The sequence below is a fragment of the Legionella parisiensis genome (assembly GCF_001467945.1).
GTDB classification, from domain to species: domain Bacteria; phylum Pseudomonadota; class Gammaproteobacteria; order Legionellales; family Legionellaceae; genus Legionella; species Legionella parisiensis.
In genome coordinates, this window is sequence record NZ_LNYQ01000006.1 from 185,491 (window position 1) to 243,161 (window position 57,671).

Below are 57,671 nucleotides of genomic sequence, written 5' to 3' on the forward strand. Positions count from 1 at the left end.
TCTATTGGCTATCTTTTCTTCAGCGGAATTTAAAGGTAACAGTAAGGATTCAAAAGTCCTGATTATCTTTTTACCTGCATCATCACTCGCAATGAAACTGAAATAGCGGATTGCACCCCAGATTAAGCGAATGGATGTAAATTCAAACCTGGATGCCTCTAATTTTAATTCATTACGATTGTAGTGGAGGTAAATTGGAAAACAATAAGGAATTGATAAGATGAAGTATCGAGAAGATTTTGGAGTTTATATATGGAGGAAGCGAAAATAAGGTGTTTTAACGTTTAAAGCCTAAGTAGCAAAGGATTATCCCAAGAATCAGCTCAAACCCCGCTGCACTGTATGCAATACTTGCATCTTGCATAAAAACCAGAGTCGCTCTATCAATATAATGTGGATAAAAAATCATGCTTGTCCCTTTCAGGAGTATAATCCAGCCAATAATTGTAATTAAGAGTCGCCAGCTCCATTGCCAAACATTATGGCTTACAACCATAAGTAACCCAATAATAAGAGTCCAAAAGCCGGTGACAAGCATTAATGGGGCATCCTTAAGTAACTCTTGTACATAAACTGTAAATTGCTGCAAGTTGGCAAACATAGCTAAGCTGACAATGATCAAATAAATCCCAAGAACTTTGCTTAAAAATTTCGATATGTCCATTTGAGCTCCGTCATTTTTTATACTGCTCATAACTGAAGTGTAGTCATGGATTAGAAGAAGTTCGATGGATTTTATAAAATGTTGTACTTAATAATGGTGGGTGCAGTGCAGCAGAATCCACGGGAGTATAGACCAAATTAAACCGCGATTCCACTGCGCTGCATCAATGCTGTAAAGTGAACTTAAGAGATATTAGCCTTTAATACGCCAATACTTCCTGCCTGTTTTGCTCTTCCTCAGCTATTCTCATCACATTTCGTGGGTTTGGAGGAGGGAATAAGCTTTGGCTTTGTGCATAAGTACGTGCTGCAAAATATTCTTCAGTCACTGTTTTCGCGTTTCCTATAAGTAATTGAAATTTTTCTGTGAGGATTTTAATAAATTCATCAAAGTGATAATGGCTTAATTCAACAAGCATAAGCCGATTTTCTAGAGCCTTAGATAAAGGCTGTCTCCCGTGAAGTGTAGTTGGGTTCTGAGTGCCAATAATACAAAAACCTGATTTTTGAGGAGGATTTCCTTCAAGGTCATACCCTGAAAGCAAGGCATTAAGCAGTTGTTCATGAACCAGGGTATTAAACTCTTCAATGCAAACGACTTGACCCTTGTGGAATGCCTCTAAGAGCTTTGCATGTACTTGTTTAGTGTTGGTTGGGGATATGGTTATGAACTCAACTCCCTTGGCTTTAAGTAGCGCTTGAACTAATTGACTTTTGCCTAAACCAGGCTCTGCTTCAAGAACGATCCCATTAATTCCAATCTCCTGCTCCCACCTACCTTTTATTTTCTGTTCGCGGATACGCATCAGCATTTCGATGCTCAATGCAATTTTTTTGCGTGAGTCAGTCCATATGAATTTCTTATCGGTAGTCTGTGGCTGGAATTGTTGCAGGACCTCTTCGAATTGTCTTCTCTCTTCTTTCCAAGGACTTCCTTTTTTTATATCGTAGCGAATGTGCTGGCTTAGTTTTTTATCCAGACTTATAGTTTTGATTTCACTTAAAATGGTATAGCGCATCAGAAAATCATCAGTCATCGACTTGGTTTGCGGGTTTTCTTTTAAAATGAAGAAACGTAAACACATCATTTGCGCGTTACGGGGAGTTATATTGAGCCCGGCATCTTGCGCTTTCGCATAGTAGGTTTTAATAAGCTTCAATAAACTTGTTGCATCATCACAGTGTGTAAGCAGAGGGCTTAATATTTTATCCAGCCGTTGTCCTTCGAAAGGAAAATAATTGGGGAATCGTTTAAATAAATCAGGTTCGAAACGTCCTTCGTAATGAGTAGGGTTTCCAGCAAAGATAATTTTATGGTTTTTTAAAGGATAACAGGTCCCTTCATACCAAAACTCTTTATCGCCTCGTGCAATTGCTGCGAATAAAGTATAATGCTCCTGACTTATATTGGCTTCATCAAGAAATAATATAGGTTGGCTCTCTCCTTTATGGGTCAGCCAATTTTTTACTCCAGCTAATTCATGGTATATGGCGATGGGTTTATGATGATCCTTTCCATATTTAGTCAGGATTTTCTGGACAAAATAGCTCTTTCCTGCACCTGTTTTACTTGTAAGAAATACAAATGAATGCTCATCCAGGTAGTGCATTACCGTTTCAGGAGTCGTCGGCTCAGCACCGTCAGGAAGAATTCCCGCCCGCCACTCTAGACGCTGTGTTAAATTATCCAGCCATTGGGTTTGGTGCGTTGGGTCATCAGGTAAATCCAGGAAATGGCTATGGCATGGTGTCAGCCTAAGCTTTTGATATATTTTTTTTAATTGTTCTGCCAAATCAGAATTTAAGCGCGCGAAGTCTTCCTCAGGTCTATACACATGGATTGTTTTACGGACCACCTTAAAAGGAGCTGCATTGTCACTAATTATCGTGATATTTTTGGCTAAAGCCGGTTCCCCATTAACCAGAAGAGTGGGCGGGTCAATAAAGAGTGTTTGTAATTGTTGGGCAAGAGTTGTTGAAAATTGCCCTTTAAGAATGACAGGTTTTCCTTTTTTTATGGCCTTTAATAATTCAGTTTCTTCACCATGAAACAGCTTATTTTTTAACGATACGTGAAAGAATAAACTATTAAAATTGGTTTTCGGATCAATATTGATAGTGATGGCATCTACTGGTTTATAATGCTCTTCAGCATCGTCTAAATCATTGGAAATAATAAGTTGATTACTTTCTCCAAATATTTCGATGGAAATGACCAATTGTTGCAATGGTTCTGGTACAAATACGTTAGGAGCTGTCTTAATTGTTAGTGCGCATTGAGCTTTTTTGGCTTCCATTAAAAGACTGTACCATTGAATTTCAGTTAAATTATCCGTCACTAGCAATTCGAGTTCAGGATCTCCCACAAAAAATCCGGGAAGCGGTTTCAACGTGCCGTTTTCAGTAATTTTGTATTGATTGGAAAATAAAGGTAACGTCGTTTGATTGACAATTCGTTTTTTCTCGGGAGTTACCTTAGGTGTTATAACATCTGGATAAGTACTTAAATCAGGCTGTGCAAATTCCAGACGAAAATCCTTAGGCAAATCATGCCATTCACCATTAAAGAAAAAGCGTTTCTTTGCCATTAATTCAGTGATCAAGAAACGAAATTTAGGATCGTCAAATGGAGCATTATACAAAATTAATCTTGAGACTTTATTTTGAGACGCTTTCAAGAGAGCACCAGGAAGAATATCTAAACAGCCCTCATCAAAAGTGTATCTGCCCAAAAAAATGGACTCCCAATTAAAAACTGAGGGAAAAAGAACATCATCATTGCGTATCGGTTGATTTGGTTGAATCTCCGGTAATCCTGGAGGAGGTATGTCCGGTGCTTGGCTGATGGCGTCAAAACGTGAGTAAAAATCATCACCCATTTTAAATGCAGAGTGTTCATCCATACCGACAACGATATGCACGTTAGGCGGGATAGACAAACCTCCTAGATTACGGTCCTCAGTATCAATAACGCTGTTTAAGCTGACATGGCGTGCTTTGGGATCGGACCAATTAATAAACCAAGTGTATGACTCACTGGGATTAAAGGCCGCATTTTTTAAAAATTGACTTACAGGACTATCTACATATTGTTCTTTATTCTGGGCAATATGTAAGTGGTGCAGGATCAGCGAATCTAAATCATGTGAGAAAAAAGTGTTTTCACATATGGAAGAAGCTTGATGTAATGCTTCCATCGTCTGAGTATCTTTAAAAATAAGCCATTGTCTTGAGTGTGAGTCTTTAGATGTAAGTTTTTTTGCAAGTTCCTCTGCATTTGCGGCTTGAATAGTTAAGCTATTCCAGGTTTCGAATCGATTACCCGGTTTCAAAGGGGGGCTCGTTATTTTAGTTTTCTTTTCTAATTCTTCTTTCGATTCTTCCTCTTTCCTTTTTTTAAGTGGCGGAATGGGAAGGTCAATGATCTGAGCTACACCGCCGCCTAAGTCCACACTAAAATGCATCTTTTCGAGTGTTACTCGGGCAAATTGATGAACGTCGTTGTCGATCAGACTGGCTTCGATTTGTAATGCATCTGCCAAAGCTAAAAAAAGTTGCGCTCGGTGCCTGCAAACCCCCGCACGTTGTTTTATTAAGGCATTCAAAACATCAATTGCATTCCCGTGTATGTCCGATGATGCGGATTCGTCCTCAAAGCGACAATATTCGGCCAGAGCTTGAATGCATTGCTCCATATCAAGTTTTAGTAGTTTTTGATATTCCTCGCAGTCAACTAATTTTCCTGTTGGAGCAAAAGATAATTTGGCTATCCACTTCAGATGTTCTATAGGTGCATTTTTTCTAAGGGTAAAATCGAAGTTATTTCCTGCTTCAAGAATGTAGTTGACAAGACAGGTTTCGACATTTTTCTTAAATTTAATGAAATAATAACCTGAATTCTTACATCTTTTTAATTCAAAATCGGGGTATTCTGCTGCATAGTTAATCAGTTTATCGTGCGTGCTTAAAGCGGGTAATTGCAGCCATTTGTCTACTACTGGATTTTCAAAAGTAATTTGACCATACACCAGTTTTTTAGGTGTATCTGGATGATTAAATTGCTCTTCTATTTGTTGCGTAGTGCATTTTAAGGATTCAGAGATAGGCTCCAAATCGTCATATAAGGGGCTGTAAAGACTAAAGTTCTTACGTGAAGATGACCAAGAAAATGTATTCAGGTGATAACTGGAAACTGGGGGATTTGCTCCATCTTTTGCTTTGAAAATTGTTCGTGCGGGCAACGTTGGAATGATTTCCGAATAGCCGATTTTTCCGTCTAGCGAGAGAGGGTCATTCGTGTTACTAGTAGATTGTTTGGAGTAATTATCTAATAACCTGATCTCAATCTGAGGGTAGCTGTTTTTGAGCCATTGTATTGCAAGTAACTCGCTTCTTTCCTTTGGAATGGGTAAGGATATTGAGTTTAAATTAGGAGCAACTTTAATTAATTGATTTAATTCTGCAAAAGTTAATGTACCTGTATCAAAGCGAATGTGGTTTAAAAGAGGAAGAGAACCTGGTTGCAGACTAGTAAGAAAATCGGAAAAATTGTAAGGAGTTTCTATTTGTATGTTATTTAAATTAGGTGCTGCGGCTATAAGATTGAGCAGTTGTTGGGAGGTAAGTTTTATTCCTACCGCACGCAATATATTGATAGTGGGAAGGGAGTTTGGTACAAAATTCATATCATCTTGATTGATATAGCAATAATATAAGCTAAGCTCAGTTAAATTGGAGGCATACCTGAGAAGATTTTGAAGTTGCTCTGAAGTCATTGTCACATTCAGGAGATCGATTTTCTTTAGTGCTTTAATCTTGGAGGCGAATTGCAAGAAGGAATCAGGAAATCGCATCATATCAAATTTATAAAGCTCTAAAGTTTCAAGATTTGGGGCAGCATCAACGAGCGTATATAGTTCATCGAGAGTCAAGCTATCCTTGATACTAAGTTTTTTTAAGTGGACAAGAGGGGAATTAATTTCAAGCAAGTACTCGCTTTCTCGCCAAACAGAGTTTAGTGTCAGTTCCCTTAAATTAGGTGTGGCATTAATTAAAGCCCCTATGTGGTTAATGGATATCCTTATTTGGTGAAGATAAATCGTTTTTAAATTAGCGGTCTTTTTAGGTTGAAGCTTGAGTTGTGCCTCACCCCAAATTTCTCCTCCAGTAAGATGAAGCGACATCAAATTAGGTGAGTTGTTTAGTAATGTGGCGAAACGGTGCACTGAAAATACTACGTCACCTCCTGTCTGTACATGTCTTAATGAAGTAGTTAATAGGGGGTCTTCCTTGTTTTCACCCTCATTTTCATCTTCAACAAAGGATTCTACCTCACAATTTCTTAGGACAAGAGAAAGAAGTCCTTCTTGTTTATTGAGAAACGGAAATAGAGATACTCTGCTGTTTGCTAAAGAAATTTGAATAATCTGTTTTAGTATGTCAGGACGATGTTGCGTTAAATAGGACAAATAAACTTTATCGTATTCTGGTGCTGTTTGATCAGAAAAGGAGGTAGGTTGCAAAAATTGAGGCGTAGGTTTTTTTTCATCTTCTGCATGAGTCATTGCTATTTTCAAATTTGTAAATTTTTCCTGCCAATCCCTATCCATATTAGGGTGTGGATCAAATGACCATTCAACTGCACTGATCAATTCCCGATTGATCATTTCAGAATAATCTACTTCACCAAACAGCTCGTGCGGATCCAGGGTAATGCAATTGATAAAATTAAAAAACGCATCAGGAGAATTTAAAATTTTTGTACAAAGCTCATCGAATGCTGAGGAGTCTAAACAAACAACCCGATCAGGGATGAGATTTAATTTTTTTAACTCAGTGGCTTCTTGTGAAGGTTCCAGTTCACTATACGGGCCAGGGGGGCAAATATTTGGTTCTGCAACCTCTATTTTTCTTAAGCTTTCTTTAGTCGGAACGTATACAGAAAAATTAGCATCAATTAATTTTTTAATAACCTTTTGTTTTAAATAAAAATTTTCTGATTTTTTATCCAAGTCGCATTTAAGGATAATTGTTTTTTTTTCGAGTTGAGTAGAGCCTATGGCTATGGTATCCCAGCATTCTGGGTTATCAACCAGGACTTTATCAAGATTTAGAACCCCACCATTTGGTTCAACAGAAGATTCAATCGTTGGTAGTTGCGTTTTTTCATACAATAAGCCTAGGCTGTCGAGGATTTCAGTTTGAGTTTTCATTTAATTCCTAAGGTATTTTCTGTATCTTTCGTATTTTTAATTAGTAAGGTGGGCAATTATATATCTTTAAGTGAGTTTTGCGGGCATTTATTTTGCTGCGGAATGAAACAGTACCGCTAGATTTTTAAATATATCAAAAGCGTTGTGCCAAATATTCATCAATTATTTTACGTGAAAGGCTAATGGGTTTGGGTAATTGAGGCAGTTTTTTTATTGAAAACCATTGGGCATCTTCAATTTCAGTCGCATCGATTTGAATTTCGCCGCTGTCGTATTCCGCAATAAATCCTAACATCAAGTTACTTTGGAATGGCCAGGGTTGAGAAGCGAAATAGTGTAAGTTTTTTATGTTCAAACTTACTTCTTCTTTTACTTCGCGCATAACCGTTTGCTCCAGCATTTCTCCTGGTTCTACAAAACCCGCCAAAAGACTATAGATTCCGGGTAAAAAATGAGGAGAGCGTGCCAGCAAGATTTCATCATCTCGCCATATTAACACCAACATAGCAGGCGCAATTTGTGGATAAATTAATGAATTGCAGACTGGACATACTTTGGCACGCTCTTTAGTGCTGTATTGGGTCTGATGACCGCAGTACCCACAAAACCGGGTACTTCTATCCCAATGCAATAGTTGCTTCGCCTTGGAAACAAGTAAAAACAAGTCCTCATCCCGCAAAAGTTCATGGGCCTGACGAATATGCTGAAAAGCCATATTGGGAGGTAAGGTAAATGGTTGGGTGCTGATCTGCGCTGCAAAACACGGTGTATTGCCGAATGTTCCTAAATACAGTTGATGTTCGATAGACAGATTGAGCATGCCGATATTAAACAACTGAGGTATGGTCTGGTTCTGTAAGAGTATGCTTTCAGCATGGAAAATAAACCAGAATGGCGGTTCAGCAAATGAAACGGGAGGATTAATTTGTGAAATAAATGGTTTTGACATAACGGAAAATCCATAAGAGATACACATTAAGTGTATCTAATGGTTTTGTAAATGGTCAAATTTCCATGATTTTATTATGTGTTCACCCTATCAGGTTATGCCCATGGCCTTCAAGGCTAGCAGAAAGCGGATGTTGTCATTCCTACGCAGCAGGAAATCCATAATGGAGTGCATTGCTAATATAAAAATGGATCCCCGCCTGCGCGGGGCTGACAGGTTTACTTGTAAATTGAATAAAATTAAACGTTAAATACCCTTAGCTTGGCAGCCATGCCCATTATTGGACAATAAGACTCACTTGGTCAGATGAAGGAAACATCCTAAAACATACCATTACTGTTCGCTGACTCGGCAGGAATAGGTTGAATAACGTCCCAATGCTCGTAAATTTTATTGTTTTCCAGACGAAAAATATCCACAACGGCTCGTCCTTGAGTACCTGGTTCTAAAACAGAATGGACATGCACAATGACATAATCTCCCTCGGCAAAAATACGTTTGATCTCACTATGCGATTGCGGGTACGTGTTTTTCAGATAGTTAATGTAATTTTTTAAACCTTCAATCCCATCTTGAGCCATAGGATTATGTTGGATATACCATTCCCCCAGGTAATTTTGAGCTATATCAAAGTTCTTTTCATTCAGTGCTTTTTGATAAAATTGTGTGACGACGTGTTTGTTCGTCTCCTGAATTGATCCCCCAATTCCAGAAACTGGATGAATCAATAAGCTACTAGTAACTAGTGATAACAGTATTTTGTTCATTATTGCTCCTTATTAATCAAACAAATTGATTATAAATAGCTATTTAAATTAAAAAAGCGCATAATTTTGACCAAATATATCTAATTTTTAGATAAGTTTGGGGCGGGGAAATAATGACCAAAGTCACTCTTGAACAATGGCGCGTCTTACAAACGGTAATTGATGAAGGCAGCTTTGCTAAAGCAGCGATAAAACTGCATAAAAGCCAATCGAATATCAGTTATACGATATCAAAATTGCAGGACATGTTAGGTTTGCAATTACTGCAACTTGAAGGACGTAGAGCAGTGCTGACTGAGCAAGGAGTGGACCTATTAAAGTTATCACGGCAAATTACCCGGGCGGCAAAAAATGTAGAAAATGCAGCACGTAATTTAAAATCAAGCCATGAAAAATCATTACGACTTGCTATTGATGAGCTTTTTCCATCCCCTCTATTGATGGCTGTACTGCAGGAGTTTGGCCAAAAGAATAAACACACCAAACTGATTATCAATCAAGGGTTATTATCAGGTCCAAGTGATCAATTAATTAATGGTGAGGCCGAGCTCGCTCTTATTTCAAAAATTCCCGAAGGCTATACAGGGAATAAGTTAATGGATGTTCATTTTCTTCCTTATGCTCACAAAGACAGTTCTTTACATCAAAAACCGGTTGCCCTCGAAGATCTTTATGATGAACGTTATCTCATCATCCAGGATTCTGGACGCAATAAAAAACGCAATGAAGGTTGGTTAGGTTCTGAGTTTCATTGGAAAGTAAGTACCTTGGAAATGAAGATTCAATGTGTTGTGCATGGGATTGGTTTTGCCTGGTTGCCACAGCAGATTGTTGAAGCGCGAAATTTGCCTATTCTTCCATTAAAAATGGAAGAAAATAACATAAGAACCTATCCGGTTTATTTAGTACACCACCAACCTCAAGAAGTGGGGCCATCAGCGAAACTTTTAATTAATCTCTTTAAAAAACATACCTGCACGCAGTAGATCATTTGTCAAATCGGTACATAAAATGATAGATATAAAGATATCTATTAACAAAGAGAAAATATGAAAATGTCAAAAGTGTGCCCCATTCTATGTGGTGTGATGATTTTGTGTTCCATTACGGCAAATAGTATGACCGAAAGTGTGTCGCAATCTGAACCAGATGCCGCACGAATTTTCATGTTGGAGAAGGTACTGGCTCCGCAAATGCCGGACGAAGTTGCAACCTTGTTTGCAAAAGCCAATAAAGAGCGTAATGGAGCCATCCAATTTATGATGTTTTCAGATCGACTTAAAAACAAATTTAAAGACAATTGGCCTTCTTGGGTTTCGGGAGTTTCCAGCCCATGGATTACAGCTTATGAAATAAAAAAAATGGCCCAAAGGAAGAAGTCCTGGAAATTTAAAATAACGTATCAATGGGCAACAGCCGCTGGACCTTTCAATCCTTCTTTGGTGCAAACGATTGTAGTAACACCTGTTCCCAAAAATATAAATTCCTCGCAAAAATTTTGGATAACTTCGTTTAATGAACCGTAGTTCGAGCGATATTTTGAATTAAGAAGTATTTAGCTTTATTTTGAGCAAGCGAAAAATGTCCATTTAAAATGCCTATCTTACTTCCTGATCCTATAATTATTTCAGGTATCAGTTTAAGGAATCAACAAATGCGTAACGGAGAGGATGTAATAAAAAAAGACTTTCAATATATTTTACTGAGGAATGGGTTTTCTGCCCATGAATTTAAAATAACAATAAAAAATGGCTCAAGTTATGATCCCAATCAAATAGTAAGTACGCAAGTGTGGATAACCATTGAAAAGAATGATACAAAAAAACGATATGGTTTATATCGGACTAACTGGACAGACGATTTTGAAACAGATTTAAAAAAGGGTTATTTTAACACTTAGTTAATGGCATAGCCTGGGTGAGTTTCCCAGGCGTATCAAATATTAAAAACCAGCATCTTAATACCAGTTTTTTTATTTATTTGATGCAACGATTCCTATTGTTGCTGCAACGGCTAAAGCAGCGATTCCCACGCCAATACTCATCGTAGAGAAAAAGCTATACCGATTTGCTTCCTTTTCCACATTTTTTGACCCACTTTGCGGGGGATAAAAAATTTCAACATCTTGTGAGCTGCTTTGCTTAGGATGTACATTTTTACTGCTTGGTGTTGCTAATTTCTCTCTTAAAAGTTTACGCTGTTCTATTTCTTCTGCAGAAGCATAAAAAATTGGATCAGTAAATATAAATTTAGGTATTTCTTCACCATGTACGTATGTTGTCCCTACTTTTTGGGATGATTTTCCGATTAGAGCTGCTGCTTCAATTTTTGTATAACCTTGACTGACTAATTCTTTGAACTTTTGATTCATTATTTCTTTTCTAGGACTGGCTCCAGTCCCATGTGGAGGATTACCTTTTTCTATTTTACCTTCAGTTTTATCATCTACCCAAGAAACCTTCTTTTTCTCTTTCTTTTGGACGTCCATTGTTGTGGAATCATATTTTTTTTGCATGAAAAACCCCATTGCTATTAGCTAAAATGGCAACAATTTTAACAATCAATAATTAAGGAAATATGAAGTTGGAACAAATGAATGTTCTATTTTTATTCAATATGAGATAAAAATAAATTAATAATGGGCGTTTTCATCTCTTTATATATATAATGCGCAAAGCGAAACCTAGAGAGCTCAATCCTGAAATTATCTGTGGGTTTTCTTAGACTAAATCAGGATATACTGCATATGCCACCCTGATTACTTAATTCAACTATAATTAGGAAGTAAAAATTTTTTTATGAGATTGGTCATATTCCATCCAAGCTTTTATGAAGATGAGTCCAAGCCAAATAGGGGGGGCATGTATGCGTTTCGATAGGGGAGCCTATGCTGCTAATGTCTCGGTGAGCTCACCGCTATGGCGAGTTTATGGGATTCCTCTAATTCTATCTCTAATCTGTATTTTAGCGGAATATAAAACTAACCTTCTTGTTTTTCATACCCTTACTGAGTTTTTTTCGGTTGTTATCGGATTAACTGCAATGATTGTAGCAGCTACAACCACTCATTTCACAAAGAATCAATTTGTGATTTTTATTTCCTTAGCTGCCGGTTGGTGGTCATTTATTGATATCGCTCATATTTTAGCGTATAAAAAAAACTTATTGCCGCATGGTGGAGGTGATTTAAGTACTCAACTTTGGATTTCTGCCCGGTTTTTTCAGGCTGGAGTTTTTCTTTTTTCCATTTATTTTTTCAGGCATACATTGAGAATTTGGGTTGTTAATCTTGGCTTTTTTTTAATAACCCTAATTATTTTTACCGCCATATTTTCAGGTCATTTTCCTACAACGTATATTGATCATTACGGAGTAACCTGGTTCAAACTTTATTGTGAATGGGGCGTAATCTTAATTTTAATCATCGCGTTAATCTTGTTTTGGTATGAGAGAGCTATGATACCGAAAGAGTTATTGTTTTATATAAGCCTAAGCATGATTGCAATGATATTGTCCGATTTGGCATTGTCCGATTATAAACGTTTATTTGGTTTAGAACATGTAGCTGGTCAAATATTTAAAATATTTTCAATTTGGTTTATCTATATCGCTCTAGTAGAACAAACTTTGCGTCGACCTTTTGCGATACTGACACGTGCGGCGACGACATATGATAATATTCCGGATCCCACTTTTATTGTTAATGAAGAAGGTATAATTCACCAAGCTAACAAAGCAGCAGGAACATTTGCCGATTTAAAACCCGAAGAATTAGTCGGTTTATCTTCCCATGCGCTTTTTCATAATCAGTCTACAGAGCAGAAGGAATGTCCAGTGTGTTCTAGTTTACCTGTTTCAAGAGATAAATTTATTAAGGAAATTAAGACTGGAAAGAGAGGGTGGGTAGAATGTAGTTTGTCCCCTATGGATTCTTCCTCATTTCCTGATTCTTGGATACAAACAATAAGAAATATTACCTCAAGGAAGAGGGCTGAAAAAGAGCGAAAACAATTGACCTACGATTTAGGAGAACGCATTAAAGAACTTCAATGTCTTTATCAGCTTTCGAATTTAATAGCACTTAGAGATTTAGGTGTTGAAGAACTGCTTACAAAAACAGTAAATATACTACCAGCTGCATTCCAGTTTCCAGAGTGTATGGCGGCAAAAATAGAGAGTATTTGGGGGGAGTTTTATTCAGACTCAAAAGCAAAAAAATTGCCTTATCAATTGGAAAAAGAATTTAAAATCGAGAATGGAACCTTGGTAAAAATAAGTGTCTATTATTGTGTTCAGCCGCCAGTACAAGAAGGTATTTTTTTAGCTGAGGAATCGGCTCTTTTAGACTCGGTAGCTACCTTGTTGCAGGAGGCTTTACCCCGATTTTAATATGAGACAAATCTTCCGAATATCAGTATAGTAAAAACTATTATATTTTCATTCACAGGTGTTCATTATGTTTCGAAAAACTGCTCCTTGTTTTTTTGCAGTGGTCATTGATGCTCTAGGTTTTGGGCTTGTTTATCCAGTAATGACGGCAATATTTACAGCAGATCATAGTCCTGTATTGAATGCTGATGCCAGTATGGCAGTGAAACATTTTTATTTGGGGTTAAGCTATATGCTTTATCCTTTATGCATGTTTTTTGGCACCTCATTCATGGGTGATTTATCCGATGTTTGGGGGCGCAAAAAAGTACTGGTGTTGTGTATGTTGGGAATAACCATCAGTTTTCTGCTGATGGGGATAGGGGTTGCTTTTTCTTCCTTGAGCTTATTACTTATCGGGCGAGCACTTTCCGGTTTAATGGCGGGTAGTCAACCTATAGCCCAAGCTTCTATTGCCGATTTAAGTACTCCTGAAACCAAAGCATTGAATATGAGTTTGATTTCTCTGAGTTTTAGTTTTGGCTCGGTTCTCGGTCCTTTACTTGGCGGAGTCATGTCGGATCAACAATTGCTGCCTTGGTTTACTTTCACTACCCCATTTTTGATGGCAGCACTCCTCGCATTTATTGCATGGGTGTGGATTGCGCTTGGATATCAAGATACGGCGTTAACTTTATCGCATAAAAAAATATCTATTCTTCGTCCGGCACAGATTTTTATTGAAGCATTTCAGCATCGATCCGTTCGTATTCTGGCTGTGGTATTTCTATTGATGCAAATGGGGTTTAGCCTTTATTTTCAGTTCATCATTGTGTATATGAAAACGGTTTACTATTACACCAACTGGCAATTAGGTGCAGTACAAGGCATGATCGGCCTAGGTTTTGCTATCGGTATCCTTATTGGAATGCCTTTGTGTGTGAATCGATATAAAGTACACCACATTGCTTTATTTACCCTCATTCTAACAGGATTGGGACAATTAGCAGTTTATGTTATTCCTAATCCTGTAGCGCAATGGCCTTTAGCGGTAGCAATTGCAACTTTTGATATTATGGCATTTGCCTGCTTACTCACTTTATTCTCCAATGCTGTCGATGCGCAATCGCAAGGATGGGTAATGGGAATATCCGGTGCAGTGATGGCATTTGCCTGGATGGTCACGGGTTTGGGTTCTAATTTATTATCTATTCTGTCTAGTGCCGGGTTGATCGCTATTGGGGGAATGTTATTGATTGCTTCGGCGTTGCTGTTGCTTAAATACAAAACCACGAAATGAGCATAGAGATAACTGAGGTAAGAGTGAAGAAACTTATTTGCTTATGAACACCGCCTGTTGGAACATCATGACTACGATGCCTTTTGAACATGCTTCTTATCGAGCACAGGCCAGAAGATTGAGGTCTTTGGCTATAGAAGCATTGAAGCACTATCCATTTATTCCTCACCGCATTGAATTGGTTAAATACAGTGCCAACGCAATTTTCAGAATTACAGACATCCAAAATAAAACGTTATGCATTAAGAGTTAATCCCCATGGCCATCATCAACATGCTGCAATACAGGAAGAAATACAGTGGATAAATCACATCCTTACAACTACAGATCTTATTGTGGCTGCACCTGTGAAAACAATTTCGCAACAATACTTCATTGAGATACACCATCAGATGATACCCTCAAACCGATTTTGTCTTTTATTCGAATGGTTGCCCGGTAAAAAAAATGGAAAAGTATCAACGAACTGTATGCCCGCAAGTTAGGGAAATTGATTGGTACTTTACATCAGAGTGGGCGAAATCTCTCGATGAAACATAGAGATTACTGGCGAGCAGATGGCTTAATTGGTGCGCAAACAGCAACATTTTATAATATTGAAAAACTCTCTGATGTATCTGCTCATGAACAACAGCATCTCACTGCAGCGAGATGAATGGTTTATGAGCTTTTAAAAAATTTAGAAAGTAAACATCCGGACAAAACCGGCGCGATCCATGCAGATACCCAGCCTAATAATATTTTGGTGCATCAAGGACAATTTGCGATTATTGACTTTGATGACTGTGGGTTTGGGTTTTATAACGATGATTTGGCTGTGGCTTTGTGTGCATTTGAACATGTAGCCGAAGGCAATCAGCATAAGTCGTTTCATCAATTAAAAGATGCTTTGTTGCATGGTTGCAGTGAATCCATGCCCTTGTCAGTACAAGATATTCGATTACTTCCGTATTTTATGCTGGCAAGAAAACTCGTAACGATTGCCTGGCTGGAAGCGCGCAAAACCAACCCTGGGATTCGTTATTATTTTCCAATTGCCATTGAGCGAGCCATCCAGTTTTATCAACACCTTGTCCGCAAATAAATCATAAGCACTGAGACAAGTAGGTTAAGCTTTGTATCCTACGTGCTAAAAAACAGGGAATATAGTTACTGTAATTTAGGTACGGTTGCTATATTGTCTAAATTTTTTGCGGGTTTACGCGAAAAAAAAGCGCCAAAATATCCCGAGAGAGAGCGACTGGAACCTGTTTCAGGGGGCTCTTCCACTTCAGTTATTTCTGGTTCTTGTTGTGGATACAAACTATCGCGCACCATTCCAAACCCCGAAAAGACACTCTTGAGAACCAAAGGCAATAAGCTCAACATTATCAGCATGCTGGTTAAATTGGTGGACTGGTCAAACAGCGCGTAATTGGCTAAGGATTGTAAGACCGCAATGATCAAAGAAATTCCTATGGTATTTGAAATCAGTCTTGAAGCATTGATATTTCGATTATCCATGGGTAAATCAGAACTTTGATTGATTTCATAAAATGCAATCCATAGCCATAATAAGTCAAAAGCAACGCTATACCAATGCTGCTGATTCATTTCAGACACATCGGCACCTACTGCTTTAGCCAATTCAAAAGTCATTTTCCCACTTTTAAGTGCTAGGGCCATGCTTGGTTTTTCTTGGGAATTTGCCAGAGGAGCAAACTGTTGTATAAACAAGCTATTGGAAAGATTAATATCAAAAAGCTCGTAAAATGTTTTCTCGGAACCAAATAATCTCCGCAGTTGCGCTTCACTGATATTCGATAACGCATCCACCCCGGGGGCAAAAGTACCATCATCCGAATGATGACCAATGACCACATTTGAATTTTTCATCATCATGACATCATTCGTACCATCTCCGTTGGCGACGATAAAATAATGATGGTCTTTGAGATAACGGGCAAGGGTACCTTTTCCTTCGGTGCTCATTTCCGCAAAAATAATAACAGGACGCTTTGTTTTGTCCCTATCCATTAATTTTTGAAAGTAGGTCAGTATAGCTTCATTGATACCAGCAAATATCACTGTGGAATCGGATGGACAATTTTCTGCATTGAAACGCTCAACATCATTGCCTTCGACTTCATTAGCACGAATGGTAATGATGTTTTTTGCACTTTCTGTGCATAATACTTTGGCAATATTTACTGCTGCTTTCGTGGTATCGCCTGTTGCTACAAATACCGGAACTGATATTTCTCTGCATTGAGCGATAAATTTTTCAGCGCCTTTTTTTATCGGATTATCAATAATAAAAGTACCGTAATATTCTAATTTTTTTAGAAGTTTTTTGTTTTTGATAAGAAAATTCTCAATTTCTTTTTTATCATCCTTATCAAATAACTTCCTTAAAGTTGCGAACTGAAACTCATTAATCTTAGTGTGTGCAAGACACCAATCGCGTGATAAGACTTCTGTACGACTTTGCATCGTGGTATAGGCTTGCAATAAAGATGTTCCTTGAAATACATCCGCTTTAGGCACTCCGCAAAAGACAAGAGAGGATTCTTCACCATTCTGAACAAGGGTAAAGCGGCCGCCAAACATACGGTATAACCCCAGATGATACGTTTCGATCTCTTGTTTTGTTTCTTTAATGGCAATTACCTTTTTAAAGTGATTATTCCCCAGGGTGGTAACTTCCAAACACTCAAGATTAGCCAATAACGATTTGAATAATTCTAAAATAGCATGTTCTTCTGGTTCTAATTCTTTTTTACTATTGGTAAAGGCATAACAAAATACCTCAAAAGCTTTAAGCCATTGCACTTCTTCAGGGAGCAGCAAGCTTCCTTTTTTTTCTTTGAGTGCGTGCTGGACCTTGGAGTCCATAGCAGTAGTCCATAGACCAAGTACATCCATCCGCGTCGTAGTAAGGGTTCCGGTTTTATCGGAAATAATTGCAACCCCACTGGGAAATTTGTCCCGATAATATCCTCCCAATGCATTACACAAATCCACGAGACGGAGCGCATCAATTGTTTCAAAAGGCTGATCTCCCAAATTGCTATTCAGTGTTTTCATCAAACGACTGTTCACTGTTTCGCGTAAAAAAGCTTCGGAAAAGGGAATCATTGTTTGAAAAAGGGTGAACATGAGCCTGAGTGTTTCCGCAGGCATTTGGGCAATGTCTCTTTGTAAAAAAGCCGCCATAATAATGGAGCCTAAAATGGAGTATAAAACATTTTTTTGTTTGCGTTTTGCGATAATTTCATTAATGTACGCCGTCTTCTCGTAATTACTATTTAATAAAAGCTCTTTCTCAGGTTTAATCTGAATAAAAATGTTGTCATGACCATATATATTTAACTTGTCACCTACCAATACTCCGGCCTGTTTGCCATCCCTTACTGCATATAAGTCCACTTTTTTGTAATTAGAAGTAAAACTCGCTTTAGTGTGGTGTTCGATCCAAACGTCTTCCCCATTTTGGGCTTTAAGATTGACACTAAATTTTTTTCGTTCCAGTGTTTGGGTGAAATCACTATCTACATTACGTTGTAGCGCAATCAACTCTCCCGAGATTGGCACACAATCAAAATTGATGCTTACATCACAAAGAACCAAATCCCCGGTACGCAGTTGATATCGGGGAAGATGAAAAAATTTGGAACCCTGCGCGGTAAATCTTAAAACCTGATGCAATTGATGATTGTATTCATAATCATGGTCCAGCTTTTCTTGTTGCACACGCATTTTTTTTATCGTTGATGGCGCTAAATCAGCCAATAATGCAGGGAGGTTACGAAATTTCTGTACTATTCTGTCGGCATAGCGAATATTGTGTGCGATCAATCCTAATTGAAAGGCACGCGAACTGACCATCAACTCACTGGCGATAAAATGATTGATTTGAAAATAAAGATTAGATAATGGAGTCAGCCCACTGGAGATCACTGCTGTGTCAGAGCGCTGTGCTCCTCGACTGTATTGGAAGCGAACCAGAAGTTCTTGAGTTTTTTGCGTGAGGTAAGAAATTCCACTCGGAACAACCAATGCACTGGTCCCTAATCCAGCAATTAATGAATACTCATCGGTCAGTTGATCATTGAGTAAAAAATTAGTCCCTTTAAAAACAGAATGGTACATATAAATTATTGCAGTCACTTCACTGGCTACTGCAACAGATAGTGCTGTTCCGGAAGTAAGTTTTTTATCTGTAATTCGGTTTAACGCACAATATCCTAATACAGCTGCGCCAAAAAGAAATTGCATAACAAAATCATATTCTGGGCTTCCTATTAAGTATTCAGTGAGGAGGGAAGTGAGATAATTCCCAACAAATAATGCCGCTCCAGAGGAGACTGTGGGCCAAACGTATTTTTTAAATGTGCTCCAATCCATAGAGTCCAAAGAAAAGGTCCACGCCAGGGTTTTATACAGCTCTTTAACGCGCAGGGAAAAAAAATTGTTTATTTCTGTTGCAGTGCTTCTTAAATAGTAGGTTCGATCTGCTTCGGCATGTTGCACCAATTGAAGCGGTAAAGCTCTGCTGTCTTTAGAATTTGGATTTTTTTCTTTTTTTTGTATGGGTTTCTTTGTCTTCATATCGTAAATCCTTTTGCGACCAATAAACTCCATTGGACATTTAGGGGCCATCTCGATAATTAACTTATCTCCATAAAAGGTGCAAGAGGATAAGGGAAAAATATTACAAACAGAATTATTGTGAACACATATACAGGATTTTACTTTTACATTTTGTTCTATAATTATGCTATTGGCAATTTTTTTTGGAGTTGTGCCCATGAAACGTAAAGCAGAAGTCCGAATGGATATTGAGCAGATAAAAGGTGAAATAAGGCATCGTATGACCGAGATAAGTAGCTTACTTAAGGAGGGAAACAATAAAGATGCCACCCAGGCGTTTATCAATTTTGGCGCATTTCTTCAAGACCAATATCCTGATCTACTCTTGGATGATCTGCGTAAAAAAATGGAAGGGTTAATGGGGCAAGAGTTCTTTGAGAACGAAATGCCTCCACTCGGTTTTATCCAGTATTACATCAATGGGCGACAAGAGGTATATGAAGATATACTCGAAGAAGAGGTCACAAATGAATTGAAGGCAAATCGGATATCTAAAATGGATGCTGCAATCAAGGGGGTCAATATTTTTTCGCATTTATTAGGAGGGATGCGATGGGAGGAGGGATTAAAGGCATCGGAAAAAGAGCATCCGTTTGACGAATCTATATTGGAAGAAGCCAAACAATGGCTCGTAGACGCTCCTTACCAAGTGAGTAAAAACGTTTCTGAAGCAGCGCGACAGAAACGTCTTGCGTTACATTTTGTTTCAGAAATCCGTGACAATCTCGAGATAACAATTAAGAGTTTATCAAAACAGATACTAGAAGAAGTTGATAAAAATCCCGATTTATATAACTCAATTTTCAAAGAGGGCGATCGAGAAAATAATATTGATTCTTTGGTCAAACATCTTAAGGAGAATCCGTCTGATGCACATTCTACTGAAATTAAAATGGCAGCTGCGAGTTACGATGCACTGAAAGCACTTACTCATACTCTAGATGACGCTGGAAAGGGAAATCCTAGACCCCAAGATAAACTGAGACGATTTGAAGATCACTTAAATAATGAATCTGTAAGAAGTGCATTGGATACAAATCCGGATGATGATGTGACTCAATTTTTTAAAACAGTACTCTATATACTAAAATGTGCTGTGACCTTAACCGCATACCATTGGGTTACAGAAGGTGAGTCCTTAAGATCAACTCAGCAACAATCCCTTAAGGACGCGCTGACAACATTAAAGAAGGCTGACGAAGAAGGAGTGATAGATCCGCCGACGAATACTATGTAATTTAATTACTTGTTTCTTGTTTTTCCTTCGATGATACTATTGACTGATTTAATGTTGCAGGAACGTGGAATTTCTTTGTGTTTGATGGACTTCCTTATTCCGGGATCCTTTAATTACGTGCTAATTATCTTTCATGTTGTGTTGATATATTGAGATTGATTATTAAGAAAAACGAGCCATACTAATTAAAGGAACAATAGGGATCTTAGTTAAAATGAATACTTTTGATACTATTGCAATTGAATTTGATTTAACCCATCACAGCATCAAACACGTTGCTCTTGAAGAGTTGCAGGTCAATGCTCAAGAGAAAAACAAAATTTATTGGATCCATAGTAACTTAAATCAAGCAGATTCTTTTAAGCAATTAGTAAAAAAACTGAGATTACCTGTAGACGTCATTCAGTTATGTTCTGAAGAAAATAGTTTATCCAATCTTATTGATAATGATAATGCATTAACATTGCAAATTAAGTGTTTGGCGTCACTTGAGTTAAATGAGAATAATGAAATAAATTTGGATAATCTTTTGATTCACCTTACGCCAAACTATTGTTTTACCGCTGCAGATAAGCCCTTGCCTGTTTTATTTGAGTTTCTCAATAATTGTTCAAAATCAGTCCATTATGCTAAAACGCCTTGCTTCATCTTATTTTTATTCCTTGAGGGTATTATTAACGATTATGCTCGGGTCCTTTTTCATTATGAAGAAATCGCAGAGCAGTTTGAATCATTATTACAAAAAAAGCATGAGAATATTTATAAAGATGTTGCGGAGGTAAAGCACCAAACGTTGCAAATTAAACGTGATATGATTGCAATAAGAGAAATTTTGATGCGGATCACCAGTCGAAATATCTTGGTTATCTCAGAAAAATGTCGTTCTTCCCTATACAATTTATCGAATCATAGCCATCTCATCATCAATGAAGTGGATTCGATTCGCGAATTGTTAAATGGCCTATTGGGACAAATCGATAATGAACTGATGCAAAAAATAAGTGAGACTATGGCTGTGCTCGCAGCATTTGCGGCTATTTTCTTGCCGTTAAATTTAATCACGGGAATTTATGGAATGAATTTTGACTGGATTCCTGAATTACGCTGGAAATACGGATATTTTGGCGCACTAGGTTTAATAGTCACGTGCGCCATATTCCTCTATATTCTTTTTAAAAAGAAGAAATGGTTATAATTTTGGTTACATTAAATGCAGCCAGCATCACCAAAAGGAAAGTATCTCCCAAGGAACAAATTCAAAAATCGCTACAGTGAGAGTTGTTTATTAACCGCACACAGCGGTTGCATATACTTACTGATTCACCGCATTTCGACGCGGTGTTAAAAAAGCCAAGATAATTGCAATGAGAAACAAAGCAGGTACATCTCCATATAAATGGGCAAAATGCTGCGGATAGTAAAATGATTGGAGAGCCATAATGCCGCCATGCACAATGCTAGACCAAACGGTGAACCAAATTAAACTTAAATGCTGCACTGGATTTTTAGCCGCCAAGAGCAAGAACACCCCTAATGTTGCATAAATTCCCATTATCATTTGTAAATAAACATTTTGCCCAGCAGGGTGCCAAGCCCAGCCAGAGGGCCATAAAATAGTTAAAGGATACACAGCAAAAATAAAAACAAGTCCAAAAATAACCAATGCTACTCGAAGCAAGGGGTACTCTTTTTTAGCGTCCATGATATAAGCTCCACTTGAAAATATCCTATTTATTTTAATTCCAGTAACGAACCCGGTGGAATAAGGGGAAACCCGGGTTTCAGCCTTGAAGTTTTGCAGCAGGCTACATTTTTAGATTATTGATAAGAAAACCCTGATGTATTTGAGTCATTTTCAATGATACTCAAGTTGCTTATTATGTGCCCACAACGTGTTCGCAAGGAGGCCTGGGGCCATAAGTTTTTTTTCATCCATGTATGGGGCTTTATGTGTGGTACGTAAAGAGATTTAAATGAACTGGCGATTCCTCAGGAGTAATTATTTAATTGCATTTTTACAAGACCGGCAATTGCATCCATCATTTTGTGACATGATTCAGGACTTTCTGGAAATTGTTTGTAGATGATATTGGCCAAAAATGCAGATAATGCTTGAGATATAACGTTACTGTTACGAAGATGAGGCGGCAGCTTTTCTATGGATTGAACTAGTGATGACAATAAATTTTGTCCTATAAAATTCATCGCTTTGGAATAATCTTCATTAGTTAAGGTGTCGGTTGTTTTGGTGTTTTCATCTATGTTCATTTTTTGATCCTGTAATTTTTGCTTCAGCGAAATTATAGAGTTTGCCTCACATCACTTCAATGACTATCCTGTCATTATTTTAGAAGTAATGCGATAAACTCCAGGCTTTTTCTTGTGAGATTAAGCAGGCCTCTTTCGAAACGCTACTGCATAGAAGACCTGTTTTTTCGGTACAGTGTTCGCGCCCTCCTCATCTCCTTGTATTTTTCTCCGCCGCGAGTTTCGAAAGAAGCCTGGTATAGAAGAGTACAACCCATATTATGGTCTGCTGATATAGGTGGTACTTATTGGCGGGTTTGGATTTACAATTTACCCATAATAAATTGATTTATATAAGGGTAATCTTCATTCAGAGTGGCATCTGAGATTTGTTTTTCAATCGTTGTATTTAACTCCAAGTCCCCCAAATTATTAACGGGGGAATAAACTCCGTGTCCTGCTCTTGGTAGTTTTGATTCAATACCTTCATGCAGTTGCCCTAGAGGATCTAATACGATTAGATCACCTTTTCCAGTTAAGTTAAAAGCAACACTACTGCCAAATAATGGATTTGGTTTCGCTCCTTCTTGAGTCAATGTTTTAAATGTCTGCTTATAGCACAAACTGGGTTCATCGGTGCTGCTTCCAGGACCAACTAAAGTAACTTGCTCCACTAGGTCTGACCAGGCAAGTTTTCTGCATGTAAGTTTTTGCACGTCGGCAAGGATTCGATCAAGCTCCTCTTTTACTGCTGCGTAAGTTATACGCTCGCCGAATATATGGCCTACATAGTAACAATATGTTCCTCGCTCATCCTCAGTAGCAACCAAAACGCCGGTACAGTGTAAAAAACCCTCAGTTCCCAAAATGTCCAAATCTCCTTCTTTAAATCCTGCACCTGCATCTGCTCCTACGCGATAACAACTTAGATTCTTCATGCTCAGCAGATGTTCCGAATTGGGCGTATAAAATAATGAAAAATCATTGCAGTGTTCTAAGAGTGAATTGATTTCCTGCTCTTCATCATCGGCTTTTTTCTTAAGTAGGCTTTTTAGGAGTATTGCTGCCCGCCAATACTCTTTTTTATCAAGACCTGATAGTAATTTTAAAGCTTCATCTAGCTTTTTGTAGTGTGACAGGTTTTTATAATAGGTAGACATTTCGCTTAATCTGATGTTTTCTGTATCCAAAAGAACCAGTTCATCATCACCGTGAGTTACAATTATTTTTGTCATGATATTGCCTTTCTTGCATTTTGACCTAATATTATACACCCTGAGGATTTTCATTGCAAAACAATAAGACATAATGATCTAATTTAATTCTTTTTGGTTGATAAACTAATGGTTAATGAGGCCTAGGCATTTCTTTGAGTTGTCAATTACAACTCCATTGATTATCATTGGAATCAATGAAGAAATTAGATGTTCTTATAAACTCTTTAATGGTCTAAGTTCAGTGGATGCCCCGATACTTTATACTTTTAGGCGCTGCCCTTATGCGATTAGGGCACGAATGGCACTTACATATTCCAAGATTCAAGTAGAGCAATGTGAGGTTGAGCTTAAAAACAAGCCTCAGGAAATGCTGCTCGCCTCTCCAAAAGGCACTGTTCCAGTCTTAATTTTAGAAAATGGTCTTGTGATTGATGAAAGCATTGATATTATGGTTTGGGCTTTAACACAATTTGATCCTGATAACTGGCTCTCTATCGGGGAAAAAGAAAAGTGGCATGAATTAATCCGTTTAAATGATCTAAAATTTAAACCTATTTTGGATAATTATAAGTACCCACAAAAGTCAGAAAAAAAAGATCCGCTTTATTATAGAGAGGAAGCCCAGGAATATCTCTATAAATTAAATTCGCTATTAATGAAAAATCATTTTCTTTTAGCAAACCGTATTAATATAGCTGATATTGCTTTGTTTCCCTTCATAAGGCAATTTTATATGGTTGATCCGCAGTGGTTTGCACAAAGCGACTATAAATCTCTTCGTGGATGGTTACATTTTTTTTTGGATTCAGAGTTGTTTCTTACTGTGATGAAAAAACGTTAAATATTCCAAAAAGACAGAGTCTATGCTTCATGCCGTATGCCTCTATCAGGATGAACGCTTTGTATAATTGCAACCATTACTTGTATGATCGCAAGGTTTATTTTCAAACTGCAGTGTTGTATGGTAAACCGAAAATTTGGTAGCCAGCATTTCTTGAAGCAAAGGTAATAACTCTTCTGAATGATTATATGAACTATCATAAACCACATGCGCAGTAAGGCTGGATTTACCGCTAGTAAGTGCCCAAAGATGGAAATCATGGACACTCAAAATCCCGGAAATCCGGCACATTTCAGATTTTATTTCTTCAACATCCATACCTTCCGGAACCCCTTCAAGAAGGATATTAATTGTTTCCTTTAACAGGATCCAGGTTCGAGGTAAAACCCATAAACCAATTGCAATCGCAATGATAGAGTCTACCCATTCATAACCCGTCCAGCGAATAATTAGTGCACCAATCAATACACCAATGGAGCCTAGCATATCGCTCCATACCTCAAGATAAGCACTTTTAACATTGAGGCTTTTGTCTTTTCCACTTGAAAGTAATTTCATGCTGATTAAGTTAATCACCAAGCCAATTGCTGCAATAACAAACATGGCTAGCGTTTGGATGCTCGCAGGTTCATAGAGACGTTGATAAGCTTCATATAAAATATAAATAGCAACAAAAAAAAGTAAAATGGCATTAAAAGCAGCTGCAAGGATTTCGAAACGATGATAGCCAAATGTTTTCCGTAAATTAGCAGGGCGCTCGGAAAGATAGACTGCTGTAAGCGAGATGGCTAATGCGCTGGAATCGGTTAGCATGTGTGCTGCATCTGAAAGTAGTGCCAGGCTGCCAGTAATAAGTCCTCCAATTACCTCAACAATTAAATAGGTTGTTGTGAGAATAAATGCAATCCAAAGATATTTTTTATTCTGATTCGTTGGAATTGCATGACTATGGTTGTGAGACATCTACTTACTCCTGTTTCAAAATGCTCTTTTTCTTATTAATAGCATAGATGAAATATCGTATTTGACAATCTGAACTGGAAATTGTAACACATCTGAGTCATAGCTATTTGTGCATACGATATTAAATATTTCCAACAAACAGTTTCCTTGACAATAGTTTCCTAGGAAACTAAAATGCAAGTCCCTTGGAGATATCAATGCTGAAAGTAAAAAAAAGAAAAGAAGTAAGTAAATTGACGGATCATATTGGTTATTGGATGCGCTTGATTTCCAACGAGGTGTCGCATGCATTTGCAAGGAAACTTGAGCAAACAGGGGTTACGGTTGCCGAATGGGTTGTACTTAGAAAAATGTATGATTGTAATAACGTCATATCGCCTAGTACAGTTGCCCATGTTACGGGTCTCACCCGCGGCGCGGTTTCAAAATTGATTACACGATTACTCGAAAAAGGTCTGGTAAATCGTAAGGAATCTGCTGAGGATCGACGTTATCAAGACATAGAGCTTACCGCACTAGCTGTAGTGCTCGTACCTAAACTGGCTGCTCTAGCAGATCAAAATGATGAAGAGTTTTTCTCAGAACTTACATGCGCGCAGCGAGAGCAATTCTTGAAACTTTTAAAGAAACTTGTTTACTCCCATAAAATTAAAACTGCACCAATTGAATAGACTTCTTTTGAAACTTAGAGTTTCAAAAGAAGTCTATTAAAAAAATGGAGATTAATCATGAGTAAAGCAATTGATAATTTAATGAACGCAATCCAGTCGGCAATTGCAATTCGCCCTAAAATAGGAGGGTTCCCTGTTTTAGCAGAAGTAATGCGTAAAGCAGGAGTGAAGCAGAATCTTTGGTATTTACCGTCTTGTCAGAGTATTTATATCACTAAAGATGGGAATGTTGTTTCTCAAGAATTGCCTTTGGTAACAGGACAAGTCGATATTCCTGATTTTAATAAGGCAGAACTTATAAAGGCCCTTCGTATTGATCAAGCGGGTGAAAGTACTTTTCCTGAGTTTCTTCGTGCATCTTGGGACGCTGGAGTAGTCCATTATCATGTTGATTTAGAGAGGCGCACCGTAACTTATTATGGTGTACTTGGTGAGTCATATGTTGAAGATTATCCTGCTGTAGAAGTGAATTAATAAAATTTAGTTTACAGTGAGTTTGATTCAGGCATCCATTGGTATCTTTTAAAAGAGTTTTCCTGGACGTTTTTACACATCCTGGATAACTCTATTTATTGCATGTATTGGGTTTATTAAAAACTGCTTATCTTCAGACGTTGAGGTAGCTTATTCTCTTGTTTGCCTATTTGCCAAAGTTATCACAGGGAAAGGCATCACAATAAAACTGATTAAACGTATCATTTTTTTCCTCTTATGAGTGCAACCATTGCGCCAAAGCATGGATTCCTGCTGTTAAATCCTCTTCGGTACCCCCAAACGATAAGCGTACATAACCTTCTTTGCCAAATGCAATTCCTGGTACCAGAGCAACATGAGCCTCTTCTAATGCCTGTTTACAAAACTCTGCGGAGTTCTGTTTTTTAAAACCTAGGCTGCTTAAAGAAATGAATAAGTACAGAGAGGAAGCAGGAGCTTGTATGGTGAGAGCAAAATGCTGATACAAAGCATTAATGAGTGTGTCCCTTCTTTTTTGCATGCATTGTTTAACCCAGGAGCTGACATGATCTGTTTCATTTAATGCAGCAATTGCCGCCCATTGACTTAAAGTAGTGACGCCGCTGGTACTTTGACTTACTAATGCTGATAATGGCTGGATAAATTGTTGGTGGGCAAAAACAAAGCCAATTCGCCAACCGGTCATGGCAAAATTTTTTGAGCAACTTTGAATGATAATGACGCGATCCTGAAATTGGGGAAAGGAACCACAAGAGATATAATTGTGCTCATTGTAGGTCAGGGCACTATATACCTCATCAGCAATTACTAAAAGTCCTTGCTCCTGAGCAATTTGCAACAATTGGATGAGCTCGGATTCAGTATATAATGCACCGGTTGGATTTGTGGCATTATTTAGGATAAGGATTTTACTTTTAGGGGTACATGCGTTTTTGAGTGCCAGAGGTGTTAGCTTCCAGCCTTCTGTTTCTTTAGTTTCAACAATCACTGGGAGACCACTAAACAGTTTGACCATGGCTGGATAGGAAACCCAATAGGGCGAGGGAATAATGACTTCATCGTGCTCTTGTACTAATAGTTGCATCAGTAAGTAGATTCCAAATTTTCCACCATTAACGACAAGGCAGTTTTCTTTTTGGAATGAACAACCATAAACTTCATTCATCCATTCACTTGCCAAAAGCCGTAGCTCTGGAATTCCTGATACTGGAGGATACAGAGTATGTCCTTGCTCTAAAGCGTGTGTTGCCGCAGTGACAATTGATGGATGGGGTGGAAGTTTGGGCTCACCAGCGCTTAGATTATAAATTTTAATCCCCGTATTGATTTTTTGCTGAGCCAATGAATTCATCACAACGGTAGCTGAATCTTCAGGTAAAATTTTCATTATTTTTGTACCTTTCTGGAGTTTGATATAATTATTTTGAATAAACGATTAATAAATTCCTCTGGTAAATGATACTGCTTGGATAGATGCTCATAAAACTCAAACAATTGTTTTTCACGCGAGCGGTCTACTATTTCTTTTCCTTCTTTTGATTTTAATGCGCCAATTTGTTTCGATAATTCGAAACGCTTTGCTAAGATTTCAATGAGGCACGCATCAGTTTGTTCGATTTGTTTTCTCAATTCTTCGAGCGTATACATGATTTTCTCCTTACTTGAGAAGACTTGTGTTATCGCCATATTTTTTTACCAGGATAAAAGCAGTTCGATTCGGATGGCGGTCGTGAATATTTGCCGCTTTTATTTCTAGATTATAAAGTTCGGCACACCGTGCCGGTGCAATGACTGCTGCATGAGATGGCAATATTCCTTCTGCTAAATCCTTTGCTGCTTTTGCGGTATCGATCCACTCTATTTGTTCGGTCTCTTTAAATTGTTTTCGTAGAAATTGCTTGCATTGAGCTAATCCTTGAGCATGGGACACGATGTGAGTAATTTGAGCGTCCTGAACTCCAGGATTTACAAGCAAGCATTGATTAATTTCATGCCATAATTCGTCAACAGGAGTGAATAAATGTCTGCCCATCGCTTGGAATGCTGGTTTTACTAATCCCCCTAAAAGATTAACAACAGGCAGGATGCCCAGATCAATGGATCCGTTTTCAATAGCATTGAGAACGCCTTCCATATCCAGTAAATGAATAAGAGCCGGGTCAATCCCTTTTTGTCTTGTATAAATTAGGGCTGCTTCTTCAGAAAACGAGCCCGCATCACCGGAAATACCGAATAAAGTAATCATACAAGTTCCTCCATGGATAATTCCCTTTTCTCTAAAGCTCGCAACTGGGCTAATTCCAATAGAAAAGTTTCTGTTTGCTCCCAGCTTAAACAAGGGTCGGTGACAGATAGACCGCTTAAATCAAGGGCGTCTGGGGCCAGCGGATCTACTTTTTGACTCCCTTCTTTGATAAAGCTTTCAACCATGAATCCTTTGACCAATGGCTTTAAATCAGGATGCCTTTTAAGGCTATCCAAAACACTTAAAGCAATGGAGGGTTGTAATTGATGATTTTTTTTGCCTTCTACCAGGCAATTATCATGACTGACATCCACAATGACCGAAGGGTTGGTTATCTTATGGAGATCCATATAGCACTTAACTTCTTTAAGATGAGCAATGGAATAATTAGGTGCATGGTTTGAGCCACGTAGTACCAGATGCGCATGGTGATTGCCATGTGTTTGTACTTCATAGCCATCAAATACAGCGACATGATCATGTTGTGAGGCAACAATACTATTTACCCCCACAGCTAACGAACCATGTGTGGGGTTTTTTAATCCTACAGCACAATCTAGAGCGGAAGCAAAAATTCGATGCTCCTGATCCTCTGCACTGCGCGCACCGATTGCTACCCATGAGAGAAGCTCCAGAAATCCTTTGGCATTATGAGTAAATAAAGCCTCATCAGCAATTGGCAATCCCATTTCGATGACTTTAATCATCATATCTCGAGTGTATTTTATTCCAGCGGCGATATCTGGAGGAGAAAATAAATCGGGTTGGTTTACAGGGCCTGTCCATCCCTTCGTTGTCCGGGGTTTTTGAATATATACCCTCATGATCAATTTTAATTCGTGTTTTACTTTCTCATTAAGTTTCACTAAACGTTTGGCATATTCAAGAACAGCTTTTTTAGGCCAGGCAGAACAAGGTCCAACGATCATTAAAAGACGATGATCACGACCTTCTAAAATTGCTTTGATTTCCTCTCTATCGCGAGCAATTTGCCGGGAGCCAGCATGCGATAAGGGGATTTCTTGAATAATTTCTTCTACAGGAGGTAGTTTTTTTAAAACTGAGTAGCTCATAATCCCCTCCTGCAGCCAGTGAGTACTTTGGATAGGTCATGAGAGCGACGCCGCGATTGATGATGCATGATATACACTCCTCTTTGGTTTCTATCCAACTCCCATGTTCTTTTTGTCTGGAAATTTGGGCACCAAAAGCCCCCAGACTAAGCTGGGGGTTGGAGTATTAGTTAATTCTACTTAACCACCCAGCGCCGGGCTAAAAAAGCTAAAATAAAAAAAGCAAGCAAAGGCTTGTGCAAAAGCTGCTTTTTTATTTAACTTCTGGTGTACAGTAGAATGGAACATGAAAAAAATCACAAAAATTTATCTGTACTATTAATATACAATTTAGTAGGCAGTGCTGTCAATACCCTAAGAATGTTGAAATTATTTGAGCAGCAGACTCCATTGCCCTGTTTGTAACTACGGTGGCGATTAGTTTTACTGCGTTTTCTATGGCTTGCCAGCAACTTGCAATAGGGCTATATTTTTTACTTCTCTTCCTAAAACAGTAAAAAATGACCAAAATTGCGCTTTACTTAGCTGGTGGTGGAGCCCGAGGAGCCTATCAGGCAGGGGTTCTTAGAGCGATCAGCACAATTCTTGATACAAAAAAAATTCCTTTCAATATGATTAGCGGCGTCAGTGTAGGCAGTATTAATGCTGCTGTAGTCGCTGAGAATGCTCTGGATTTTTCTGCGGGTACGAACAAATTAAATGAGCTATGGAATGATATTACATGTCAGCATATTTTTAAGTCCAGCAATTATGCTCTGAGCATATCGGCTATGCGAAATATGAGTAGTATGCTGACTAGGCAACGCCTGTTGGGTCATATTCTTGATACCTCGCCTTTGCGTCAATTTATTAACAACATTATTAATTTTGAAATTCTGGAAGGTGTAATTAAGAATAAGCACTTAGAAATGATGGAAATCATCAGTAACTGTTATGAAATGCAAAAAACCATCTCTTTTTATCAGCATCATGCAGAAGATTTTGAGGATTGGGATGATCCGCTTCATAGCAGCCAACGGGTTACCCTGCAAATGAAGTATTTTATGGCATCAACCTCATTGCCCTTATTCTTTCCCCCTGCCAAAATCGATGGACTTCACTACGGAGATGGCCATGTGGGATTAGCGGCTCCTCTACGTGGAGCCATCCGTTGTCAGGTAGATAAAATTTTAATTATTGGTACGCGCACATTACCCAGTATGAGCAACCCAGAAAAATTACGCAGTGGCGACATTGATTTTTCGCGCGTTTTGGGGGGTATGGTGAATGGGTTGTTTTTGGATAATCTCGAGCGTGATTTGGAGATGGTGGGTCATATGAACCGTATGGCGAACATGGTTCATACGAGTGAGCATTCTCATTGGCGCCCCATTCAAACCTTGCATCTACGACCAAGTATCGATGTAGCCAATCTGGCTCAATCTCAATACAATAATATACCTATGCTCTTGCGTATTTTGCTTAATTTTCTTGGTGCTAAGCGGCATGCGGGTGATTTACTCAGCTTTCTATTATTTGAAAAAGCGTTTACTCGCGAATTAATAAAATTAGGTTTTAATGATACGATGGCCGCTCATGAGTCTGTTTTAAATTTTTTTAATGCGTAACCCGTTTGGTGCCTGGAATATTCTTGTTAAATAATAAATTGAATTTCTACGTCACTGTAATTACTACGCTGGTTTGATGGTTTTGGTTTAACTCAAAGTCATTACTGGAGGAGGTTCTAATTCATTTAAGCGCTTTATCGCATTGCTAATTGAGCGTTCTTCAGTAGGGTTAATATCTGCTAATATATCGTATAGTTCATTTGTAAAATCATCCCTTCCCTTTATTTTGGAAATAAAAACCTCGAAATCGGAACCGGCATGTGTCGCACTGCATATTTCTTGTATGCGTTCCAATTTTTGACAAGGAGATATCGCTTCATTGATTATGTCTTCGATTGCTATTATATTTTTCGGCTTATTTCCTAATAGTGTAATAGAGTCCCAATCTTTATTTCGAATGATTCTATCGATAACCTCCAGCAGTTCATTCGCTTTCTCATCTAAATTTGCTGATGAATCAACCTCTCGGAGTTCCATCAAAGCACTTTTATAGTGCTTCGTTTTATGAGACTGATCGTGTTCTATTTTATTTTGTAATATTGGATCATTGAAGTCGAATATAATTTGCAGTACTTGAAGTAACCAAGCATGTTATTAGGAGGGGAGTCTTTATATGTGGGGGATTTATCTTCGGTAGCCATTCATGTATTCCGCGCACAAAGCGCGGAATGCTGGCATTTGATTTTCCGAGGGAGGCATTACTTGATGAGCATCAGCCATTTTGAGGATGGATCAATCTTTTGATTATTATTAGGATTTCCAGCAGTATAATGTTTGCTCATTAAGGTACTGGTAGCACTATCAAATTTATTATTACTGATGTGCTTATTGAGACAACTACCGACACTAGAGGCATTTCCTGAACAGAATGCTTGAGCAAAATCATAATATTGATTGAGCTGACTTTTAGCGGCGGTATCACCAATGAAATTGTAAGTAATGTAGTCTTTCAATTTCCATGGAGCCTGCTCATTGGATCTTGATAAATTCAACGTTTTAAAAGAAGAAGCATTGCCATGATCTGAGCCAATGGAAGCGGAATAAACGATTGGAATGACATAACCGTTACTTGCAATTTTAATGGCATGGATTTCATCAAAATGAGTATGGGCTGCCAGCATGCCGATTACAATTTCTGGATAGGCTTTTATAATGTTTTTGAATGAGTCTTTGTAGGTTGTTTCCCAACTTTGTGGGGGAACATGCATGGATAAAAGAACACTCTCATGATTTGCTTGACTTGTTTTTAGCTCTTTTTCTAACCATTGCAATTCATCTGTAGCACCGTCGCGAGAAGGTGAAAATCCTGGTCTTGATACAAATACAACGCTATTTAATGAAATAAGTTTAAGGTGATCGCCTAAATAAGCAGAGTAATAACCGTACTTGGTACTCTCATTGTCAATACACGGTTCTCCATTAAAAGGACATTTAAGACCAGTTGAAAGAAAGCCATCATCATTTCCTGTGATTGCCTTTAACAAATCAGAGATAGATTCGCCGTTGTAGGTAAATGGTCCATAATCTCTTTGCAAGGAGTCATTATTCCCAAAAACATAATACCAGGGAGTAGGGTTTATTTTTTCATTCAATTGCTCAAAAACTAAATTAGTATCATCTCGGGTTGTTTTACGGCTGTATGCGTTATGAGCCGGCAAATCACCGAGCAATATAACTGCGTGATTCGTTTCTTGCTGCAAATCAATTTGTTCACCAATTTTAGCGATTAATGTATCGAAACTTTTTTGATCTAACTCTTCTGAAGTACCTGGACGGGGGTTTATATGAGTTGCTTGGCGCTTGGTAATATCCACATGAGGGTCAGAAATTAAAAAAATATTCATTTGATTTTGATCTGCTGCCAGAGCGGAAAAATTAGCCAGAAAGAGTGGAATCGCGGTTAAAACAATTATCAATTTTTTGAACGTTAGCATTTTCATCTCCTCCTCTGTTTTTGACAGAGTAATTTGCTGTATTAGAATAATGCTTCAAAAAGCTTTTATTCACTTTACAATGATACGCTTTGTATTTTTAAGAGAAGTTAAGTTTTGTACGCAAATTGCGCAAAACGAGTGTTTTTTAATAGTATCCGTTCGTTTATCGGCATTCACCACAGGCTGCTCTTGCTCAACTCGCTCTATTCGAGTAGATTGAAGTGTTTTGCAATTGATAATGTATAGCGGTAAGTTCCCGGATTCAAGGTTGTTATTAGTAATAAAAGAGTAAATTTTACTCACTGTTCGATTCATTCATTGTAAAAAATCTTGGAGGAATAAAAAGCAATGGAAGGTGTATTCATTTGTTTAATACTTCTTTTTCTCATGGTGATTTCAGGAGTAATTACACGATTTGTTTCTTTCCTGCCGACTCCATTAATCCAAATTACTCTAGGGGCAATGATAGCAGTATTATTTCCCGGTTTTGATGTAGGGTTTAATCCTGAAGTTTTTATGTTGTTGTTTATTCCTCCTTTATTATTTAATGACAGTTGGCATTTTCCTAAACGGGAGTTTTTACTCTACACTCGACCAATTATTATGTTATCCATTGGCTTAGTATTTTTTACTGTAGCGGGAATTGGTTATTTAGTTCATTGGTTAATTCCCCTTATTCCTTTACCAGCTGCTTTTGCATTAGCGGCAGCACTCTCTCCAACAGATGCTGTGTCACTCCGATCAATGACTGCTGGAACTCGAATACCTGAACGAATTATGCATATTTTACAAGGAGAAGCACTTTTAAACGATGCTTCAGGTTTGGTTTCGTTTAAATTAGCCGTTGCTGCTATGTTAACTGGAGTGTTTTCACTCAAAGAAGCCGTAGGTAGTTTGTTATTTATTAGTGCCGGGGGAATTGCTGTTGGTGTTATCCTGACCTATATTTTTATTTCACTTTTAGGAAAGTTAAGCAAGCATAGCGCTCACGAAACTACCACTGAAAATTTATTATTGCTGCTTTTACCTTTTACTGTATATCTTGCTGCAGAAAAATTAGGTTTCTCAGGAGTTCTGGCTGCCGTTGCTGCGGGCTTCACTATTGACAGAGCTGGATTTTTAGACCGAACAATGGCTAAAATGCGTATTGAAGGTCATTTTGTTTGGGGAGTCCTCGATCTTACTTTAAACGGAATTATCTTTATTCTTTTAGGATTATACTTGCCTCATTCAATTAAATTCTTTGCAACAACAGGCTATAGCTTATCCGAGTATGCACTGATTGTCGTATTTATCACGCTAACCCTGATTTTACTTCGTACAGCATGGATTTATTTAACGTTGCCTTTTGAGGCATTAATTTCAAGACGAAATCGAAGTTCCTGGCGCTTCCCTAACATAAAAATAATCAGTACTTTTTCACTCGGAGGGGTACGCGGGGCAATTGCTTTGGCTGCGATTTTATCGTTACCTCATATGATCAATGGAGAGCCTTTTCCAGCACGAAAGCTTTTAATTATTCTGGTGATTGGTGTTGTTCTTTGTTCGTTATTAATTAGCAGTCTGCTTTTACCTTTAATTACGCCAGGTTTGAAAAACTTAATACATAGACACACTCAAGAGGAAGAAAATGAAGCAGTGCTGGCATTATCCAAGGCGGCAGTTGAGGCAATTAAGACAAAAATGAAGAGTTTATGTGACGATGTAAATGAGCGAGATAGGGCTTTGTGTATCGAAGTTGCAGATAAATTAATGACTTCGTTTAATCAATTTATTGTCTCGAATCATGGTACTGAAAGTGAAAAAATGGAGAGCTTGTTAGCCTTAACCTTCGAACGACAATTACGATATGCTGCTTTAGAAGGAGCTCATCAGGAATTGCGCACATTAAGAAAAGAAAGAAAAATTAATAATACGACAATGATGAAAATTATTTCTAGATTGGATTTGCGGCAAATTGCTTTATATTCGGAACATCAAACAATTTCTAGTTTAGGAAAAACAATACAAGGCGCAAAAAATATTATTGGTGCAAGTTGAATAAACGAATAGAGAGGGGGGCTCCCAATGCTTTTTTGTAGTTTCTGCTACACTCTATTTATATAAGAGTAGAAGAATAGCAAATTTAGTCTATATTAATTGAGCGTCAGATCTTTTTCGGATTGTGTTCGTGAGGTTAATAGTTGTATCTATTTTTTGCAGACAGACTCTAAGTCAGTTTCATTTGAAGTGCAGGGTATCGTATGGCTAAGAAATTAAAAACAATAGTTAAAACAGGCACCACAACAACCACTAAAGAAGAAAGTCTTCACTCAGATCATCATCCCCAACTATTCGGTAAAACATTAATCTGGAATATAGATAAAGATAATGCCAATGATGATTTGGAAATGAAAGCTTTTGCCATCGCCCAAAAAATTAACAAAGGAGAGGTTACGAGTGGCATGTTGCAGGAAGTGCCTCATGATTCCCAAGAAAAATTAATCGCTAATATCCAGAAGTATTTAGATCCCAAGCAAAAATTGAGCATGAGGTACAATCAAAATGGTACTCATCTTTTTGGAAATCTCACGTTCAGTTGTAATCCAGTTACACCTACCCCTAATCAAGGATTAGAAAAAGATGTCAAAAAGCTACAACAAAAATATGAAGATTCAGGTGCATCTAAGGGACAGGTTTTAATCACATTAGTCGAAGATGAGAATGGCAAAAAAAGGCTTTTGGTCAATGTGCATGCAGAAAGCCCTCCAAAACCTGGAGCTCCTCTAAGAACGCGTCATCCTCCAACTCCTCGAGTTGATCTTAATCAAGTGATGAAAGATATGGAGCAGTTCAGAAAAAATCATAGGGATATCGATGTGGTTGTGGGTGGCGATATGAATAAAGGACGTAAGAGTTTGCCTAAGGAAATGCCCAACTATAAATCGAATCCCAATTTTAGATATCAACACAGTGAACCGAATACGGCATTTAAACAAGACGGGGCAGGTGTTGCTGTGGACGCTGTTTTCTCTACGGAACAAGGAGTTGATTTAAAAACACAAAAGGATATGAATTTTTTTAATAGAGATTTTGAGGAAGCATTTGATAAAAGCAAAAAAGAAAAAGAGAAATTAGCACAACCAGAAAAAATGAAGCCGATAGATGATTTGCAAAAAAAACTTAAACGCAGTCCTGCTTTTACCAGCGCAACGGTGCATACGGGTCATTATCAGCAAGAAATTAAGCCAGATACCCAACAGGATTTTCCTGTAAAATTAGTTTTTCAAGATGCACGCCAAGCGCGGCAATTTACCAATCTCGTTTCGCTAAGGGATAAGGAAAAGTTATTTCAAAATGAACATGAAGTTTATCTAACTCAGGGAGCAGTTGCTAAGATATTAACCCTTGATATTAATCAACCCAAACTTGCATTTACTCATGTAATGCAGGGGCATCAAGATGAAAAACCTTCGAAACAAAGAACAGAAGAATTACAACAAAAATGTGTGGAACAAATAAAAGCAGTAAAAGGGGTACAAATTTCTGCAGCACCTACTGTTAAATATGAAAATACGAAAATACGTCAAGACACTCGTGGGGAAATAGACTATTCCATACAACTGACCTTTGCGAGTAAGGAGGAAGCTCGCGCGTTTAGTGATGCGATGGGTTATAAAAATAAAACTTTATTATTTCAAGACGGTAATAAAGTGTATATTGCAAAAGATGCTGAAGCTGACTTTCTTAAAAAGATGTGTAAACCGGAAAATAGCGCAAGTTTCAAAACACATTTAGCAACGCTCAAATCATCATCACCACCATTATCACAACCTAAGGAATTGGTAGAAGATGTTGAGATGAGTGCACCTAAAAGTGCCAAGGGACCGCTATCTTAATGTTTTTTTTCTGCGAGAGGCTAATGTGCCTCAATAAGTTTGTTCAAGGATTTGACCATATAAACCAATTGCAGCATGAGCTTGTTCCATGATCGAGGAAATACATATAAATTTTAAGTAGATATAATGCTTATAATTTTTCACCTCAAAGCAGTTGATTTAATTGAAAGTAAACAAAAAGTTAGTGTTGGTTTTTTAAAGAGTTTGAGGATTGCCTTGATTAGTTTTCAGAGTTTCTTGTGCAGCAGAACAAGATTAAAGTAGATGCTAAGCAAGTCGAGAACTTTTTTGATTTGAAGAAGAGACTTACTGGCATAAAACTGGATTACACAGACTATCAGGAGGTTGAGCAGGCAATTAAATCTTTTTCTATTTCGTAGCAAAACTAAACAAATTGCATTGGGTTCGGAGCATAAAAATCAAGAAAAGCTCTAATCTTGGGTAGCTCAGATCCATGAGGTTGATAAAAAGTAAAAATTTCATATCGCTTAAATTCGATTTCCGGAAGAACTTGTATTAGTGTTTTTTCCTTCAGTGCATTTTCAACCAGTCTATCACCCGTTAAAAAAAGACCTATTCCGTTTTTACATGCCTGGTTTAGTGCATTAAAGTCATCCATAAAAAGTATTGGTTTGGGACAGGATAGGTACGTACCATTGTTTAATGGGAGTTCTGTAGCAGGTTTTCTTAAACTATGTGAAATAAAAGGAAATGACATCAGATCAGAAGCATGAACAGGCATCCCATATTGTTCAATTAAGCCTGGCGCTGCACAAAGAATATTGGTAACAGGACGCATCTTTCTATATTTTAATTGATCAGTAATAGGTGGAATCTCAGGAAAGCCAACCATCACATCGATGTCTTTTCGTGCCAAATCATTATCTTGCTCAGAGAATAAAAACTCACACTCAATTAAGGGATATTGCTCAGTAAAATCAGAAAGTCTATCTAAAATTAACTCACTTGCAAGAATGGTCGAAACCAAAATAGTTATTTGACCCTGAGGAACTGTGTGTCGGGATTCAACAAATCGTTCAATGAGTTGGGTTTCTTGAAGTAATCTCTGACATTTTTCCAAAAGTAGGATACCAAATAAAGTCAGCTGCACTTTGCGTGTGTCTCGAATAAAGAGTTTTTCACCCAATTGATATTCCAGATTTTTAATTTGCTTGCTTACAGCAGTTGCCGTGATACTCAAATCCTCTGCGGCGCGATTGTAATTGAGGTGCTCTGCAACTTTTATGAAACATCTTATTTGGGCAAGATTGAACATAGTAAAACATTGGTTATTAAATATATGCTTAATTATAAACTAAAAGTTTATAATGGTAGAAATAATATTGATTAATACTGGAACAATAAAGCTGTAGAATATAAATTAATCAAGCAATAGAGGTATATTATGAAATATAAATATCATCACGTGGGAATACCGGTAACTGAACCCCGTTCTGGCGAGCGTTACAGTCCTGTTATGGATATGTATACTTCGGGAGGGGAATTCCCAGGACGAATTCAATATCATCGATTTGGTCCTAATTGCCCTTTGCATAAGCTGATTCAAACTAAACCACATGTAGCTTTTAAGGTGGATAATATTGATAATGCGATAAAGGGGAAACATGTTCTACTAGAACCTTATTTCCCATTAAAAAATTTTAGAGTGGCAATGATAGAAGAAAATGGGGTCATAATTGAGTTCATTGAAACAAGTTTATCTGAAGATGAAATATGGGATGATTCAAAGCACCAGGATTCAATGTTGTATCCTAAAGAATAACCTGGTCTCGCTGTTTGCAGCCAGGAACTATTTGAGCTCAGTTACCGGTCATCATAGCGGGTATTGTGCAGATCATATATAATTTATAATGTGAGGACGACCTCACCCATTACGGTTGCATGCGGGACGGCCCGGTTTTTGAAAGGAGGCTGTATGGCCTGGGTTCTATTAGTTTTCGCTGGTCTATTTGAAGTCGTCTGGGCTTTTTCTATGAAACAATCTCTTGGTTTTACTAAGATTTTACCTAGCATCATTACGATTGTAACGATGATTGCTAGTTTTGTTCTCTTATCCATATCAATGAAAACTCTTTCATTAGGAACAGCGTACACGATTTGGACCGGTATCGGGGCCGTCGGGGCTTTCCTGGTCGGTCTCATCATTTTGGGAGATCCAGTAAATCCCATGCGAATTATTGCGGCAATGTTGATTGTATGTGGTCTTGTAATGATGAAGCTGTCTTCATAAACAGGAGTCAGTATCACTTGAAAAACCAATTAACAGGAAATCTGTTAATTGGTTTGGGAATGTAAATTAAATCAAGCATACATCGTGTGCCGGATTTCTTCGAATCGAGCCTGATCTTGTTCTTGCATTTTTTCAGCTGCTTGCAACTCTTCTTGCTCTTGTTCTTGCTGGGTTTTTAGTTTCAAGAGTTCAATCATATTCTGCGTTTTTAATTCTTGCAAAATAGCAGCCAATAAAATGTCAGTTGTAGTTTGTAAACTGATTTCTTGAGGGTGTTGTGTTTTTTGTGCTCCTTGCATTTCTAATGAGGGAGTAATTTTTTTTTGATTAAAAAAACGCTGTGATCTCGAATTAGAATCAGGTTGTTTTGATCTATTTCCATTTTTTAGACGAGCATTTTCTTTTTTAGCCATGGTGATCTCCTTTTCCTTGTGAGTCCCCTTCAGATTAATATGAATATTGGTTTAAATGCAAATGTTTTTTTCAATGTTGGTAAATTTTGCTTCTTTATTTCCAATAGTGCTCATATTGGTGTTATATGACCTATTTGCTTCAATTTTAACAATAAATATCCAGGATAATGAACTGAAAATAATACGTAAAGTTAATGCTCTGCGTAATAATAATCCTATTTGTGTGAAATATAATAGAAATTTACAAATAGATGAACAACTAAATGGCAGAATCTATTAAATTTGTTGTAAACGGAGAAAGTGCAGGGACAATTGAAGTGATTATTGATAATACTTCATCAGAACTCACTGCAACTTTCATCTATAAGCCAAATCCAGAAACACCTATCCCGAAAGAAATGTTATTAGGCTATCGTGATTCTTCTGGGAAAGGTCATATGATTTTGATGACAGAGGATAGTGGTCAATGGATCGCAAAAAGGTGTATCGAGCCAAATGAAAGCAGCGATTTTTTCATGCATCCTGATGTGAAACCGGGAGAATTGCATCAAAAGCCCAATATTATCAATAAAATTGCCTTATCAGATGGAAAAATTGTCATCTCTGTGTATGAAAATCCTGAGTTGAACAAGAAAAATAAAGGAAGCATGCAAAATCGTGTGCTTAATGCAGAAGGTATTTTAAGTGAGCCAGTAGACAAAAGTTATCAATCAGGCTCTGGAGAGCAGTTAGTTGAAGTTTATTTTCCGGCGGGTTATGGGGCAGCCCCTAAAGAGTATGGTATGCAAGTAATGCTGGATGGTGATATGCACTTACACCAAGATGCTTTTGGAAATAGAATGGGCACAATGGACATTTTAGATAATTTAATTGCTGAAGGCAAAATGGAGCCCATTATTGCTGTATTTGTATCACCTACACAACCCACCATGGAAATGGGGAAATGGGTATCGATGCCACGACTTAAAGAATATGGCTGTGATCTGCAAACAGATGCGATGCTTACTAAAATTCCAGAAGCCTTAAGGCAAGCGGGTATCTCAGTCACACGTGATCTCCAAAAAATAGGTTTGTGTGGCCAAAGCATGGGGGGGCTTCAAGCACTGTATACCGCTAAAATGCATCCTGATATTTATGGACTAGTGATTGCTCAATCGCCTGCTGTTTGGTGGGGACCATCCTCTCTACGATTAAGTGGTGAAGAGTCGACTGTTCCGGTTCGATATGAGGATGATCAAACTTGGCGTGCCCCTCTGGCAAATAAGGAAGAACAGCGCTACTTGTTGCATATGATACAGACTGGTTATGATGCACTTTCCAACCGGGAAGTACCGAAAGGAGAACCCCATATTTATCTCCAGGCAGGGATCTTGGAAACAGGTGACTGTGGACTAGGTGATGAACCCTTAACCCAAGCAACCCTGTCATTAGCTCAAGAGTTACATGTTGAATGCAGACTGCACAATGGGGGACACACTGCAGAGTCATGGGCGACCGGACTTGCTGTACAGCTGCCTCAAGCACATCCTAGGCTGACTGCTTTGAAGGAGAATCAGCTTGATTCAGTTCCGAAGACTGAAGCGGGCGCAATTGATTTAACTAAAGCCGAGCGCATTGCTGAAGGAGGGACTCATGTACTTTATCGATTTTCAGAAGCCCCTTTTGTAATTAAAGTAATGAAACAAAATCCAAACCCTAAAGATCTTGAAGAGTTAGAAAAAAAATATGCTGTTTTATACGAATGTTTTGACAAAGATGGAAAACAGCGATGCATTCGCGAGAATCATATTATTCTTCCGGTCCAGCTTCCGGGAAAAGATCCTCAAAACGCAGCTTTATCAATCGTTCCATATGAAAAATGTTTCAAATCTAAAGTAAAATTTGATTTTAAAATAGAACCTGCCGAACTGGATCCTTACTTAATGGAGCACAATAAAGAGTTGTTTGGTAAGGCACATAAAGCGCTCATACATAAAAATGACTCTGAATCCAGTTTCGATCTCAATGATTATCCGTTCATTGATGAGCGAATTGGGGCAATTTTGCAACGCTTAGATAGTGATCCTACGCTCAGAGATGTAATGATTGAGTTCCTAACCCATTATCGTGATTTTTATCAAAAGACTGGGATTATTATGGATGCTATGGGGTTTGAAAATATCCTTTTTTTTAAAGATGAATATGATGATTGGCAATTTAAAGTAGGAAGTGTGATTAAACATGATACTGGAAAATACACGAATGAATTGTTTGATGCATTACGCCATGAACGGAAAGTTGATTTAGATAGTTTTGTTAACTTTACCCACGCTTATTTTTCACCGGCGAACATTAGGGCGGTTAATGTATGTGCCATGAAACTTAACCTGGATCCTGTGATTTATGATGTGATTATTGATGCACACGATTTATTTAAAATATCCTTGGCATTATCGATACCAGAACGGATGCTTGCTTATGCGCGGCATGGTGATTTTGAAAAAATGAAGCAAATTCTCCATGAATATAAAGGCGAGCTATGCTTTAGTCATAAAGATTTCTGGGCATATTCTTTAATCGCTGATGAATACATCAAACATGCGCAGACCCCTGAAGCCCTGCAAACTTATCTTTATATTGTGAGCCAATTACCGGTGATTTTTCCTGAAAACAAAGAGGATGCACAACGGGTACAGGATGCAAAAAAAGCACTTATTGAGCGAAACAACGTACATAGTAAAAAAATAGCTCTCCATGAAGAGCTCACAAAGTCCGTTCCGGATTTTAAATTTAGGAATAGGGTATCCATGCCACCTAGAGAAAAGACTAACAACACTGAATCAGTGACACACAATTATAAAAAACAACTGCAGCAGACAAAAACTGACGACCTTCATGATACTCAGCGTTTCATTCTTGAGCAGTAACAGTAATAAGGTCTACTGATTATAATAAGAATGCAGTATAGGTACGTAGACCTTCTAAAAATCGCTCAGCATTGTATTAATTTTATAAAAATATCCAATATAATGCTGTTTTGAAAAAAATTGCTGGAGAGCTAGGGATGGCTAGTGCAAGTGGTACAAAGGTACAATCAAATGAGCAGGATCTAAAATTAAATTATAAAGAAAAGTTTAATATTGATGTTGCCAGTGGGTTAATTGCAGGCGTATCCAACTCAGGGCTTTTTAATCCTTGGGATCGCGCTTTGTATTTATCGGTGAAATATAACCGTCCTTTTCTATCAGTACAAAATTTTAAATCTCCATATCAGGGGTTTTCTCAAGCATTAGTGCAACGTGCGTTTCTTGGAAGTATTTACTATATTGCTCAAGGAGAGCTCAAATCGTACCTTTTTCCTTATCTGCATCATGATTTAGGTTTGAGCCAAGCTGTTGCCCAATGGTATGTAGGTATGGCTGCAGGAAGTATTGGAGGTGCATTGACCAATAGTATTTCTGCTATTAAATATCATACATGGGGACAAGAAAGCGCATCTTTTCGCTCAAGCGCTCGTGATATGAGGACTCTTGGAGGTATTAGACCTTTTCTAAAGGGAACTTCGGCAACAATGACACGCGATATGATCTTTGGAAGTACTTATGAAATGTTACGTAGTTTGATGAAAACAACGAGCAAAAGTTCAGGAAATAAAGCTTCTGGAGCGAATCAGTCGTATGCTGAGTTTCTCTATAATGCAAGCGCAGCTGCAGTGGCCACCCTTGCATCAAGTCCATTTAATTACGTTCGCAACATGCAATATGCAACGCCTCCAAATCTCAAGCCGCCATCTGCAGGTAAGGTATTTATTAAAGTGTGGTATGAATCAGAAACACCACAACAATCCTTCTTAAGTCGATTGAGTTTTTTTCAGCAACGATTCAGAATTGGATGGGGTACAGCACGAGTTGCAGTCGGAATGGCTGTTGGTCAAAAATTATTTGATTCTACTCAAGCACACCTGAGTAATTTATTTTCAGATACCTCAGAGAACCGTTTGAAAAAATAATTAACTAAGAAAGCGTAGTTTGGGAGTAACTAGACAAATCAAAATTATTCCCTTGTGTTTTTAGCATGTTACTTAAAAATATAGGAGAGTTTTTAAATGAACCAATATACAGGGGAGTGTTTGTGTGGCGCATGCCGCTACGTGATTACAGGGCACGCGCCTGCAGCAATGTATTTGTGTCATTGCAGTCGATGTAGAAAAGAAACTGGTTCAATTCATGGAGCTAATGTTTTTTTTAATGATGCACAATTATCTTGGGAAAGAGGTGAAAAAAATATCGGCTATTTCAAACTAAAAAATACAAGAAAGGAACGTATGTTTTGCACGACGTGTGGAAGCCCCCTTCCTAGACAAAATGGAAAAGGTAATGTGATTTTACCAGCAGGGACTCTGGATAATAATACGTATCTAGAGCCAACCGCTCATATTTTTTATGCAAGTCGAGCATCCTGGGAAGATAAACTGGCGTACTTGCAACACTTTGATGAGTTGCCAAAATGAGACTGAAGCGGGTTAAAAATTTTTTAAACTTAATGTGTTAAATTCAAGAGTTTTAGTGATAGGACTCACAACATGATCTAATATTTGCGGTATTCACACCCTATTTATATTTTAATTCAACTCGGGGATAGTTTTTTTGAGCGCATGCACTTCATAATATTCAAAATGATTAATATATGATCTATAATATCAGGTTTAGAGCATTTGAGAGAAAGGGATATATGTCTGGTCCAGATATTGTGGTTACTAAAAAAAGTGAATTTTTCATCACCATTGTTAAAAATGGGATTCATAGTTTGGTTATGCTGGGGGTTATGGTAGATGGTAAACCTGAACTTTTAGCGAAGGTAGGTAAAGGCAATATTATCGACAAAGACTTTGGAAGCTCCCTTACTCTATTTGGAAAAATTTTGGGAAGCCATTCTGATGCTTCATTAGCGGATGAAAGCCGAGATACAAGAGATTCAAACATTAGCTATCAAGCGTACTCGATTACTTATAAGCACTATTTAGAATTTTTAGCGATTACTAGAGATATTCACCAAGATCAGCGTGAATTCTATAAAAAAAGAAAAGTTCCAAATGTTCCAGTTAAAAAATTAACCTTTCCAGAAAGAGGTGTATTTAATCTTAGAGAGGGCATCAAGTGTTATATTCCAGTGGAAAAGTCCTCAGGACAAATAACATTGAGACATCAAAAAGTGGATACTTTTGCCAAGGCATGCACTTTTAACAATGAACACATTCGCCAAGGTATAATTGACAGGTCAAGAGAAATTAGTGCCTCTAACACGTGTCGTACTACAGCATATGATATTCTTAATTACACCTTACAATATCCTCCCCGCGTTCCTGCTTTATTTGTTATGGGACTTGATTACAAAACAAAACTTGTAAAAGGGCAATTACCTCAAAAAGGATTTTACATCCTTCCACCACCACCCAATTGTTTTAAGGTAAATCCTACTCAAATGAAAGTACTTAACGAACTGCATAAAAAACTTGAAGATCTACCTAAAAATCACCCCAATTTAAAAGCTACAAGAAAAAAATTTACCAGATTAAAACACTTCTACCAAGAAATGGCAGGGGAATCTGAATTATCATTGGAACAGCTTTTAAATAAAATAACGACTCACAGAATCGCCAATGATAGATTATTTAACACGCGTAGAGGCCAAAGTATTTTTAGCAGTTTGATTGAGGCCCTTGGGTTTAAAACAGGCACTCAACAAGCATATGACCGAATGGCCAAAGCTGTAACTGATGAAATCGAAAAGGCAAAGAAAGGCGAAAGAAAAATAGAAGAAGGTTCGTTGGTACCATCCATGTGAAGTGGTTATAGAGTCTACTAATTGCAACTGTTTGCAAGTCAAAAGGAAGTCGCTGTTGATGGATCGATCAAAATCCAGCTGCGTGGGCTTTCTATTTTTGAACTATGATAGAACTGATATGCAAACGGCTTATCTCATTTGCACGAGTTCATAATAGTAAGGGGATATAGGTTTTCCACTTCCTTGGCTACGTGACCATAGCTTCTCTGGCGGCTGTAGCACTGCTATTCTGTTGCTGATGTAAGGTAAATTAAAATCCTTGGGATCTGTAGCAATTAAAATTAAAGTCCTGCCAGATGGCATTGTTGCATTGGACCAATATTGATACATTAAACTATTCATGCCAAAAATGTGTCTCCCAATAACGGGATAAGTGGTTTGGATTTTTCCGTGTTCCAATAGTTTTTTTTGATAAAATGCAAGCTCACTTCCTATATTGTATGCATCCAATGGAACAAGAATGGCTTCAGTATTTCTAGCAGCACTCACATTTTTAGCTAAATCATGGAACTGTTCGGTAAAGTTTTCCCAGGAAATCATTTTTTGAAAGAACATTTTTGATGCTTTTTCAGAGATTCCGAAAGCTATCATGATGATCAAGAAAACATAACAAGGCAATAAAACAAATGAGCTTAAATGCCATTCCTTGTAGAATTTGTTTTTAGAGATCAGTAATGCAAGCCAAGGAATAATAGAAATTAGCCCTGGGCCTATCCAATCCAATCGAATTGAATGATTAAGACTATATATTCCAAAAAAACCCAAAGGAAACAGTGTAAATATTTGCAGAAAGCGTTGGGTTTTTACTTCAATGTTGATCGATTTTTTATTCCATAAGAGACAAAGGCCCATAACTCCAGAAGGCAATAAAAACAGAAAAAGCAAGCCGATAAAATGATGCAGGGAAAAACGATGGGCTGGCTTAAATCGACGCACGCTTTGAAATACAAATGAAGCCCATTCATGCATGAAATTCCAATAAATTACTGGAGTAAAACAGAGTAAGGCAATCAATACACAAAGATAAGGTTCTTTTTTAATAAACCAATATCGTGCTGAAGGTACGGTGAGTAAATAAAGAAGTACAGCAGGACCGAGTAATACAATTGTGTATTTGGACAACATTCCAAAGCCAAGCCACAAGCCTGCTTTGTACCAGGATTGAGATTCATCGAAAATAAATATGCGATAAAAATAATAGAGTGCTGCTGACCAACAAAGTAGAACCGGTTGATCAGGTGTTATCAGGGTAGACTGGATAAAATAAAATGGCATGAGTGATAGTAATAATACCGCATACAGCCCGGCGCCTCGATGAATTAATTCAGTTAGTTTGAAACTGAAAAAAGCAGCCCCTCCCCAACAAAGCAGTGCAGGCAAGCGTACGGCAAACTCATTCGTTCCAAAAATCAATGTAGAAATCTTTATAAGCATAGCGACCATAGGGGGATGGTCCAGATAACCAAAATCGAGATGTTGCGAATAATTCCAGTAATAGGTTTCTTCAACAAATAAATTGTGTGAACTCAGGCATAAAAAGCGTATTGCTACGGAAACAAAAATAATCGAAAAAGTAAATAATATGCTGATATTTTGGCTTACTCCATTATGAGTAAGGGCAATATTTTCAGATTTAAGTATAGAAGTCATTATCCATGTACAGAAAAACTTAAACAGAGCACATTTTATCCTTTTTAAGGGTACTAAGCAAAATAATAATCCTCTCAATTATTTGATTTTATTGAGATGATAAAATTAGGAGGAAATGAGTAGTTAAAGTACTTAAGTAAATTGGTTTTAGGTCTAAAGAGCAACCTACACAAAAACCGCAAATAGGCTGGGTTATTTTGGCCCAGCGCATATATATATTTTGACGCATTTTTAGCTTGCATTAAAAATTTTTATAGCAAGAGTATCTTTAGGATAGTTAGTTTTCTTTAACATGTCTGGCATGCTTGAAAAGAAATTACAGGTCCAATTGCTATCTTGATAAGAGGCAGTATTACGCCCTGATGTTGTGCCTGCATCACGTTCAAGGAATCCTTTTTCGGAATCTGAATCGACAATATTGACCATGGCATGGATTGGATTGGATGCATCCCTCTTAACCAGACAAACGCCTTGATTTAATCCTATGTCTTCAAAATCACAAGTAACAATCTTATATTTTATTTTGCTGTTCAGTGCTTGCACAAGTACTTGAATGTCAGCAACTTGTGTACTTACCCTAATCTCAAAAACTGCTTTTTCCTTATTATAAGTAATGCCGACATTTTTTTTATTTAAGGTATTATCATATTGGTGTAAGAGCTTTAAAACTGCACTTTTTTCTTTTCGGACATTTAGTTTTTTAGTGCTACACGATAATGAAATGAGATACATCACGTTCTGTTTTGTTTGAGGTTCAGATTCTGATTTAAAATCTTTAACGTCTTTCTGCATCGCGACGACATGTTCTGTTGAAGCCAAACAAGAAACAGGTAAGGTAGGCGCTTTAGAAACTCTTGAAATGAGGAAATGCTCTTTATCTATCTTGCGTTTCTTTACCATAGATGGATTTATTTGGACTTTTTTTCCACTGAACATATAAGCGGAATAACCTGATTCACGCGAGGTACGTGGGGGAGTTTCTGAGTGATGTTTCTTCATGAATTCATCGATTTTTCTTTGCTCATCCTGATCCTCTATGGGAACAATTTTTTTGCCAACTTCTTTATAATAGTGCTGTTCACGTTGGTTTAACTCAGGTTTTTTTCTTTTCAAGGTTATATAATCCAAATAATGCAATTAGAGTAATAATTGGACAATATTATAGTCAAATAAAATTAAGAAATTATTAAAAGAAGGTTTTTATTGTAATTTTGTTTGTTTTTTTTCAGCGGCAAGAAAATGTGAAGCTCTATTCAGGAATTCTGTAGGCACGCAGCCAAGATACAGAGTGGGTCACGCTTATAGGTAAACTGAAGCCTTAAACTTAAAGTGTTTATTTTGTATCCTTAAGACAAATAATCTATTAGTTTCTTATCGGAAAAAAGCGACGCATTATTATCTCCCAATTCACCCGCTCCTCTTGACTCTCGTTTCATGCCTCTGTGAGGTGCTCTTCTTAAGAATCAGAAAAACTCGCTAGGATCTAGGTATTCGTTTCATTATTATCTCCCCTAGGTGAAAAGGAAATTGTTTTACCCGATTCAGATGTTTTTTGGGGTTGAATTACTGGCGTATTTGTTGAGGGTTGGAACATTCGATAGGGATTGTTGTCACTAGGAATAGGTTCCTGTATTTTTACCGTTTCTTTTAACATTGAGACAAGGCCTTCAATATGTTTTTTAACCATTAGATAATCGTCTTCTTCTGCGGTTTGCATGAGTCCGCCCATTATGTCGACGAAATTGTCAATCTCAGAAGACACATTTACCCCATGTTTTCCAATACATTCATGCAAGAAAGTAAGTAAAGGCAGTATTTCTAGTTTTGCTTTTTCTTGAATGGCTGTTGATTTAAATAGTGGAGTCTCACTCTCCATTAAAAGGATTTTGTTTAAAATATTGATGGTAAATTGCGGGTCAGAGACTGCTTTGAGCATCGGTAATACGAGATTGATATGTTGTTTTTTTAACTCCAGTTCGATAAGTTGTTTCAGTTGCTCTTGATTTCCTGCCGAACCCTTGATAATTGCTTTTAACAATTGTCCTGTAGTCTTTTCATCTGGAGAGAAATCAAAAATCGTTTTATCGTCGCTCCTCACATAAGGGGGGTCGTATTTTAATAAAATTTTAAAAATATCCACTCGACGATTTTGTGCTGCAATCATTAAAGGAGGTATTCCAGCGCCATTTATTGTATTGAGTAAGTCTGGTTTTTCATAAAGCACAATCTTTATCGTTTCTTTTAAGAAAGGAGACTCCTCATCATTTGAACTTTTACAAAGAAGATGCAATGCATTGTTTCCCATCTTATCTACCAGACTAATGTCTGCTTTACACTGTAAGAATAGGTTTGCAAGTGAGGGATTACCAAATACGATGGCAAACATTAGGGGAGTCTGTCCTTTTGCATTTCTTAATTCAGCCATTTTTTTTACTTCAAGGATTGATTGTGCAGTATTATCTTCTGCCCGGGACATAAGCAGATAAGATAAGCAACTGTCACTAGAGACACAAGCCAAGTGTATTGCTGTATTCAAATCTTTGTCTTCAGCATAAATATCTGCGCCTTGATCAAGTAAATAAGATGCCACGGCTGGATCGGGTAAGCTTAGAGCTGAAAACAGAGGTGTTTGTTTTCTTTCGTCGAGAACCCGAGTTTCTAAGACGCTTGGGTCTTTTTCAACAAGTAATTTGACCAGCTCGATGTGTCCCTCTGCACAAGCATGATGAATCGCGCTGTAGCCTTGAGAATCTGGTTTTTTTATATCAACTTCATATTTATTTATGAATAGTTCTAAAAGCGGGAAGTATCCCTTCTTCACAACAAATGTAAGCCATTGAGGATCACTCTTTATAGATTTATTGAAATTAGGACAACAATCCAGTAAATATTCGGCAACATTCTTATGTCCGCTTTCAAGCGCCAAAAATAATCCTGTGCTATTTTGCTCTTCAATTGTTTCTATATATTCAGGGCCTAGTTTTTCTACAAATAATTGAACTATACCCAGATCCCCTGCAATGCAGGCATTTAAGAAGGAAATCTTAGCTTCTGGTAAAATTTCAGGATGCTTTTCGGCAAAAATCCGGGCAATATCAGCATTGCCACTTTTGCACGCCACTCTAAATAAGGAGAGTGGGTCATAGTCAATCTCATGTTCAGGAAGTTTGGGTTCAAGAAGTAATTTTACTAAATTTGTGTTGCCGCTGTTGATGGCTGCTAGTATTAAACGGGAGTCATTTTTAAAAATTTGGGGATTATGCTCCAGCAAAACTTCAACTCCCCTTAGACGACCTTTTACACAAGTCAGGTATAAGGTAACAAAATTTGCTTCACTGTTGCTATCTAATAAAAATTTTATCAATTGCTCATCTTCGTGTAATGAAATTGCATACATCAAAGCTGAAATTCTTTCATTATTTTCTATATTAACTATATCAGGATCTGCTTTTACTAATTGTTGAACTATGTTCGCGTGTCCTTCGATACATGCATGATGTAATGCGCTATTCCCTTTCTTGTCGGTTAAATCTGTTTTTGCACCGTTTTCTAATAAAATTTGGACAATCTCATTAAATCCATGCTTACACGCGAGCATGAGTGGTGTTAATCCTTGTTTATTCGCTGTATTAAGGTTAACTCCTTTTTCTATAAGCTTATTTATGAGCGCAACATTTCTTGATTTGACAGCAGAGAGAAGTAATGTCGTTGCAGAAGTTATATGGAGATTATTGTTTCTAATTTCTTTGTGTAACGCACCTATGGCAATAGATCCTTCTGAGCCAAATTGAAGTTTGTCTATTTCTTGCATTACCTCACTCGATGGATTTTTTAAGGGATTGAGTTGCCATTTATTTTCTTTTGATAAGCCATATATCATTATCGTATTGCCTTGCTTGATCAAAATTGGTTTATTTCCTTTTTCTATCGATAATCCACTCAATTGTTCTTCTTTCAGAGTTACTCCCTTATTTATTTCTATGAAGATCATGGGATAGGGTTTTTGTTTTTGATTTTGAAGATACTTTGCAAAAGTACCATTTAGGAGCCGATCATATGCGTGTATGTTCAGTTCACTTAATGCTTCTTCTTTTTTTAAGGCATCAAGTTTTACTATTTGAGCTAGGGCTAAGTCAGGTTTTTCACATAAAATAGCACATTCTAGGAGTTTTAATTCGCGAGCTGGTGATTTCAATTGACATAAATCATCCAATAAATAATCCAAAACCAAATTATTGTTGTTTGAAACGGAATTGATTAAACAACGTTCCACGGTAAGTGTTAACTGTACTTGACCCAATGCCGGCGCTAATTGCTGATATAATTGTTTAAAATCATTTAAGGGTTGTGAAGTAAATTCAACGATAATCGTATCGATATCTTTTTCACTTAAATTGGTTAATTCAAGTCCATACCCTTTAAGCTTTTCAACAAAATAATCATATACGTCTCTTTTTTTCCTTCTTATAGAGGGAGCGAAATTCTCCAGTATTAATTTAATAACGTCTTCATCCTCTACTTGGCCAGCTACAATTTTTTTTATGGCAATTAGATTATCTGTTTTTGTTGCAATTTCAGCCCATGTTTTACCATCAGCATCAATTCGACGCAGATCATTAAAACTAGTTGGATGAATACCAGAGTTTACTTGTATTGAATCAATTGCTTCTTTTACTTTAAGTGCATTATCTTTATTATTTACAGACACAGCAAAAGATAAGCCAATGTACTCCCCTTTATTATCTTTCTTAGCGAGAGATAAATAGGTGCCAGCTATTAATGCCGCCATTTCTTTGGCAGATGAAGGGTCATTATTAAATAATTTGAATTTACGATTCGGATCAAATACGACCCATTGGTTATTTACATAAGTAAGTTCGACTGCATGCCGGCATGCAGAGATACTAAATGAAATAGGTTGATATTCAGGCGCAATATTAGCAAAAGACTGAATTAGTTTTTCAAGTGATTCCTGATTATAAACACCACAGACATCTCCTGCCGAAAAAATATTTTTTTTTCGAAAATACTCTGGATTAACTTGATGGCCATTTTTTTTCTCAATTAAATCGATAATTTTTTTAAATGATGTATTTAATGTTTTGAGTGGCGTTTCATGTTGTTCGCTGGGATTGAAGACGCTATTTAGGTCTTCTGCAAGAAGAGTTCCTCTAATTTCACCACCTGTTGTATTTAGGAAAACATAGTCAAGTCCTTCTGGAGTAAACTTAGTGTAGAATTTGCCTTTTTCCAGTACTTGCTCTGCTAGTTCTTCAAGATGGTATTCATTATTCCACGAGTCTAAACCTAATAATGAAAGTGATTCTTCTACATCCTGAGTTTGAATCGCGAGCTCATTAGGAAACAATTGTGGGTAATACATTGGGTGTTGCAGGATCTCAACTGTTTCACAGAAGCTAGCTACCTCAAGTAATTGTTGTTCTGTTTCAGTGAGTTCTACCTGGGGATTTTTTGCAATCCTTGCCCTTAACGCATCAACCTCTTCTCTTTTGATGAGGTGACGATTTTCATTCATAAATATTAATATATTAAAGAATGAGTCGGCCTTGTTATTTTGACAATAGACCATAAACAAGGTGGCTAGACCATGACATACTCCATTTCGATTTCCTCGATAGCCCAGTCTTTTCATGCTATTGATGAACCATTTTTGTCCGCTAGGAAGACTTTCCATCTTGACTTGCATAAGATCACCTGGATTTGTACTTCATCTATAAGATTAATTATAGACCATTTGGTTTTGCTAAGATGGATGAAATTCAAGCAGTTTTTTCATCAATAGCGGCAAAAATCAGAAGAAAAGAGATTGGGGATGTGTTAGGAAATATAACAATAAAAAATAATAGATAATGAAAGCACTATGATTTGAAAGAGGTATCATAAGGCGGGGAAATTAAATTGGTCGCTCGCTCCATTTAGTCTTTCATGTGCATCCCCTTCTTATGAATTTTCTATGAAACAAGCGTTCTCCATTTAAAAAACACTAAGTTTTTGAGGTTGGCGAAAACTTAGTGTCCAAGTCTTTTTCCAGGGTTGTGTCATCAGGCTTCTTGAATAAAGAATAATAATTTCTTGCTACTTTTGAAGAGCGCCAAGTAATCTCTTTTTGTTTTCCTATCTCTAAAAACGCTTTTTTAGCCTCCAGATAACTATAATTAGCATCTGTTCGAGCCTGCTCTATAACCTCTAATTGTTGTGCTACAGTTGCAGGAATTTTCTTCTCTTTACCACCTATGAATATTGTATGTTTATTCCATTGAAAACCGACATCCCAATTTCTGGTACGCAAATATTTATCTGCTTTATCCAAGAAGAGTTTAGCTCGATATTCATCGGATGATTCAATTTGATCTATGTAATTTGTTATTTTTCCTGATAGTTCAGAAACTTGCTCAAAATAATCTGTCTGAGGTTCTTTTGTTAACTCGTCTACTCTGGTTTGGTAAGGAATAATTGGGAGCAACTTTTCGCATAGCCTTTTCGCCGCAATCAACTGGAGATGGTTTTTAATTAATGCATCATTTTTTTCAGGATCCCTCAGGGTTACATCTTGCTGAACAACATCCAAAACTGCTTGCAAAGAAGAATAATCCCCCTGGATAATTTTTTTCAAATGTTTTTCAATATAATGTGTATATTGCTCGGTAATGAATGCTTTATCAAAAACATCAAGTTCTTCTAGAGCTGGATGGAGCCCTCGCAGATAGGTATCAGGATCCTCCATGATTGATTCAATATAAAACTGTGAGCGAGATATATCATGATCTGCTTTCAACTTCACCTTATCAGCGTCTACTTCTAAATGGTCGAGACTTTCTGAATCCAAGCCTTCAGTAATCATTGCTCGTAACAGCTTCGCTTCAGCACCTAGGAACGTAGGCGAAATGTGTTGTGAAAATTTTTTATCCATTTCGAGAATGGTATCGACTTGGGTCTGTAGCTCAGTTAATTTGTCACCAAGTTGAGGCGTTGAGGATGAGATTAACTTTTTAAGTTCTTCCTTTATATCATTTAAAGCTTGATGTTTATCTCTATAATAAGTTTTTACTAAATCAATTTTAGACGCCTCAGATAATTGTTTAAAACGCTCAATGGCTGCCTCAAAAAATTGATCCTTATAACGTTGTTGGACTTCTTCTTCCGCACTTAACTCAGGTAATTTATCAAGTATCGCTGACATTTCTAAATGCAGTACAATAGGAGAATCTTGAAACTCATAGAGAGTAAAATCAGGAATGGTGGTTAAATAAGTTCCTAACGTTTTATTGATGCGGCCTGGACCATAATGTTTAGGAGCATGTTCTTCGTCGCCTTTTAAATAAGCAATTAACCCATTATATACACCCATCTCATGATGAAGATCCACAATGTGACGAAATGGTTTTTCTTCACCGTTATTAACCTTAATGGCGCGATAATTGCTTTGTTGATGAATTAGATTAATAGTTTTTTGATGACTATCAAAAAACACCACATCTTCTTCATTCAAAACAGCTTTTTTATATATTTCTGCTTCATATATTTTTTTTCGGTACGCAAGTCGACTTTGATAAAATGCTTCGATTTGAGGGATGTGTGAGTGAAGATACTCTTTATGTTCTTGAATCTGTTGTATTGCATCTTCCAATCGAGCAAGGGAGCCATATTTCTTTTGCAATAATCTGGGGTTATCCGCATTAATAATAAGGTCTTTTAATATGGCCTGCAATGAGGGTCTTGCAGTTGAAGGTTGGGTAGGTGACACTTGGGGGTAGTCCGCACCCATAATGACTTCTGCTAACTGAAATAAGTTATCCCAACGTTCACCTCTTGCTACCCCACCAAATAATTCAGGTGTTTTAAAATCCGCTAAAATACCTCCTTCAACCATTTGATAATAATTAATATCATTGCTTGGTTTTGTAAGTGCATAGTGATGTCTTATGGCATCCAAATGTAAGAATGTATCTGAAGTTAATTTAGCTGATTTCACAGGCAGAGAATCAAGTTCTGCTTGTAACTTTAAAATTGTTTCTTCTAGTTGTTCCTTTTTGGATTGTAGCTTCTTAGTCGCTTTTTCTAATTCGTCCCTCTCTCGTTCTTCAGGGAACTGCCTTTTTAATTCCTCTAGCTCTTCTTCCGTTGGGAGCTGGCTTTTTAAGAGATTAATTTGTTCTGTTAATTGGGCGATTTTTCTTTGAAAATATCTGGATGTGGTCGCTTTTTCATGATGTAAAGGAATAGTGTCTAAGGAAAGCACCATATGCGAAATATCAATTTTAGTATTTTTCTCTATTATTACTCTTAATTGTGCGAACGTTGACTGTTCTCCATTATCAGAGGAAGGCATATGACTGCAAGCAAGCGCTACTTCCATGCCATATTTCTTGGCATAGTTCAGTACATTGATAAGCTCCTGCGCTTGAATCATTTCCCCATTGTTCAACTCAGCGAGTACTGCATCTATGTTGAACACAATGAGTTTGGGAAGTTTAGGATACCCTATCAATTTTGGTATTTTCTGTTCAATACGTGATTCAAAAAAAGGAATTTCATCTTGAACTTCTCGAGCAGCAGCAGATCTAATGGCTTTAATTCTTAAAACATTTTCCATGGATTCGCGATGTTGTTTTATAAGAGTATCTTCCTCCACTGGCTCAACGACTTCATTGAATCGCAGTTCCATTTCTCCTAACAATTGCTCAATTAACTCACTCTTGGGATGGCTTTGATATTCTAATTTCAATTCCGCAAAGCGTTTTTTTAAGTTCTCCCATTCGGGACTGCTCAATTGCAAATCACCAAGATGGGAAAAATCTTTGGCTAGATTTTCAATCCGAACTTTAAAATGTGTTGAGGTGATAAGATATGGAAGACGTTGCTCTATTAATTCAATAACTTCTCGCTTTGCTTCTTCGTACTCTTCTGGAGTGGGAAGGGGGGGGCGTTTGTCTGTTAACTTAAAGGCACCTTTTTTCTCATCTGTTTTTTTAGTCGCAGCTAACTTTAAGATATCCTCTATTAATAGGTTGATTTCTTCAGAATAAATACCATCTGCATCCACACCATAATACTCTGGTGGAAGATCTTCAAACAGAGTATCGATTAACGAATAACCTAAGCCAGCTACAAAATCCTCTAGATTTCCTTTTTGGGGTTGGTCTTCAAGCACCCTCCATATAAATAAAGAAGATAGAGGAATAGTGTGTTCTCGTTTTTCTTGGAATAAGTTATCCAAAGTTAAGAGTATCTGAGGAGTAGCTATTTCATCCTGATTTGTAAGAGCAAATAAGGTCTTATAATTAGCAAATCGATTTTTTAAATCGTTCCACTCTTTCGGGCTAACTACACCAGTGGCAAATAGTTCACTTAATTCTTCATAGATCAAACGCATTTTTTCAGTTATATGAGCTGTCTCCACTGCAAAATGGTCATAACCTAAAGCAAACAGTTTCTCTAGGGTTTTGATCTGTTGTTTTAATTCAGGAGCAAGCACCTCAAAATTATCTTGACCTTTTGCTTTTTCGAGTAGATCTACTTTTTCGAGTAGTTCAATGCGCTGCTTACACTTATAGTATTTTTTTTGTAACGCTTTAAAGTCCGCTTTTGTGAATGTCTCCGGATTGTGCTGCATTAGTGCATTAAATATTTCAGGAACTACTTCTACAATATTTGCGCGTCCTTCAACGATGCAGGGTGCTTTGTCTTCTTCGGATATTTTTTCCCAGTTTTCTAAATAGCTATCTTGTAAGCGAGACACGAAAGAAAAGGTGTATTTATCTAGAGTCTCTTGTTCTATTTGGGCCTCTTCATGGGTAATTTCCCCACTTTTCTCTCTGCTTGAGATCTCGTCTGACAGTCTAAGTTCAAGTGTAGACAACTTATCAAGAGTCTCGAGGTAGCCTCCATGTCGTGCTTGTAAATCAAAAAACATCTCCAGCTCATCGAGGTTTCTCCGTTCTGCAAATGCATGCAGTAAAAAATCGGTAGAGTTCTTAATCGACTCGAATAATGCCAATGAATGCTCAGTAACAATTGGATTTTTACAAACCTCTTCAACCCACACAGGTAATTCCTCTGGAGCAAGCGAACTTAATTCTTGATATTTTTCCATTAATTGAAGCAGTGCTGCATGATCTGTCTCAGCCACTATTTGCTTTGGTATATCAATTTGCTGCAGAAGCTGATCAATTTCTTGCTTTAATAAAGTTCCATAAACAAGATAAAGCTCCAAATTTTCTTCTTCCTCTTCAAGA

At 37.5% G+C, this 57,671-nt stretch carries 44 protein-coding genes (1 of these 44 running past the window's edge); 22 read left to right on the forward strand and 22 right to left on the reverse strand.

The genetic code is table 11. From position 1 onward, the window contains the following. Positions 1-277 precede the first annotated feature (277 nt). The 4 genes from Lpar_RS02030 to Lpar_RS02045 all read right to left on the reverse strand — a co-directional run bounded on the left by Lpar_RS02030 (position 278) and on the right by Lpar_RS02045 (position 8,591). A complete protein-coding gene (locus Lpar_RS02030) occupies positions 278-664 on the reverse strand; it encodes a hypothetical protein (protein ID WP_058516330.1) in 387 nt (128 codons plus the stop codon). Positions 665-863: 199 nt separating this feature from the next. Beyond that, positions 864-6,875, reverse strand: a complete 6,012-nt coding sequence (locus tag Lpar_RS02035) for a MoxR family ATPase (RefSeq protein WP_058516331.1) — start codon at positions 6,873-6,875, stop codon at positions 864-866. A 133-nt stretch (positions 6,876-7,008) separates the two neighbouring features. Further along, entirely contained in the window at positions 7,009-7,824 is an 816-nt protein-coding gene (gene nudC / locus Lpar_RS02040) for an NAD(+) diphosphatase (RefSeq protein ID WP_058516332.1), read from the reverse strand. 320 nt (positions 7,825-8,144) lie between these two features. Beyond that, positions 8,145-8,591, reverse strand: coding sequence for a nuclear transport factor 2 family protein (locus tag Lpar_RS02045; RefSeq protein WP_058516333.1), 447 nt, complete (start codon positions 8,589-8,591; stop codon positions 8,145-8,147). 113 nt (positions 8,592-8,704) lie between these two features. On the opposite strand from Lpar_RS02045, the gene Lpar_RS02050 reads away from it, so the two are divergent. The 3 genes from Lpar_RS02050 to Lpar_RS02060 all read left to right on the forward strand — a co-directional run bounded on the left by Lpar_RS02050 (position 8,705) and on the right by Lpar_RS02060 (position 10,491). Then, positions 8,705-9,577, forward strand: coding sequence for a LysR family transcriptional regulator (locus tag Lpar_RS02050; RefSeq protein WP_058516334.1), 873 nt, complete (start codon positions 8,705-8,707; stop codon positions 9,575-9,577). Positions 9,578-9,640: 63 nt separating this feature from the next. After that, positions 9,641-10,117: a hypothetical protein gene (locus Lpar_RS02055; RefSeq protein ID WP_058516335.1), complete on the forward strand. Its 477-nt coding sequence runs from the start codon at positions 9,641-9,643 to the stop codon at positions 10,115-10,117. 128 nt (positions 10,118-10,245) lie between these two features. After that, positions 10,246-10,491, forward strand: coding sequence for a hypothetical protein (locus tag Lpar_RS02060; RefSeq protein ID WP_058516336.1), 246 nt, complete (start codon positions 10,246-10,248; stop codon positions 10,489-10,491). Between the two features lie 72 nt (positions 10,492-10,563). On the opposite strand, the gene Lpar_RS02065 is transcribed toward Lpar_RS02060, so the two are convergent. After that, a complete protein-coding gene (locus Lpar_RS02065) occupies positions 10,564-11,106 on the reverse strand; it encodes a hypothetical protein (protein ID WP_058516337.1) in 543 nt (180 codons plus the stop codon). Between the two features lie 350 nt (positions 11,107-11,456). Here Lpar_RS02065 and Lpar_RS02070 point away from each other — a divergent pair, with 350 nt between their 5' ends. From Lpar_RS02070 to Lpar_RS02085, 5 genes are all read left to right on the forward strand, one after another. After that, entirely contained in the window at positions 11,457-12,980 is a 1,524-nt protein-coding gene (locus tag Lpar_RS02070; RefSeq protein ID WP_058516338.1) for an MASE3 domain-containing protein, read from the forward strand. 67 nt (positions 12,981-13,047) lie between these two features. Then, the gene (locus Lpar_RS02075) at positions 13,048-14,259 is read left to right on the forward strand and encodes an MFS transporter (protein WP_058516339.1); all 1,212 of its coding nucleotides are present in this window, start codon (positions 13,048-13,050) and stop codon (positions 14,257-14,259) included. A 191-nt stretch (positions 14,260-14,450) separates the two neighbouring features. After that, on the forward strand, positions 14,451-14,744 hold the full coding sequence (locus Lpar_RS02080; RefSeq protein WP_058516340.1) for an aminoglycoside phosphotransferase/kinase family protein: 294 nt from the start codon (positions 14,451-14,453) through the stop codon (positions 14,742-14,744). A gap of 44 nt (positions 14,745-14,788) precedes the next feature. Then, positions 14,789-14,914 (forward strand): hypothetical protein, encoded by a 126-nt coding sequence (locus tag Lpar_RS19520; protein WP_272947085.1) that lies wholly within the window; start codon positions 14,789-14,791, stop codon positions 14,912-14,914. After that, positions 14,915-15,343: a phosphotransferase enzyme family protein gene (locus Lpar_RS02085; RefSeq protein WP_058516341.1), complete on the forward strand. Its 429-nt coding sequence runs from the start codon at positions 14,915-14,917 to the stop codon at positions 15,341-15,343. 65 nt (positions 15,344-15,408) lie between these two features. On the opposite strand, the gene Lpar_RS02090 is transcribed toward Lpar_RS02085, so the two are convergent. Beyond that, positions 15,409-18,849 carry an HAD family hydrolase gene (locus Lpar_RS02090; RefSeq protein ID WP_058516440.1) on the reverse strand — a complete coding sequence of 1,147 codons (3,441 nt, stop codon included), beginning with the start codon at positions 18,847-18,849 and terminating at the stop codon, positions 15,409-15,411. Positions 18,850-19,048: 199 nt separating this feature from the next. On the opposite strand from Lpar_RS02090, the gene Lpar_RS02095 reads away from it, so the two are divergent. Both Lpar_RS02095 and Lpar_RS02100 read left to right on the forward strand, forming a co-directional pair. Then, positions 19,049-20,128 (forward strand): hypothetical protein, encoded by a 1,080-nt coding sequence (locus Lpar_RS02095; protein ID WP_058516342.1) that lies wholly within the window; start codon positions 19,049-19,051, stop codon positions 20,126-20,128. Between the two features lie 214 nt (positions 20,129-20,342). Then, the gene (locus Lpar_RS02100) at positions 20,343-21,323 is read left to right on the forward strand and encodes a magnesium transporter CorA family protein (protein ID WP_058516343.1); all 981 of its coding nucleotides are present in this window, start codon (positions 20,343-20,345) and stop codon (positions 21,321-21,323) included. 117 nt (positions 21,324-21,440) lie between these two features. On the opposite strand, the gene Lpar_RS02105 is transcribed toward Lpar_RS02100, so the two are convergent. From Lpar_RS02105 to Lpar_RS02115, 3 genes are all read right to left on the reverse strand, one after another. After that, positions 21,441-21,830 carry a DUF6632 domain-containing protein gene (locus Lpar_RS02105; RefSeq protein WP_058516344.1) on the reverse strand — a complete coding sequence of 130 codons (390 nt, stop codon included), beginning with the start codon at positions 21,828-21,830 and terminating at the stop codon, positions 21,441-21,443. Positions 21,831-22,117: 287 nt separating this feature from the next. Next, on the reverse strand, positions 22,118-22,396 hold the full coding sequence (locus Lpar_RS02110; RefSeq protein ID WP_058516345.1) for a hypothetical protein: 279 nt from the start codon (positions 22,394-22,396) through the stop codon (positions 22,118-22,120). Between the two features lie 302 nt (positions 22,397-22,698). Further along, complete coding sequence (locus Lpar_RS02115; RefSeq protein WP_058516346.1) at positions 22,699-23,610, reverse strand: hypothetical protein; 912 nt, start codon at positions 23,608-23,610, stop codon at positions 22,699-22,701. Between the two features lie 115 nt (positions 23,611-23,725). Between Lpar_RS02115 and Lpar_RS02120 the strand changes: the two genes are divergently transcribed. After that, positions 23,726-24,433: a glutathione S-transferase gene (locus Lpar_RS02120; RefSeq protein ID WP_082650312.1), complete on the forward strand. Its 708-nt coding sequence runs from the start codon at positions 23,726-23,728 to the stop codon at positions 24,431-24,433. Positions 24,434-24,478: 45 nt separating this feature from the next. On the opposite strand, the gene Lpar_RS02125 is transcribed toward Lpar_RS02120, so the two are convergent. Then, positions 24,479-25,396 carry a cation diffusion facilitator family transporter gene (locus Lpar_RS02125; RefSeq protein WP_058516347.1) on the reverse strand — a complete coding sequence of 306 codons (918 nt, stop codon included), beginning with the start codon at positions 25,394-25,396 and terminating at the stop codon, positions 24,479-24,481. 197 nt (positions 25,397-25,593) lie between these two features. Between Lpar_RS02125 and Lpar_RS02130 the strand changes: the two genes are divergently transcribed. Together Lpar_RS02130 and Lpar_RS02135 are read left to right on the forward strand one after the other, a co-directional pair. Next, positions 25,594-26,067 carry a MarR family winged helix-turn-helix transcriptional regulator gene (locus Lpar_RS02130; RefSeq protein WP_058516348.1) on the forward strand — a complete coding sequence of 158 codons (474 nt, stop codon included), beginning with the start codon at positions 25,594-25,596 and terminating at the stop codon, positions 26,065-26,067. A 57-nt stretch (positions 26,068-26,124) separates the two neighbouring features. Continuing rightward, the gene (locus Lpar_RS02135) at positions 26,125-26,541 is read left to right on the forward strand and encodes a DUF1398 domain-containing protein (protein ID WP_058516349.1); all 417 of its coding nucleotides are present in this window, start codon (positions 26,125-26,127) and stop codon (positions 26,539-26,541) included. Between the two features lie 235 nt (positions 26,542-26,776). On the opposite strand, the gene Lpar_RS02140 is transcribed toward Lpar_RS02135, so the two are convergent. The 4 genes from Lpar_RS02140 to Lpar_RS02155 are packed head-to-tail and all read right to left on the reverse strand — an operon-like array spanning position 26,777 to position 29,859. Next, complete coding sequence (locus Lpar_RS02140) at positions 26,777-27,928, reverse strand: pyridoxal phosphate-dependent aminotransferase (RefSeq protein WP_058516350.1); 1,152 nt, start codon at positions 27,926-27,928, stop codon at positions 26,777-26,779. Further along, positions 27,928-28,188 carry a chorismate mutase gene (locus Lpar_RS02145; protein ID WP_058516351.1) on the reverse strand — a complete coding sequence of 87 codons (261 nt, stop codon included), beginning with the start codon at positions 28,186-28,188 and terminating at the stop codon, positions 27,928-27,930. Before Lpar_RS02145 ends, Lpar_RS02140 begins: the two co-directional genes overlap by 1 nt. Positions 28,189-28,198: 10 nt before the next feature. Beyond that, the gene (locus Lpar_RS02150) at positions 28,199-28,786 is read right to left on the reverse strand and encodes a prephenate dehydratase domain-containing protein (protein ID WP_058516352.1); all 588 of its coding nucleotides are present in this window, start codon (positions 28,784-28,786) and stop codon (positions 28,199-28,201) included. Continuing rightward, positions 28,783-29,859, reverse strand: coding sequence for a 3-deoxy-7-phosphoheptulonate synthase (locus Lpar_RS02155; protein ID WP_058516353.1), 1,077 nt, complete (start codon positions 29,857-29,859; stop codon positions 28,783-28,785). Before Lpar_RS02155 ends, Lpar_RS02150 begins: the two co-directional genes overlap by 4 nt. A gap of 500 nt (positions 29,860-30,359) precedes the next feature. On the opposite strand from Lpar_RS02155, the gene Lpar_RS02160 reads away from it, so the two are divergent. Further along, on the forward strand, positions 30,360-31,466 hold the full coding sequence (locus tag Lpar_RS02160; protein ID WP_058516354.1) for a patatin-like phospholipase family protein: 1,107 nt from the start codon (positions 30,360-30,362) through the stop codon (positions 31,464-31,466). Positions 31,467-31,553: 87 nt separating this feature from the next. Here the strand turns inward: Lpar_RS02160 and Lpar_RS02165 are convergent, their stop codons facing one another. Both Lpar_RS02165 and Lpar_RS02170 read right to left on the reverse strand, forming a co-directional pair. After that, positions 31,554-31,943, reverse strand: coding sequence for a hypothetical protein (locus Lpar_RS02165; protein ID WP_058516355.1), 390 nt, complete (start codon positions 31,941-31,943; stop codon positions 31,554-31,556). Positions 31,944-32,164: 221 nt separating this feature from the next. Beyond that, entirely contained in the window at positions 32,165-33,400 is a 1,236-nt protein-coding gene (locus tag Lpar_RS02170) for a metallophosphoesterase (protein ID WP_058516356.1), read from the reverse strand. A 348-nt stretch (positions 33,401-33,748) separates the two neighbouring features. On the opposite strand from Lpar_RS02170, the gene Lpar_RS02175 reads away from it, so the two are divergent. Together Lpar_RS02175 and Lpar_RS02180 are read left to right on the forward strand one after the other, a co-directional pair. Then, the gene (locus Lpar_RS02175; RefSeq protein ID WP_058516357.1) at positions 33,749-35,440 is read left to right on the forward strand and encodes a Na+/H+ antiporter; all 1,692 of its coding nucleotides are present in this window, start codon (positions 33,749-33,751) and stop codon (positions 35,438-35,440) included. A 203-nt stretch (positions 35,441-35,643) separates the two neighbouring features. Further along, positions 35,644-37,278, forward strand: coding sequence for an exonuclease/endonuclease/phosphatase family protein (locus Lpar_RS02180; protein WP_058516358.1), 1,635 nt, complete (start codon positions 35,644-35,646; stop codon positions 37,276-37,278). Positions 37,279-37,663: 385 nt separating this feature from the next. On the opposite strand, the gene Lpar_RS02185 is transcribed toward Lpar_RS02180, so the two are convergent. Then, complete coding sequence (locus Lpar_RS02185) at positions 37,664-38,554, reverse strand: LysR family transcriptional regulator (protein WP_058516359.1); 891 nt, start codon at positions 38,552-38,554, stop codon at positions 37,664-37,666. A 129-nt stretch (positions 38,555-38,683) separates the two neighbouring features. On the opposite strand from Lpar_RS02185, the gene Lpar_RS02190 reads away from it, so the two are divergent. Both Lpar_RS02190 and Lpar_RS02195 read left to right on the forward strand, forming a co-directional pair. Beyond that, positions 38,684-39,061, forward strand: a complete 378-nt coding sequence (locus Lpar_RS02190; protein WP_058516360.1) for a VOC family protein — start codon at positions 38,684-38,686, stop codon at positions 39,059-39,061. 153 nt (positions 39,062-39,214) lie between these two features. Then, the gene (locus Lpar_RS02195) at positions 39,215-39,529 is read left to right on the forward strand and encodes a DMT family transporter (RefSeq protein WP_058516361.1); all 315 of its coding nucleotides are present in this window, start codon (positions 39,215-39,217) and stop codon (positions 39,527-39,529) included. Positions 39,530-39,600: 71 nt separating this feature from the next. Here Lpar_RS02195 and Lpar_RS02200 read toward each other — a convergent pair whose 3' ends face one another. Continuing rightward, positions 39,601-39,942, reverse strand: coding sequence for a hypothetical protein (locus tag Lpar_RS02200; RefSeq protein WP_058516362.1), 342 nt, complete (start codon positions 39,940-39,942; stop codon positions 39,601-39,603). A gap of 263 nt (positions 39,943-40,205) precedes the next feature. Here Lpar_RS02200 and Lpar_RS02210 point away from each other — a divergent pair, with 263 nt between their 5' ends. The 4 genes from Lpar_RS02210 (at position 40,206) to Lpar_RS02225 (ending at position 45,765) form a co-directional block, all read left to right on the forward strand. Continuing rightward, positions 40,206-42,848 (forward strand): alpha/beta hydrolase, encoded by a 2,643-nt coding sequence (locus Lpar_RS02210; RefSeq protein ID WP_058516364.1) that lies wholly within the window; start codon positions 40,206-40,208, stop codon positions 42,846-42,848. A 137-nt stretch (positions 42,849-42,985) separates the two neighbouring features. Then, positions 42,986-43,930, forward strand: coding sequence for a hypothetical protein (locus tag Lpar_RS02215; protein WP_058516365.1), 945 nt, complete (start codon positions 42,986-42,988; stop codon positions 43,928-43,930). 96 nt (positions 43,931-44,026) lie between these two features. Then, a complete protein-coding gene (locus tag Lpar_RS02220; protein WP_058516366.1) occupies positions 44,027-44,431 on the forward strand; it encodes a GFA family protein in 405 nt (134 codons plus the stop codon). A 176-nt stretch (positions 44,432-44,607) separates the two neighbouring features. Continuing rightward, entirely contained in the window at positions 44,608-45,765 is a 1,158-nt protein-coding gene (locus Lpar_RS02225; RefSeq protein ID WP_237759328.1) for a hypothetical protein, read from the forward strand. A 129-nt stretch (positions 45,766-45,894) separates the two neighbouring features. On the opposite strand, the gene Lpar_RS02230 is transcribed toward Lpar_RS02225, so the two are convergent. The 4 genes from Lpar_RS02230 to Lpar_RS02245 form a co-directional block, all read right to left on the reverse strand. Next, complete coding sequence (locus Lpar_RS02230; RefSeq protein ID WP_058516368.1) at positions 45,895-47,415, reverse strand: glycosyltransferase family 39 protein; 1,521 nt, start codon at positions 47,413-47,415, stop codon at positions 45,895-45,897. 231 nt (positions 47,416-47,646) lie between these two features. Further along, positions 47,647-48,528: a hypothetical protein gene (locus Lpar_RS02235; protein WP_058516369.1), complete on the reverse strand. Its 882-nt coding sequence runs from the start codon at positions 48,526-48,528 to the stop codon at positions 47,647-47,649. A 370-nt stretch (positions 48,529-48,898) separates the two neighbouring features. Beyond that, a complete protein-coding gene (locus Lpar_RS02240) occupies positions 48,899-53,122 on the reverse strand; it encodes an ankyrin repeat domain-containing protein (RefSeq protein ID WP_058516370.1) in 4,224 nt (1,407 codons plus the stop codon). Positions 53,123-53,419: 297 nt separating this feature from the next. Continuing rightward, positions 53,420-57,671: the 3' portion of a hypothetical protein gene (locus Lpar_RS02245; protein WP_058516371.1), read on the reverse strand. 2,129 nt of this gene lie beyond the right edge of the window; only the last 4,252 of its 6,381 coding nucleotides appear in the window; the start codon falls outside the window, past its right edge; it ends in the stop codon at positions 53,420-53,422.

Bases quoted from the DNA above. Each gene is read 5' to 3' on its own strand.
- Lpar_RS02030 (WP_058516330.1), bottom strand. From the start codon at position 664: ATGGACATATCGAAATTTTTAAGCAAAGTTCTTGGGATTTATTTGATC.
- Lpar_RS02035 (WP_058516331.1), bottom strand. From the start codon at position 6,875: ATGAAAACTCAAACTGAAATCCTCGACAGCCTAGGCTTATTGTATGAA.
- nudC (WP_058516332.1), bottom strand. From the start codon at position 7,824: ATGTCAAAACCATTTATTTCACAAATTAATCCTCCCGTTTCATTTGCT.
- Lpar_RS02045 (WP_058516333.1), bottom strand. From the start codon at position 8,591: ATGAACAAAATACTGTTATCACTAGTTACTAGTAGCTTATTGATTCAT.
- Lpar_RS02050 (WP_058516334.1), top strand. From the start codon at position 8,705: ATGACCAAAGTCACTCTTGAACAATGGCGCGTCTTACAAACGGTAATT.
- Lpar_RS02055 (WP_058516335.1), top strand. From the start codon at position 9,641: ATGAAAATGTCAAAAGTGTGCCCCATTCTATGTGGTGTGATGATTTTG.
- Lpar_RS02060 (WP_058516336.1), top strand. From the start codon at position 10,246: ATGCGTAACGGAGAGGATGTAATAAAAAAAGACTTTCAATATATTTTA.
- Lpar_RS02065 (WP_058516337.1), bottom strand. From the start codon at position 11,106: ATGCAAAAAAAATATGATTCCACAACAATGGACGTCCAAAAGAAAGAG.
- Lpar_RS02070 (WP_058516338.1), top strand. From the start codon at position 11,457: ATGCGTTTCGATAGGGGAGCCTATGCTGCTAATGTCTCGGTGAGCTCA.
- Lpar_RS02075 (WP_058516339.1), top strand. From the start codon at position 13,048: ATGTTTCGAAAAACTGCTCCTTGTTTTTTTGCAGTGGTCATTGATGCT.
- Lpar_RS19520 (WP_272947085.1), top strand. From the start codon at position 14,789: ATGAAACATAGAGATTACTGGCGAGCAGATGGCTTAATTGGTGCGCAA.
- Lpar_RS02085 (WP_058516341.1), top strand. From the start codon at position 14,915: ATGGTTTATGAGCTTTTAAAAAATTTAGAAAGTAAACATCCGGACAAA.
- Lpar_RS02090 (WP_058516440.1), bottom strand. From the start codon at position 18,849: ATGAAGACAAAGAAACCCATACAAAAAAAAGAAAAAAATCCAAATTCT.
- Lpar_RS02095 (WP_058516342.1), top strand. From the start codon at position 19,049: ATGAAACGTAAAGCAGAAGTCCGAATGGATATTGAGCAGATAAAAGGT.
- Lpar_RS02100 (WP_058516343.1), top strand. From the start codon at position 20,343: ATGAATACTTTTGATACTATTGCAATTGAATTTGATTTAACCCATCAC.
- Lpar_RS02105 (WP_058516344.1), bottom strand. From the start codon at position 21,830: ATGGACGCTAAAAAAGAGTACCCCTTGCTTCGAGTAGCATTGGTTATT.
- Lpar_RS02110 (WP_058516345.1), bottom strand. From the start codon at position 22,396: ATGAACATAGATGAAAACACCAAAACAACCGACACCTTAACTAATGAA.
- Lpar_RS02115 (WP_058516346.1), bottom strand. From the start codon at position 23,610: ATGACAAAAATAATTGTAACTCACGGTGATGATGAACTGGTTCTTTTG.
- Lpar_RS02120 (WP_082650312.1), top strand. From the start codon at position 23,726: ATGAGGCCTAGGCATTTCTTTGAGTTGTCAATTACAACTCCATTGATT.
- Lpar_RS02125 (WP_058516347.1), bottom strand. From the start codon at position 25,396: ATGTCTCACAACCATAGTCATGCAATTCCAACGAATCAGAATAAAAAA.
- Lpar_RS02130 (WP_058516348.1), top strand. From the start codon at position 25,594: ATGCTGAAAGTAAAAAAAAGAAAAGAAGTAAGTAAATTGACGGATCAT.
- Lpar_RS02135 (WP_058516349.1), top strand. From the start codon at position 26,125: ATGAGTAAAGCAATTGATAATTTAATGAACGCAATCCAGTCGGCAATT.
- Lpar_RS02140 (WP_058516350.1), bottom strand. From the start codon at position 27,928: ATGAAAATTTTACCTGAAGATTCAGCTACCGTTGTGATGAATTCATTG.
- Lpar_RS02145 (WP_058516351.1), bottom strand. From the start codon at position 28,188: ATGTATACGCTCGAAGAATTGAGAAAACAAATCGAACAAACTGATGCG.
- Lpar_RS02150 (WP_058516352.1), bottom strand. From the start codon at position 28,786: ATGATTACTTTATTCGGTATTTCCGGTGATGCGGGCTCGTTTTCTGAA.
- Lpar_RS02155 (WP_058516353.1), bottom strand. From the start codon at position 29,859: ATGAGCTACTCAGTTTTAAAAAAACTACCTCCTGTAGAAGAAATTATT.
- Lpar_RS02160 (WP_058516354.1), top strand. From the start codon at position 30,360: ATGACCAAAATTGCGCTTTACTTAGCTGGTGGTGGAGCCCGAGGAGCC.
- Lpar_RS02165 (WP_058516355.1), bottom strand. From the start codon at position 31,943: ATGGAACTCCGAGAGGTTGATTCATCAGCAAATTTAGATGAGAAAGCG.
- Lpar_RS02170 (WP_058516356.1), bottom strand. From the start codon at position 33,400: ATGCTAACGTTCAAAAAATTGATAATTGTTTTAACCGCGATTCCACTC.
- Lpar_RS02175 (WP_058516357.1), top strand. From the start codon at position 33,749: ATGGAAGGTGTATTCATTTGTTTAATACTTCTTTTTCTCATGGTGATT.
- Lpar_RS02180 (WP_058516358.1), top strand. From the start codon at position 35,644: ATGGCTAAGAAATTAAAAACAATAGTTAAAACAGGCACCACAACAACC.
- Lpar_RS02185 (WP_058516359.1), bottom strand. From the start codon at position 38,554: ATGTTCAATCTTGCCCAAATAAGATGTTTCATAAAAGTTGCAGAGCAC.
- Lpar_RS02190 (WP_058516360.1), top strand. From the start codon at position 38,684: ATGAAATATAAATATCATCACGTGGGAATACCGGTAACTGAACCCCGT.
- Lpar_RS02195 (WP_058516361.1), top strand. From the start codon at position 39,215: ATGGCCTGGGTTCTATTAGTTTTCGCTGGTCTATTTGAAGTCGTCTGG.
- Lpar_RS02200 (WP_058516362.1), bottom strand. From the start codon at position 39,942: ATGGCTAAAAAAGAAAATGCTCGTCTAAAAAATGGAAATAGATCAAAA.
- Lpar_RS02210 (WP_058516364.1), top strand. From the start codon at position 40,206: ATGGCAGAATCTATTAAATTTGTTGTAAACGGAGAAAGTGCAGGGACA.
- Lpar_RS02215 (WP_058516365.1), top strand. From the start codon at position 42,986: ATGGCTAGTGCAAGTGGTACAAAGGTACAATCAAATGAGCAGGATCTA.
- Lpar_RS02220 (WP_058516366.1), top strand. From the start codon at position 44,027: ATGAACCAATATACAGGGGAGTGTTTGTGTGGCGCATGCCGCTACGTG.
- Lpar_RS02225 (WP_237759328.1), top strand. From the start codon at position 44,608: ATGATCTATAATATCAGGTTTAGAGCATTTGAGAGAAAGGGATATATG.
- Lpar_RS02230 (WP_058516368.1), bottom strand. From the start codon at position 47,415: ATGACTTCTATACTTAAATCTGAAAATATTGCCCTTACTCATAATGGA.
- Lpar_RS02240 (WP_058516370.1), bottom strand. From the start codon at position 53,122: ATGCAAGTCAAGATGGAAAGTCTTCCTAGCGGACAAAAATGGTTCATC.